This window comes from Microbacterium sp. MMO-35 (assembly GCF_037147555.1).
In the GTDB taxonomy this organism is placed as follows: Bacteria; Actinomycetota; Actinomycetes; order Actinomycetales; family Microbacteriaceae; genus Microbacterium.
In genome coordinates this window covers 112,511-169,940 of the sequence record NZ_JBBCVH010000005.1, presented here as the reverse complement: position 1 = coordinate 169,940, position 57,430 = coordinate 112,511, and the positions used below count along the sequence as shown (strand labels likewise).

The window sequence follows — 57,430 nt, the reverse complement described above, 5'->3', positions numbered from 1 at the left end:
TCGAGGCGCTCGACGCGGGCGCCGACGACTACGTCACCAAGCCCTTCCAGGTGGACGAGCTGCTCGCGCGGCTGCGGGCGCTCGCCCGCCGCCGCGGAGGGGCGCCGGCGGAGTCCTCCGTGACGTTCGGCGACGTCGAGGTGGATCTCGCCGCCAAGGCGGTGACCCGCGAGGGCGCGCGCGTGCACCTGACGCCGACCGAATGGCAGATCCTGGAGCATCTGGCCCGGCACCCGGGAGCGCTCGTGACGCGGCAGGAACTGCTCCGCGAGATCTGGGGCACGGAGCAGGTCACCGACACCGGCTACCTGCGCCTCTACCTCTCGCAGCTGCGCAAGAAGCTCGAGCGCACCCCGAGCGCGCCGCAGCACCTGCTCACCGAGCAGGGCATGGGCTACCGGCTGGTACTGGATCCGGCCTGATCGTTCGATTGGGTACCGGACGGCGGGCTGTCTGAGATTCCAGACAACTCCCTCCGGGGGTATGTTGGCATCTCTCCTGCCGAATGCCAGCATGAGGCAACGGCGGTCGAAGACGCCCGCCACCGGCCTTTGGGAGCCACATGTCCACCAATCACACCCCGTCGTCCTTCGGACGCCAGCTCGTGCGCCGCAAGCCGATCATCTTCCAGCGGCGACACCATCAGGGCGAGGAGCTGTCCCGCAATCTCGGGACGTTCCAGCTGATGATGTTCGGCGTCGGCGCCACCGTCGGCACCGGCGTCTTCTTCGTCCTCAGCAGCGCGGTCCCGCTGGCCGGACCCGCGGTCATCCTGTCGTTCCTGCTCGCGGCGGTCGCCGCGGGGCTGTCGGCGCTCTGCTACGCCGAGCTCGCGTCGGCGATCCCCGTCAGCGGATCCAGCTACTCGTACACGTATCACGCGCTGGGCGAGGGGCCGGCGGTCCTCGTCGGCGGCGCGGTGCTGCTCGAATACGGCCTCGCCGTCTCCGCGGTCGCGGTCGGGTGGAGCGGCTACTTCAACGAGCTGCTGCTCCAGCTGTTCCACTTCCAGCTGCCGACGGCGCTGTCGCTGACGTTCATCCCGAATCCGGACGGATCCCCCAACGGCGGGTTCATCAACCTGCCCGCCGTGGTGCTGATCGGCCTGTGCATGCTGCTGCTGATCCGCGGCGCATCGGAGTCCGCGACGGTGAACGCCATCATGGTGTGCATCAAGCTCGGCGTGCTGCTGCTGTTCGTGGTCCTCGCGTTCACCGCGTTCAACTCCGACCACTTCGCGAACTTCTTCGGTCAGGCGTCCGGGATCAGCGGCGCGGCGGGGGTGATCTTCTTCTCCTACATCGGACTCGACGCGGTCGCCACCGCGTCCGAGGAGGTGAAGAACCCGCAGAAGGCGATCCCCCGCGCGATCATCGGTGCGCTGCTGATCGTCACCGCGATCTACGTCCTGGTCTCGGTCGCGGGCCTCGCCGCCGAGCCGGCGAGCTGGTTCGCGACGAAGGAGGCCGGCGAGGCGGGCCTCGCGAAGATTCTCCTGAACGTGACCGGGAGCCCGATCTGGCCGATCATCCTGTCCGCCGGCGCCGTGATCTCCGTGTTCTCGGTGACCCTGGTCACGCTCTACGGGCAGACCCGCATCCTGTTCTCGATCTCCCGAGACGGGATGGTCTCGAAGAAGTTCGAGCGCGTCAGCCCGAAGTTCGGCACCCCCGTCTTCAACACGCTCACGGTGTCGATCATCGTCGCCCTCGTCGCCGGGTTCGTGCCGGCGGACTATCTGTGGGACAGCGTCTCCTTCGGCACCCTGGTCGCGTTCAGCATCGTGGCGATCTCCCTCATGGTCCTGCGCCGCACCCACCCCGAGATCGAGCGGCCGTACAAGGTCCCGTTCGGCCCGTGGGTCGTGCCGATCCTCACCGTGCTGGTGTGCGTGTACGTGCTGACCCAGCTGCAGCCCATCACCTGGATCATCTGCGTGAGCTGGCTCGTGATCGTGTTCCTGTTCTACCTCGCCTACGGCCGCCGCAAGGCCACGCTGAACACCTACACCTCCGACGAGGAGATCTCCGAACCCATCCACCCCGAACTCGAGGACCAGAGCAAGTGACCTACCTCGTCGGCTACGGCCCCCACAACAACGATCGCTCCGCCATCGAGCTCGCCTGCCAGTTCGCCCGCTCCGAACCCCAGCACGTCCGCGCCGTGTCCGTCGTCCCGCAGGGGTGGGGCAACCCGCTCGCCGGCGGCACGGACCGGGAGTTCGAGGACTGGGCGGCGGGAGAGGGTGAGATCACCGCCGAGGAGGCGCGCGCCGACCTCGCCCAGCACCCGGGCATCGACGGCACCGCGGTCTGGGTGAGCGGGCGCTCCGTCCCCCAGGCGCTCATCGAGCAGGCCACGGAGCACGAGGCGCGGATGCTCGTGGTCGGATCGAGCGGCGACGCCGAGCCCGGCCGCATCCGGCTCAGCTCGAAGACCGACCGGCTCGTGCACTCGTCGCCGATCCCCGTGGCCATCGCGCCGCGGGGCTACCGCACCGACAGCGGCGTGACCCGCGTCACGGTCGCCTTCCGCGACGACGACGCCAGCTGGTCGCTGCTCACCGGCGTCGCCGAGATCTGCCGGCGCACGGGGGCGCGGCTTCGGGTGGTGACCTTCGTCGTCGCCCCGCCCCGTCGACCCGTCACCTCCCGGATGGGGCACGCCGAGACCCAGGTGATCGATCTGTGGCGGATGCAGGCGGGCAACGCTCAGCACGAGGCGGAGGAGTTCCTGCGCTCGCAGGGCTTCGACGACGACACGCTCACGTTCACGATCGCCGAGGGATCCGACTGGGCCCGCGCGATCCGCCGGCTCGACTGGGAGGAGGGCGACATCCTCGCGATCGGATCGTCGTCGACGCACCCGATCGCTCGCGTGTTCCTGGGATCGAGCGCGGCCAAGATCATCCGCTACGCCCCGGTCCCCGTCGTCGCCGTGCCCGGTGCGGCCACGGCGGAGTGAGCCGGATCCGACGGTGACCCGCGATGAACGAGGATTCCTCATGTCCGACGAGAAGACCCCCGACTACGACGCCGTCATCGTCGGAGGGGGCCACAACGGACTGACCGCTGCGGCGTATCTCGCCCGGGCCGGCCGCAGCGTGCTCGTGCTCGAGCGCGACGACCACGTCGGCGGGGCGGCCGTCTCGGCGCAGGCGTTCGAGGGCGTCGACGCGCGGCTGTCCCGCTACGCCTATCTCGTGAGTCTGCTGCCGCAGCGGATCATCGACGACCTGGGCCTGGACATCGGCCTCGTCCGGCGGCGCTACTCCTCGTACACCCCGGATCCGCTCGACCCGACCCGCGGCCTGCTGGTCGGCCGCGCCGCCGACGCCGAGGGGGCCAGGGCCGACTTCGCCCGTGCCGGGGTCGACGCCTCCGACCTGGCCGCATGGGACGCGTTCTCCGACGAGACCCGGCGGATCGCGGAGGCCCTGTTCCCGACGTTGACCGAGCCGCTGCCGACCCGCGGAGCCGCGAAGGCGCTCCTCGGCGACGACGCCGTCTGGGACGCGTTCATCGAGCGGCCGCTCGGCGCGACGATCGACGCCCGGTTCCGCAGCGACCTGGTGCGCGGCGTCGTCGCGACCGACGGGCTGATCGGGACGTTCACGAGCCTCGACGATCCGGCGCTCGACGCGAACCGCTGCTTCCTGTACCACGTGATCGGCGGCGGCACGGGTGACTGGGACGTGCCGGTCGGGGGCATGGGCGCGGTCTCGGCCGAGATCGCCCGGGCCGCCGCGACGGCCGGCGCGAGGGTGCTGACCGGGGCCGAGGTGCTGTCGGTCGCCCCCGCCGCCGAGGGCCGATCCGCGACCGTGCAGTACCGCCACGACGGCGAGGTGCAGGCGGTCACCGCCCGCACGGTCCTCTCGAACGTCGCGCCCGCGGTGCTCCAGCGCCTGCTCGGCGATGCCGGCGCGCTCAGCGCGTCCGGCGCCGCGGTGGCCCGCCCCGAGGGGGCGCAGGCGAAGGTGAACCTGTTCCTCACCCGGCTGCCGAAGCTGCGCGACGGGACCGTCGCCCCCGAGGCGGCGTTCGCCGGTACCTTCCACATCAACGAGCTCGGCGTGCAGCTGCGCGCGGCCTTCGAACGGGCGGAAGGGGGCGAGCTCCCGGATCCGCTGCCGTGCGAGATCTACTGTCACACGCTGAGCGACCGGACGATCCTGGGCGAGTCGCTGCGCGACACCCCTGCGCAGACCCTCACGCTGTTCGGCCTGCACGTGCCCGACCGGCTCGTCGACCGGATCGGCAACGACGAGCTGCGGGACCGGATCCGGACCGCGGCGCTCGCCTCCCTGAACTCGGTGCTCGCAGAGCCGATCGAGGACGTCCTCGCGGTCGATGCGGCGGGGGAGCCGTGCATCGAGGTCAAGACGACGCGCGATCTGGAGGAGGCGCTCGCGATGCCGGGCGGCAACATCTTCCACGGGCCGCTGTCCTGGCCCTGGGCCGAGGACGACGCCGAGCTCGACACCCCCGCCCGGCGCTGGGGCGTGGCGACCCGTTTCCCTGACGTGCTGCTGTGCGGATCCGGCGCGGTCCGCGGCGGCGCGGTCTCGGGCATCGGCGGGCACAACGCCGCGATGGCGCTGCTCGAGGCCGACGCCGCGGGCTGAAACTCCCGCCCCGTGCCCGCACGGTCCGGGGTCGTCGAGCGAGCACCGGCGCAGCCGGCACCCACCCGGGGTCGTCGAGCGAGCACCGGCGCAGCCGGCGCGAGACGAAACGCGGCAATCGCACGTCACCGCGTTTCGTCTCGGTCGGCTTCGCCGTCCTCGCTCAACGACCCCGGGGCGACCACCGGCTCACACGTCGCGGGAGCGCCAGAGCAGCCACACGAAGTACGGAGCGCCGAGGACCGCGACCACGAGGCCGGCCGGCAGCTGCGCGGGCGCGATGACCGTGCGGCCCACGGCGTCCGCGAGGCCGACCAGCACCGCCCCCAGCAGCACCGCGACGGGCACCACGCGCGCATGCCGGCCGCCGACCAGGGCGCGCGCGGCGTGCGGGGCGACCAGGCCGACGAAGCCGATGACGCCGACCGCCACCACGCTGAACGCCGCGAGGAGCGCCGCCACGGCGAGGATCAGCAGGCGCGAACGCTCGAGCTTCACTCCGAGCACGCGCGGGGTGTCCTCGTCGAGGGCGAGCAGATCCAGTTCGCGATGGCGCATCAGCACCACCGGCAGCGCGATGAGCAGCACCACCGCCAGGGGGACGACCTGCTCCCAGATCCGGCCGTAGGTCGTTCCGCTCAGCCAGGTGTAGATCTTCGGGGTGTCGAACGGGCTCGCCCGCAGCAGCACGAAGGACGTGAGCGCGACCGCCGCCGACGAGACGCCGATCCCGATGAGGATGAACCGATCCGCACTGAGCCCGCCGCGCCACGCGAGCAGATACACGAGCGCGAACGCGCAGAGCGCGCCGACCACCGCCGCCACGAGCATGCCGAACGTCGAGGCCGCGGCGCTCGTGACGACGAGCACCGCGCCGAGCCCCGCGCCCCCGGTGATGCCGAGGAGTCCGGGATCGGCGAGCGGGTTGCGGCTCACCGCCTGGGTCAGGCATCCGGCGAGCGCGAGGGCAGCCCCCGCGGTGACGGCGGCGATCACCCGCGGGGCCCGCTCGTCCAGCGCGAACGCGATCTGCGGCGGTGCCTGCCCCTGCAGCCAGAGCAGGACGTCCCCGGTGAGCAGCGGCGTCGCCCCCACCAGCAGGCCAGCGACCACGACGGCGACCGCCAGCACGGCCGAGATCCCGACCACGAGCCGGAAGCGCAGCGGCCCCCGCACGCCGAACCGGATCGACGGCGGCCGTCGTGTCGGTCCGGAATCGCGCAGCCGCCGCGCCATCACCACGAGCACGACAGATCCGAGCACGGTCGTCGCCACGCCCGTCGGAACGGCGATGGCCCCCTCGGCGCCGATGAGGAGCCGCAGCAGCACGTCGGCGAGGATCACCACGAGCGCGCCGAGGAGGCCGGAAGCGGGCAGGAGCAGGGCGTGCCGGCCGAGCCCCGGCACGATCCGCACCAGCAGGCGGGCGAGCACGGGGGCGCACAGGCCGACGAACCCGAGCGGGCCGGCGAGCGTGACGGCGGTCGCGGTGAGCAGCACCGAGAGCAGGATCCCGAGGACGCGCGTCGAACGGATCCTCACCCCGAGGGATGCGGCCAGATCGTCGCCGAGCGCGAGGACGTCCAGCCGCCGGGCGAGCAGCAGCGCCAGCAGGCCGGCGACCACGACGACCGGCGCGGCGCGCAGGAACGCCTCGAGCCCGAGCTGCGACAGGCTTCCGCTCCCCCAGGCGAGCAGGCCCTTGGTCTGCTCGCTGAACAGGATCAGCAGCGCCGAGGTCGCGGCCTGGAACGCCAGGGCCAGCGCGGATCCGGCCAGCACGAGCCGGGTCGTCGAGGATCCGGCCCCTCCGGCGAGGCCCAGCACGATCACGGCGGCCACGAGCCCGCCGGCGAAAGCGACGATCCCCGAGGCCCAGAACGGGACGGAGATGCCGAAGGCGGCGACCGCGGTGATCGCGAGGTAGGCGCCCGACGTCACGCCGAGCGTGTCGGGCGAGGCCAGGGCGTTGCGCGCCAGCGACTGCATGAGCAGGCCGGCCATGCCGAGGGCCACGCCGACGGCCACACCCGCGGCGAGCCGGGGCAGGCGCGCCCCGAGCAGGATCTCGGGGTTCGCCCAGACCGCCCCGCTCGTGCCCTGGGTGAGGTGCCAGCCGGCGGCAGCGATGAGCGCGAGCGCGAGGAGGACCAGCACCCCGACGGCACCGAGGCGCGCGCGGACCCCGATTCCCGGGGCCGCCTCGCGAACCGAAGGCGAGACGGAACGCCGCACTCCCGCGGGGATGCCGCGTTTCGTCTCGCTTCGGCTGCGCCGATGCTCGCTCAACGACCCCGAAGGAAGGTCATCGCACCGCCCGCGGCTCACCGGGTGAACGCGTCGACGTACGCGTCGGCGATCTTCTCGGCCGAGCGCGGCCCGCCGAACGTCCAGATCCCGGCCGGGAACGCGTGGATCCGCTTCTCCTTCACGGCAGGGATCGAGGCCCAGGCCGGGTTCTTCTCGGCGGCCTTGATGAAGCTCTCACTGTCCGGGTCGTCGGTGCCGGTGTACAGCAGGGTGGCGGAGCCGACGGTCGTCATGCCCTCGATGTCCGTGCTGCCGAGCCCGTAGGCGGGATCGGTCTCGCCCTTCCACACGTTCGTGAGCCCGAGCTCGCCGCCGATCGCGCCGATGAGCGAACCGGTGCCGAAGGGGCGCAGCGAGACGGTGCCGCCGTCGACCCAGCCGTCGAAGTAGACGAAGTCGGTGCTGGCGGGCGACGCTGCGGCAAGGGCCTTCTTCGCCTCCGCGAGGTGGTCCTTCATCTCCGTCGCGACGGCCTCGGCACGCTCGGTGCGACCCGTGGCCTGCGCGATGAGATCGAAGGTCGCGAGCAGCTGCTTCACCGGATCCTTCGCATCGGCGCCGATCGTCACGAGGACGGGCACGCCGTACTTCTCGAGCTGGCCGATGATCGCATCGTCGCGCGTCTGCGCCTCCACGATCACGAGGTCGGGCTTGGTCTGGAACAGCGCGTCGAGGTTCGGCTCCTGGCGGGTTCCGACATCGGCGACGCCCTCGGGCAGCGTCTCGGCCCTGTCCCACTGGCGGTAGCCGGCCGCGTCGGCCACGGCGACGGGGGTCACACACAGGGTGAGGGCGTCCTCGACCTGCTGCCACTCCAGCACGGCGACGCGCTCGGCGGGCTTGTCGAGCTTCACGGTGCGGCCCAGGGCGTCGGTCACGCTGACCGGCCCCGTGGCGGTGCGCGTCGTGTCCTTCGCGCACTCGGCGCTCGCAGCGGGGGCGGCGCTGCCGGTGGGCGCGGCGACAGAGGTTGTCCCGCAGCCGGCGAGGGCGAGGGTGCTCGCGGCGAGCAGCGAGAGGACGGCGAGGGGCTTGCGCATGGTTCTCCAGGGTCGGTGGATCGGTGGTCGGGAAGCAGAGGAGGTCGAGATCGGGGATCCGGGCATGCCGGGCGGGGTCGGACGACGATCGTGCGGCGCGGCGGCGTCGGCCCGCGATCAGGCGGGCTGCGGTTCGGGGACGGGACGGCGGGCGGAGTGACGGCCGCGCGGGATCACGCGCACCCGGCCGTCGTCGTCGAGCAGGGTGTCGATGCGCAGCCCGTAGGCCGCGGAGAGGTTCTCGCCGGTGAGCACCTCGGCCGGGGTGCCGCACGCGCGCACCCGGCCGTCGTGGAGGAGCACGACCCGATCGGCGACCGCGGCGGCGTGGTCCAGATCGTGCAGCACGACGCCCAGGGCCGTGCCGGCATCGGCGAGGTCGCGGATGAGGTCGAGCGTCTCGATCTGGTAGCGCAGGTCGAGGTGGTTGGTCGGCTCGTCGAGCAGCAGGATCGGCGTGGTCTGCGCGAGCGCGGTGGCGAGCCAGACGCGCTGCAGCTCCCCGCCGGAGAGCTCATCCACCGGACGCGCCCCCATCGCGTCCAGCCCGGTGAGGGCGAGCGCCCGGTCGATCGCCGCGCGGTCCTCGTCGCGCAGGCCGGAGAACCGGCCGCGATGCGGGTGCCGCCCGAAGGTCACGACGTCGCGCACCTCCAGGCCCGAGGGATGCGGCCGCGACTGCGAGAGCATCGCCACGGTGCGCGCGAACTCCTTCGCATCCAGCGCCGCCGCGTCGCGATCGGCGCCGGCGGCGTCGATCCGCACGGAACCCGCGTGGACGCGGTGCAGCCGCGCGATGGCACGCAGCGCGGTGGATTTCCCGCTGCCGTTCGGGCCGATGAGCGCCGTGACTGCTCCGGGCCGAAGACTCAGCGCGACGTCGTGCACGACGGGGGTGCGGCCGTAGTGCAGGGCGAGGCCCTCTGCCTCGAGCCCGGCCGGCAGCAGGGAGCCGGAGGAATCCCGATTCGTCATGTTAGGGGAGCCTAACCTATCCTTGTGAGCGTGTCACATCACCCCTACCGGACCTACCGCACCACCGTCGCGCATCGAACCCAGCTGTCGCCGAACTTCCTGCGCGTGACGCTGACCGGCCCCGATCTCGTGCACTTCGGCACCGCCGGCCTCGATCAGCGCATCAAGCTCATCCTGCCGCTGCCCGACGGATCCTTCACCGACGTCGGCCAGTTCGACGAGACGGTGGGGATGATGGAGTGGTATCGCCGCTGGCGAGAACTCCCCGATGAGACCCGCAATCCGATTCGCACCTACACGATCCGCGCGGTGCGGCCGGAGGTCCGTGAGATCGACGTCGACTTCGTGCTGCACGGCACCGAGGGCCCCGCGTCCGCCTGGGCCTCGGCGGCCGCACCCGGCGCGCCGCTGGTCGTGATCGGCCCCGATGCCCGCGCCGACGAGACCGGAGGGCTGGAGTGGAACCCGGGCGATGCCGGATCGGTGCTCATCGCCGGGGACGAGACCGCGGTGCCGGCGATCTGCACGATCGTCGAGTCGCTGCCGGCGCACGTGACCGGATCCGTCTACATCGAGGTCCCCACCGAGGCCGACGCGCTTCCCCTCGCCGCACCCGAGGGCGTCGCGATCCGGTGGCTGGCCCGCGGGAGCGCTGCGCACGGGCTGCGCCTGAGCGCGGCGGTGCACGCCTGGGGCGAGACCCGGGCGGCCGAGGACGAGCCCGCGGCGACGACGGGGACCGAGCTCGCCGATCCGAGCGAGGACGAGGTGCTCTGGGAGGTTCCGGACGCCGCCGTCGGATCCTGCTACGCCTGGCTCGCCGGAGAGGCGTCGACGATCACCGCCCTGCGCCGCCACCTCGTGCGCGACCTCGGCATCGATCGCCGGTCGGTCGCGTTCATGGGGTACTGGCGCCGGGGGCGGGCGGAGGCCGCCTGAGCCCGGCACGGCCGGGTCGCGCCTCCGCCCCCCGAGCCGTCAGTACGGCACCGCGTCCAGGGCTCGGCTGACGTCGAGGAGCAGCTCGCTCTGGCGCGCGTTCCCCTCCTCGGTGTCCGGATCCGGCCACGCGGAGAGCTTGACGATCACCGAATCCGTCAGGGGGTCCAGCCAGAGACTCTGGCCATGGATCCCGATTCCGCTCACGTTGCCGCGATCGTTGCCGGTGCACCACCACTGCCGGGTGTAGCTGCCGTTCGGGAAGGTGCTGGTGAACCCCTCGTACGTCATCGCCTCGCGCGAGCCGCCGGCGAGCACGCTGCGGACCCAGTCCTCGGACACCACGCGCCCACGCGGGGCGACCCCTCCGTCGAGCATCATCCGTCCGACGCGGGCGAGGTCTCGCGCGGTCGCGGAGACGCCGCCGTTGGCATAGCCGAACCCGGTCGCGTCGACCGTGATCGTCGCGTCGTGATCGGCGTCCAGCTTGGCCCAGAGGAATCGGGACAGCGCGTCCGCGTAGCGCAGCCCGCTGACCCTCTCGATGATCCAGGCCAGCACGTCGGTGTTCGCCGAGCAGTACTGGAACTCGCCGACGGATCCGCTGCCTCGCAGCGTCGCGAGGAACTCGTAGTTGCTCGCCGCGTCGCCGGGCCGCCGGGTGCGCCAGCCCGCCGCACGGTCGTGCGCCTGCACCTCGGACGCCGGATCGACGTAGTCCTCGTCGTAGTCGATCGCGATCTCCATGTCGAGCAGCTGCTGGACGGTCGGGCCGTCGTACACGGATCCGGCCAGCTCGGGCACGTACGCGGTGATCCGCCCGGCGGGGTCGATCCGGCCGGCGTCCACCAGAGCGCCGAAGACGGTGCTGCACAGCGACTTCGAGACGCTCATCAGCAGATGCGGCTGATCGGGGGCGAAGCCGTCGCGGTAGTACTCGGCGAGCACCTCCTCGCCTCGGAGCACGAGGAACGCATCGGTGAAGGTCCGCTCGAGCCGCGCGACGAGATCCGGGAGCCGCGCCGCGAGGGGTCCGAGACGGACGGTCGCCCCCGGCGGGGTCGCCGGATGCCGCGACACGGTCGCGACCGGCATGAGCTCGCTCATGTGGGCGAACGCCCAGCGATTGTGCGGTGCCTCCTGCCAGCTGTCGAGCGTCGGCTCGCCGGCCGGCGCGTCCGGGTACCGGGGCGGGTGAGCCCCTGTACCCGCGGCCGCCGGGCGCTTCGGGACGGGTTCGGGGAGCAGGGCCGCGCTCATTCGTCGATCACCTCGAGCTCTCGCGCCGGCAGGGGCCGGGTGGCGGCGTCCGCGGGGATCTCCCCGTACTCGTCGGCGCTCATCGCCGGCGTCGGCCGGCGGAACCCGCGGGTGAGCCAGAGCAGCCAGAGGAAGCCGGCGACGAGCCAGCTGCCGCCGATGATGAGCGCGGTCGGGCTGAGCTGGGTGAGCAGGTACACGGTCACGCAGGCTCCGAGCGCCGGGAGCACGACGTAGGCGAGGACGCTGAGCCGGCGCGTCCTGTGCTTGCGCACGAAGAACGCGATGACGCAGATGTTGACGACGGTGAACGCCGTGAAGGCGCCGAAGTTGATGAACGAGTAGGCGACGTCGGTCGTCAGTCCCATCCCCACGAAGCACATCAGTCCCGTGAACAGGATCGCCCAGATCGGCGTCTTCGTGCGGGGGCTCACCCAGCCGAACACCCGCCGGGACAGCACGCCGTCCCGGCCCATGAAGTAGAGCAGGCGGCTCGAGCTCAGCTGCACCGCGAGGCCCGACGCGAACCCCGCGACGATCCCCGCCAGATTCGTCCAGTCGGCGAACGCCTGACCACCGACCTGGATGGAGAGCAGGTACCCCGCCACCTGCTCATCGCCGGGCTTGCCGAAATCGAACCCCGGGTGGACGAGCTGCATGACATAGGCGACGGCCGTGAACAGCACCCCGCCGATGGCGATGACGAGGATCACCGCGCGCGGGATGGTCCTCTTCGCATCCCGCGTCTCCTCCGAGAGCGTGGTGACGGCGTCGAACCCGAGATAGGAGTAGGCCGCGATCGCGGTGGCCGCGGTCACCCCGCCGACGGTGGTGAGGGGATTCCAGATCGGCGCGACGTAGTCGGAGGGCTCATGATGCACGAGGAAGACGAGGCAGTAGGCGACGAAGAGCAGGACCAGGAACACCGCCGTGCCGGTGAGCACCATGTTCACGCGATCGCTGAGCACCACGCCCACGATGTTGATCAGGGTCGTGAGACCCGCGTTGATGAGCATCCAGATCCAGACCGGGACGTCGGGGAACTGGGCGTTCAGGTACACCGCCTGCACGAGCCACGCCACCATCGGCAGGAAGAGGTAGTCGAGCAGCACGCTCCAGCCCACCAGGAACCCGATCGGAGAGGTGAGCAGGCGCCGCGCATAGAAGTACGCAGATCCCGACACCGGGTAGTGGCGGGAGAGCTTCGCATAGCTGAGCGCCGTCAGCAGCATCGCGAGGGTCGCGACGAAGAACACGGTCGCCGAGGTCCCGGCGCTCGCGACGGCGATCACGCCGAAGATCACCATGACCAGGCTCGGGGCCATGTAGCCCAGGCCGAACGCGACGACCGAGGGAAGGCCGAGGCTCTTCCGCAGGTGCGCTCCGGACGTCGTCTCGCTCATGAGACGGTCCTGTCCTCGTGGCAGAGGTCGGTGTGCATCGCTGATTCCCCTTCGAATCGAATCGGATCCGTCCTATTGGTCATAAACCCAATAAGACTATTGGTCACCCATCCAATAGGTTGTGGTGCATGATGTCAAGAGTGGATCCGACCCCCGCCCGGCACGTGCGCAAGCTGCCCACGGAACGGCGCGCCGAGATCCTGGACGAAGCGGCCCGGATCGCCCTGACGGAAGGGCTCGAGCGCGTCACCCTGAGAGGCGTGGCCGAGCAGCTCGGCGTCCGCCCCGGCCTCATCGGGCACTACTTCCCCGCGGTCCAGGATCTGGTGATCGCCGCGTTCGAGCTCGCGATCGAGGGGGAACGCGAGGCGATGTTCGCCGGCGACGGCTCGCCGCTGGACCGGATCGCGCATCTCGTGCACCGGATCGAGAGCCGCCGGGCCGACGACCTCGCGCGCCTCTGGCTGAATGCGCGGCATCTGTCGAGATTCAGCACCCCGCTGCTCGCCTCGATCGAGGAGCAGGAGGCCCTCGACCGGGCGCGCCTCACGGAGCTGATCGCCCAAGGCGTCGCCGAGGGGGAGTTCGCGACCCCCGACATCGAGGCGTCGTGCATCCGGATCTTCATGGCGATCGACGCCTTCGGCTGCTACGTGAACGATCGCGGCCCGTTCTCGGGCGAGGCGTTCTCCCGCTTCGTCGGCGACGTCACGGTCTGGACGCTCAGCCTGGACCGCAGCGCGTTCGAGGCGGCGATGGCGCGCCAGGCGTGATCCCGGGCGCGGTCCGCCCGGGGGTGGTTCCGGGCGCGGTCTGCCCGGGGGTGATTCCAGGCGCGGTCCGCCCGGGGGTAATCCCGGGCGCGGTCCGCCCGCGGGTGGTTCCGGGCGCGGTCTGCCCGGGGTGGTCCCGGGCGCGGTCTGCCCGGGGGTGGTTCCGGGCGCGGTCCGCCCGATCCAGCCGCCCGCGGTCGTTCCGTTCCCGTCGCGAAAAGTGTCGTTCCGACCGCCGGACAGCGACATCTTCTGCGACCTGAACGGGTGGAGCCCGGTGGGAGGGGGGGGAAAGCCCGCCGGGAAGCCCGACGGCGGCTCAGCCCGCGACGCCCATCCCGCGCCGGATGAGACGGTCGAACACGCGCGCGGGCAGGATCCGGTGCGCCAGCACGAGGGGCTTCGCGCCGAAGCCGATGCGGTAGCGCGCACGGGGACGGCGGGCCGTGGCCGCTGTCACGATCGCCCGCGCGACGACCTCGGGCGAGGACGTCATCCTCGCGCCCGGAGCCGAGGTGCGGCCCAGCGAGGTCGCGACCTGCTCCGCCTGCGTGCGGTACGGGCCGTCGCCCGACGTCTCGAGCACCGCGGCGGCGGCGATCGCGCCCCACTCGGTGCGGATGGATCCGGGTTCGATGACGACGACGTCGATGCCGAAGGGGGCCAGCTCCATCCGCATCGCGTCGCTGAGCGCCTCGACGGCGTACTTGCTGGCGTGATACCAGGCGCCGAGCGGCGTCGTGAAGTTCCCGCCCATCGATGCGATGTTGATGATCGTGCCGCTGCGCTGCGCCCGCAGCTGCGGCAGCACGAGCTGCGTCATGCGCGCGAGTCCCAGCACGTTCACGTCGAGCTGGGCCTGCGCCTCGCTGAGCGGTACGTCCTCGAGCGCCCCGTACGAGCCGTAGCCCGCGTTGTTGACGAGCACGTCGATCCGGCCCTGCTCCGCGAGGATCTGCGCGACCGCCGCCTGCGCGGAGGCGGCGTCGGTGACATCGAGGCTCATCGTGTGCACCCCGGCCTCCCGCAGGCCCGCCATGCGATCCCCCCGCCGCGCGGCGGCGTAGACCGTGAACCCGGCATCCCGCAGACGCCGTGCGGCGGCCTCCCCGATCCCCGAGGAGGCACCCGTGACCAGTGCGACCTGTGCTGCCATGACGAACTCCCCGGATCTCATCCCCGTCGGCCCGTGTCTCGGACTCCGGTCTCCAGCCTGACACGCCTCACCGGGGGTGCACCCTTCGGCGCGGCCTCCGAACTCAGCGATGTCCCCGGTCCCCGCGCGGCTCGTGGGCCGTGGTCGGGCCTCAGCGCACGCGCTGGGCGACAGCGGCCTCCGTGCGGCTGGAGACGCCGAGCTTGCGCAGGATCGCCGAGACGTGCACGCTCGCGGTCTTCCCGCTGATGAACAGCCGCTCGCCGATCTGACGGTTGCTGAGCCCCTCGGCGATGAGGTCGAGCACCTGCTGCTCCCGCGCCGTGAGCTCGACGCCCTCCACCGCGCTCGCACCGCGCGCCACGGTGCGGTGCAGCCCCGCGGCGTCCATGAACTCCCGGGTCTGACGGCGCAGCCGGTCGTGCCCCAGCTCCTCCGCGACCGCGGCGGCCTCGGCCGCCCGCTCGACGGCGGCCGCCCGGTCCCCCGCCGCCACGAGCGCTCTGGCGCGCTCCAACCGGACGAGCGGACGGAAGACGGCGGGCACGTCGTCGCCGTCGGCCAGCACGACGGCGGCATCGAGCCGCTCCGGATCCGCGTCCAGGAGCGCCATGAGCACGGCGGCCCAGTGCGGATGCTGCAGCTCGGCGGGCAGGGAGTGCCACCGCGCGCGCACGAGCTCGGCGGTCGCCTCGGCGAGCGCACCGTGGCCGTCCGCACGGAGGTCGGCGACCACCCGCCCTCCCTCGAGCAGGATCCGCCCCAGCAGAGCGAGCCGCCGGCCCGGATCCTCGATCACCGTGCGCAGTACCGCGGCGGCGCGCACCGCATCGCCGAGCCCGAGCGCGATGAGGATCTCGACGTCGTGCAGCGAGTACCAGACCTGCCGTTCGACGGACGCGACGCCCTCGGCGATCGATCGCCATTCGCCGAGCACGCGGACGGCCTCGTCCATCTCGCCGCGCCAGACCAGCGCCCGGATGCGCGACATCGTCGAGTACATCCGGAAGACCTGCAGCGTGCGCACGGCGAGCTCGCGCGCGGAGATCTCCTCCACCCGGTCGATCTCACCGAGCTCGAGAAGGGGTTCGACCATGTTGTGCGAGAGGATCGCGCCGGTCGACCGCTCCACGCCGAGCGTGCGCGAGTGCGCGACGCCGGCTTCGGCGACCTCGACGGCCTCGCGGAAGCGCCCGAGCATGTTCAGGCTGTCGGCGTAGTTGACCCGGTAGCGCAGCTGGGCGTCGTGATCGGCCGCGTGCTCCCAGGACAGGCGGAAGTCGGCGAGGCCGGCCTCGACCTCGCCGAGATGGATCCGGCTGCAGCCGCGCAGGTTCGCGGCGACCGACATGACGTTGTCGAAGCCGATCGACTCCGCCATCCGGAACGCCTCGTCGGCGGTCGCGACGGCCTCCTCCAGCCGCGCTCCGATGAGGTAGCGCCCCGCGAGATAGCCCAGCAGTGCGGCTCTCAGCCGCTCCTGCCCCGGTTCGGACTCGATGATCGCGATCGCCTCGAGGAACAGGTCGGCGGACCCGCCGCGACCGAGGTTCTGCAGGTAGAGCGCCTTGTCGCGCAGCAGCCGTGCGTGCACCGGGGGATCGACGACCGCGGGGTCGATCTCGTCGAGCGCGAGCGAGACGACGGCGAGCGCGCGCTCCCCGTCGCCGCCGTTGCGCAGGATGGATCCGACCTGCGCGAGCAGGGGGATCCGCTCGATGCCGGCGACCTGCGCGGCATCGGGCACCTGCTCCCACAACTCCAGCGCGAGCTCGCCGAACCGCGCCGCCGTGGAGAAGGCGTAGCTGTTCTTCGCCTCGTGCATCGCGGTGACGGCTGCGGCGAGCGCGCGCGGCGAGTCATGGGCGCGGTGCCAGTGGAAAGCGAGCGTCGACGGCGCTGCGCCGGCCGCCTCCAGCGCGTCGGCGTACGCCCAGTGCAGGCGGGCGCGCTCTCCGGGGAGCAGATCGTCGTGGACGGCCTCGCGCAGCAGCGCGTGCCGGAAGCCGTAGCTCTCCCGATCGGCGATCTCGACGATGCCCGCGCCCATCGCCTCACGCACGGCCTCGTCCAGCCGCTCGTCGCCGAATCCCGCGAGTGCGGCGAGCAGGTCATGCGCGATCGCCCCGTCGGACCCCGAGGCGACCCGCACGACGCGCTTCGCGTCGTCGCCGAGGGCGTCGAATCGGGCGAGCAGCACGTCGCGCAGGGTGTCGGGCATCGGGCCCTGGACGTTGCAGAGCAGCTCCTCGACGAAGAAGGGCACGCCCTCGCTGCGCTCCATGAGCCGGGCGAGGCCCGCGTCGCCCACCGGACCGCGCAGCCGCTGTACGAGATCGCGCACGGAGCTCGCGTCGAGCCGATCGAGGGTCACGCGATCGAGGAGGCGCGCGCGTTCGGCCTCGGCGAGGAACGTGCGCACCTCGCCGCCGCGGCGCACCTCGTCGATGCGGCAGGTGAGCAGGAACAGCACGGGGCGGCCCGCGAGGGCGCGGAGCAGGAAGGACAGCATCGACAGGGTCGCGGCATCGGCCCAGTGCAGGTCTTCGATCACGACCACCACGGGACGGACGGAGGCGGCCGCCTCGAGCAGATTCGCGATCGTCTCGCGCAGCCCCTCGGGGCGGATCGCCGACCGGTCGACCGGACCGACGGCGCGCTCGGGCAGCAGCAGCTGCAGGGCGTCGCGACCCGGGCCCGCGGCCTCGTCGGCCCGCTCGCCGAGCTCGTCGAGCACTCCGCGCAGGATCGCGGGGAGCGGTCCGAAGGGCGCCGGCGTGGATCCGTAGTCGAGGCACCAGCCCGTCAGCACCGTGGCCTGGTCGGCTACCCGGCGGCGGAACTCCGCCGTCAGCCGGGACTTGCCGATGCCCGCCTCGCCGCCGACGAGCACGGAGGCGGACTCGCCGGCCTCCACGCGGCGCAGGGCGTCGTCGAGGAGGGCGAGTTCGGCATCGCGCCCGACCATGACGGTCGACGTGGTGGCGAGGGACATGCCTTCATCGTGCCACCCGCCACGGACATCGGGAGCCGCCGCGGGCGCGGCGCCGCTCTCGGCAGAGCCGGCCCCGTTCTCGACGGACGCGGAAGAGCCTCCCGACGGCAGCGGATCCTGTGCCGGATCCGTCGTCGGGAGGCTCTCGGGTGCGACGTCCGCTGTCGACGACAGGGCGGACGGCCGGGTGTCGGACGGGGCCGCGGTGGGCGCCGCCGCGCTCATGCGGCGTGCGAGACGCAGCCGACGAGCTCGCGCTCGCGGGTCTCGTCCGATGCGGACGCGAGCTGCGCGGCGGGCTCGATCGCGGGGGCCGCGGCGGACGCCGGGACTGCGGCGGTCTCGACCGCGGGGGCTGCGGCCGTCGCGACCGCGGCCGTCGCGGCCCGGCCGGTCTGCCGCCGCGGGAACATGCGGCGCAGGATCCCGTCGCGCCGCACGATCTGGTCGGCGTGCTCGGCGGCGATCCTCGCGCGCTCGGCGCGGATGGCCGCCTGCTCGATCTCGAGCGTCGAGATGCGGTAGCTCATCGAGGGGTGCAGGTCCATGGTGTCTCTCCTTCTCCGGTACTCATACGCTCGTCGCTAAGGCCCCCTCGCCCCATCGGGCAGATGCCTTAACTTCCGAGCCGGGTACCTCAGATCCGGATCCAGCTCATCCGCGAACGCGCCGTTCTGCAGGGACCCCGCGCCGTTCTGCAGGGTCGATCCGGCGTCCCGAGGGCCTGATCGCCCGCGAGACGCAGGATTCCGGGCCGGATCCACGACCGCGGACAGGGCCGGCCCTGCACAACACGGCGCCTCCCTGCACAACGTCCGCATCCCCCGCGCAACCCGGACCCGGGCACACCCCGGACCCGGGCGCGCCCCGGTGGCCCCCGCGCACCCCGGCCACCCCGGGTCAGCCGAGCCGGTCCAGCCAGGCCATCAGCGCGGGGATCGCGAGATAGGCCACGGTCCCGTGGTCGGCGAACGGGATCGCCTCGAACGTGACGTCCATGCCCATCGCCCGCTCGTGCTCCGCGAACGCACGGGTGTCGGCGGGGATCACCAGCGCGTCCGACTCGCCCTGGGCGAGGAAGAGCGGCGCGGCGAAGGGCACCGATCCGGCGGAGTTCTCGATGAGGAGGGTCCGCCAGGGCTCCGTGACGGTCGGATCGGCCAGGAAGAAGTTCCCGACCAGCGGCGTCCCGATGGCGTGGAGCTCGGAGAGATCACTCAGCAGGCAGAGCCGGTTCATCCGCGGGGCGTCCGCGATGGCCGCAGGGGTGAGGATCCCGTCCAGTCGCGCACCCGGCACCGTGGCGCCGTAGACACGGGCGTAGGCCGGGAAGGCGTACGAGCCGATCGTGACCCCCGAGATGTCGTCGAGATGCGCCTTCACGAGTCGGTCCAGCTGAGCGGCGGGGGCGGCGGCCGCGACCGCGCGGATCCGCAGCTCCGGGGCGTAGGACCCGGCGATCTCCGCCGCGCGCAGCACCGCCTGACCTCCCTGCGAATGCCCCCACAGGACGACGTCCTCGCCCGCCTGGGCCTCGGGGATCCCCTGGGCCGCGCGCACGGCGTCGAGCACGTTGCGCGCCTCCGTCACCGCGACGAGGTAGGAATCGGGACCGGCCGTGCCCATCCCGGCATAGTCGGTGCCGACCACGGCGTACCCGCGATCGAGCATCGCCCGCAGCCCCTCGGTCAGCAGGAACGGATCGAACTGGTACGAGGGCGCGCATTTGGGCGCAGAGCCCGTGGTCGGATGCCCCCAGGACACGACCGTCCGGCCGCCCGCCGGTGCCTGACCGAGGGGGACCACGAGCACGCCGGTCACGATCACGTCCGCGCCGTCGAGGTCGGTCGAGTGGTACATGATCCGCCATGCCCGCGTCAGCGGGGGCACCCCGACGAGCTCCTCGGTCTTCACCAGGGCGCCCGGCGCCCCGGCCTGCACCGGCGAGGGCTGCGCGTAGAACGCGGCGCGGCCGTCGGCCTCCTCGGCATCGCCGCCGACCCGCATGCCCTCGGCGCCCACCAGCATGCTCAGCAGCGCGAGCACCACGAGGAACAGGGCTCCCCTGACCCTGCGGCCGCTGCGCGTTCCCCGAGTGCTGCTCACGAATCCATCCGATCCGACGCTGTGCGCGTCACTCTACTGCGGGTCGCACCGCGCACAGCCGCGCGGACTACCGTGGAGTCATGCGTCCGCTCGCCGCCCTCCGCGCCGCACGACGCGCGCCGCTGCTGCAGGTGGCGAAGTCGGCCGCGGCCACGATCGCGGCCTGGCTGATCGCGGGCTGGCTCGTGCCGGGGCACCTTCCCGTGTTCGCGGCGATCGCCGCGCTGCTCGTCGTGCAGCCGAGCGTGAACCAGTCGTTCGCGAAGGCCGTGGAACGCAGCATCGGCGTCATCGCGGGCGTCGTGATCGCGGTGCTGCTGAGCCTCGCCCTCGGCGGACTCAGCTGGGTCGTGTTGCTCGCGGTCGTCGTGGCGATGGTGGTGGCGTGGTCGTTCAAGGCGACGCCGGGCACCGCGAACCAGGTGGCGATCTCGGCGATGCTCGTGCTCGCGCTCGGATCCGCGAGCCCCGACTACGCCGTGGACCGGATCCTGGAGACCCTCATCGGCGCGGCCATCGGCTTCGTCGTCAACGTGGTCGTGGTGCCCCCGGTGCTCGTGGATCCGGCGCGGCGCGACCTCGCCCTGCTCGGCGGAGAGCTCGCGGCGACCCTCGACCGGCTCGGCGACGCGCTCACCGAACCGCAGAGCCCCGCGCGCCTGCAGGAGCTGATGCTCGAGGCACGGCTGCTGCGTCCGATGAAGGACGCCGCCGACGCGTCGCTCGGTGCGGGCGAGGAATCCCTCACCCTGAACCCGCGCGGATCCCGGCACCGCACGGAGCTCGCGGCGATGAGCGCGCTGCTCGAACGGCTCGGCCCGATCGTGACGCAGGTCATCGGCATGACCCGCGCCTACGTCGATCAGTACGACGACACCCTGCCGGATGAGCCGTCGGTGCCGGCGATCGCCGAGCAGTTGCACCGCGCCGGGCACGACGTGCGCCTCGCCGTGCAGCTCGCCGAGGTGGATCCGGAGCCCGAGACGCTCACCTCGGCGATCCCGGCGCTCACCTCGGCGCTCGACATCCGTCCGCCGTCGTCGCGCAACTGGGTGCTGATCGGCTCCCTCACCGAGGATCTGCGCCGCATCCGCGCCGGCCTGCGCGACGAGGACTGAGGCGGATCCGGTCCCCGCCGCGGACCCGGCCCCGGCCGCGGATCCGGTCCCCGCGGCGAATCCGGTCCCGGCCGCGGACCCGGATCGGTCTCGAGCCGACGGCGGGCTCGCCTCCCGTCCGTGCACAACTCAGGCTGGAGCTCGCCGAAGGGCCCCGAAGACCGCCGATACCGGCGCGCCCGCGAAGTCCAGCCTGAACTGTGCGCGCGGCCCCTCGCCCACCGGGCACGCTACGACCCGATGAACTCCTCCACCGGGCCGAGGTCGGGCTCCTCGCGGATCTCGACGGCGGATCCGAGCGCGTCGGTGTCGAGCACGCGGATCTCGTTGCGTCCCTCCCGCCACAGCGGGCCCGGCGCATACAGCGTGACCTGCGGGCCCACGGCACGGGAGCGTCCGAGCAGGAACCCGTTCAGCCACACCAGGGCGTTGCCGGCGCCGGGGAACGCGAGCCAGGCGTCGGCGGGGTCTGCGACGTCGAACACGGCGACGGCGAGCCCATCGATCGGCGCTGCGGCCGCCGGGGCCGCCGCGTCGGGCAGAGCCGGATCCGCGGGCGCCTCCTGCGGGACGACACGGTGGGTCCAGCCGTGGGCGAACCGGCGCCCGATCCGCACCCCGGCGAGGATGCCCTTGCGCTCCCCCGTGTGCGGGCCGTAGTTGACGCGCCCCTGGCTCTCCACGACGAGCGTGAGCACGCCGGATCCTCCCTCCGCAGGCAGCTCGAGCGACCGCTCGCCGTCCCGCTCCAGCACGCCGAGGCGCACGCCGTCGAGATGGACGACCGCCCGGTCGTGCAGCACGTCGACGGTCAGCGCGGCACCGGGGGCGTACGTGATCTCCGCCTCGTACACGACCAGACCGTCCTCGGCGCCGAGCTCCTCGAAGGAGAGCGGCATCGGCACGGCAGCACCGGCGGGGACGGCGCGCACGACGTCGAGGAGCGACGCGACCGGGCTCAGCGGAGCCGAGGCGGCCGGCTGCCGGCGCGGCGCTGCCGGGATCGGCGGCAGGTCGCCGTCGTGGAATGGCGCGAAGACGGCCCGCAGCGCGTGGAACTTGTCGTTCAGGGATCCGTCCTCGCCGATCGGCGCGTCGGAGTCGTACGAGGTGACCGTCGGCTGCAGCGCGCCGTCGTGGTTCGCGCCGGCCCACAGGCCGAAGTTCGTGCCGCCGTGCGCCATGTACAGGCTCACGGATCCGCCCTCCGCGAGCAGCTCCTCGACCGTGCCGATCATGCTCGCCGCCGACCGCACGTGGTGCTGCTCGCCCCAGTGGTCGAACCATCCGCCCCACAGCTCCGCGCACATCAGCGCGTCGCCGGGCCGGCGCAGCTTCTTCGCGAGCGCCACTCCGGTGCCGAACGTGAACGACCCCATCGCGCCCTCGACGCTGCCGTTGCGCACCATGTCCGCGGTCGTGCCGTCGGCCGTCGTGAGCAGCTCGACGATGCCGCGCGAGCGCAGGGCGTCCCGCAGGTGCACGAGATAGTCGTGGTCGCTGCCGAAGGATCCGTACTCGTTCTCGACCTGGACCGCGGTGATGGGCCCGCCGTGCGCGGCCTGCAGCGGGGCCAGCCGCGGGATCAGCGCGTCGTACCAGGCGTCGACCGCGGCGAGGAAGACCGGGTCGCTCGTGCGCAGGGCGCCCGTGCGTGCGCTCAGCCAGAACGGGATCCCGCCGTTCGACCACTCGGCGCAGATGTACGGGCTCGGGCGCACGAAGACGTCGAGGCCGACGTCTCCGGCGAGCCGGATGAACCGCTCGGCGTCGCGCCAGCCGGTGAAGTCCGCTTCACCCTCGACCCGCTCGTGGAAGTTCCACGGGATGTAGGTGTCGACCGTGTTCGCCCCCATCGCCGCGAGGCGGCGCAGCCGGTCCTCCCACTGGTCGGGGTGGATGCGGAAGTAGTGCACCGCTCCCGACAGCATCCGGAACGGCCGACCGTGGCGCAGCAGGGCGCCGTCGCGGTGGGTGAGCGCGGGGCTCGGGGTCTCGGTCATGGCTCTCCTGGGATCGGACGCGATGTTTGCGTCACCATTGTCGCTCACGCACGGATCCCGGCGCACCTGCGCGCGCGAGGCGGTGTCGAACTCCGTCGATTCGGCGCGTTCCGCGGGCGCACGGTCGAAATCCCCCGGATCGACGGAGTTCGACACACGGTTCTAGGCTGACGGCATGTCCACGACCCTTGCCGACGCCCTCGCCGAGCTCGCCGCCCTGGAGGATCCGAAGGCGCGCGCGGTCAATGAGCGCCACGGCGACGCGCACGGCGTGAACCTCTCGAAGCTGCGCGCGCTCGCGAAGCGGATCGGGACGGATCCGGAGCTCGCCGGTGAGCTGTACGACTCCGGGGATGTGGCGGGACAGCTCCTCGGCATCCTCGTCGCGAAGCCCCGCGCCCTCGACGCCGACGATCTCGACCGCATGCTGCGGGCGACGCAGAGCGCGAAGGCGCACGACTGGCTCGTCGCCTACCTCGTGAAGAAGTCGCCGCTCGCCGAGGAGCTGCGCCTGCGCTGGCTGGACGACGCGGATCCGGATGCGCGTGCGGCGGCCTGGTCGCTCACCTCCGCCCGGGTCGCGAAGGATCCCGACGGCCTCGACCTCGACGGGCTGCTCGACCGGATCGAACGCGAGCTCGTGGCCGCGCCCGCGCGCGAGCAGTGGGCGATGAACGAGACGCTCGCACAGATCGGCATCCACCACGCGGCGCTGCGCGACCGTGCGATCGCGATCGGGGAACGCCTGCAGGTGCTGGCCGACTACCCGACGCCGCCGAACTGCACCTCGCCGTTCGCTCCGCTGTGGATCGCCGAGATGGTCCGCCGGCAGGGCTGAGGCCCGGCCGCGCTCACCGCCGGATCCGGCGCCCGCCTGCGGAATCCGGCGCCCGCCCACGCAATCCGGCGCCCGTTCCGCAATCCGGCGCCCGTTCCGCAATCCGGCGCCCGTTCCGCAATCCGGCGCCCGCCCGCGCATCCGCGCACGGCCAGGCCCCGGCCGGATCCGTCTCGCTACCCTGATCGCATGAGCACGCACATCGCCGCCGCGCCCGGCCAGATCGCCCCCGTCGTCCTCTTCCCCGGAGACCCGCTGCGGGCGAAGTGGATCGCGGAGACCTTCCTCGACGACGCGGAGTGCTACTCGGAGGTGCGCGGCATGCTCGGCTTCACCGGCACCTGGCAGGGGCATCGCGTCTCCGTGCAGGGATCCGGCATGGGGCAGCCGTCCATGTCGATCTACGCCAACGAGCTGTTCCGCGAGTACGACGTGCAGACGATCGTGCGGGTGGGCTCATGCGGCGCGCTCACCGAGAAGGTCGGCATGCGCGACATCATCATCGCGAACGGCGCGTGCACCGACTCGGGGATCAACCGGATCCGCTTCCACGACCAGGACTACGCCCCCGTCGCCGACTTCTCCCTGCTGCGGCGCGCCGTCGAGGCGAGCGAGCGGGCGGACCTCGACCATGCCGTGCACGTCGGCCTGCTCTTCTCGAGCGACCAGTTCTACAGCACCCGCCCCGAGCTGACCGAGCCCTTCGTCACACACGGCGCCCTCGCCGTGGAGATGGAGACCAGCGCGCTCTACACGCTCGCCGCGTTCTTCGGCCGGCGGGCCCTCAGCATCTGCACGGTGTCGGACCATCTCGTCACGCACGAGGAGACCACGGCCCTGGAGCGAGAGCAGAGCTTCGGCGACATGGTGCGCATCGCGCTGGAGGCCGCAACCGCGGCCTGACCCGGCGTGCGGGTCGCGGGCGCCGACTGCGCGAGCGGTCGCCCCGGCCTACGACCCCGGGGCGGGGCGGAGCATCTCTCCGTATTCAGGCTGGAGGTCACGGAAGCCCGGATTCCGGGACCATTCCGAGGCGGAGCCGATCGTCCAGCCTGAGTTGTGCCGGCCGTGGCCCCCAGACCAGCCGCTCGGCGACTCCGGCGGGTGGGATGATCGATGCATCATGTCTGCGCGCCTCGATCCGTCCGTCGTCCGCCCGGCCGCGGGGGATCCGGATCCTGACGCGGTCTATCTCGCGTTCGTCGAATGGGCCGAGTCCACCGGGATCTCGCTCTACCCCGCGCAGGACGAGGCGGTCATCGAGATCGTCTCGGGGCAGAACCTGATCCTCAGCACCCCGACCGGGACCGGCAAGTCGCTGGTCGCCGTCGCCGCGCACTTCGCCGCCCTCGCCGCCGGGCGCCGCACGTACTACACGGCCCCGATCAAGGCGCTCGTGAGCGAGAAGTTCTTCAGCCTGGTCGAGGTCTTCGGAGGGGAGAACGTCGGCATGGTGACGGGCGACTCCGCCGTCAATGCCGACGCACCGATCGTGTGCTGCACCGCCGAGATCCTGGCGAACCTGGCGCTGCGCGAGGGGCCGGACGCCGAGGTCGGCCAGGTCGTGATGGACGAGTTCCACTTCTACGGCGACCCGGATCGCGGCTGGGCCTGGCAGGTGCCGCTGCTCTCGCTGCCGCAGGCGCAGTTCGTGCTGATGTCGGCCACTCTCGGCGACGTGACCGAGCTCGCCGCGGACCTCACCCGGCGCACCGGCCGGGGCACCGCCGTCGTGACCGGCGTCGAGCGCCCGGTCCCCCTGCACTTCTTCTACGAGACGATGCCGATCCACGAGACGATCGACGACCTGCTGCACACCGACCGCGCCCCGGTCTACATCGTGCACTTCTCGCAGGCGGCGGCCATGGAGCGCGCCCAGGCGCTCGCGAGCGCGAAGGTCGCCACCCGCGAGCAGCGCGACGAGATCGCGGCGCTCATCGGCGGCTTCCGCTTCACCACCTCGTTCGGCAAGACCCTGGCCCGGCTGCTGCGGCTCGGCATCGGCGTGCACCACGCGGGCATGCTGCCGAAGTACCGCCGGCTCGTCGAGCAGCTGGCCCAGCGCGGACTCCTGCGCGTGATCTGCGGCACCGACACGCTCGGCGTCGGCATCAACGTGCCGATCCGCACGGTGCTGCTCACGGCGCTGACGAAGTTCGACGGAACCCGGATGCGCCAGCTCAACGCCCGGGAGTTCCACCAGATCGCGGGCCGTGCCGGCCGCGCCGGCTTCGACACCGCCGGCACGGTCGTCGCCCAGGCTCCCGAGCACGAATCGGAGAACATCGCCGCGATCCGCAAGGCCGGCGATGATCCGAAGAAGAAGCGCAAGATCATCCGCAAGAAGGCGCCGGACGGGTTCGTGTCCTGGGGCGAGTCGTCGTTCCAGAAGCTCATCGCCGCCGAGCCCGAGACGCTCACCTCGCACCTGCAGATCACGAGCGCCATGATGCTCAACGTGATCGGACGCGGCGGCGACGTCTTCGCGAATATGCGCGCACTGGTATACGACAACCACGAGCCGCCGGTGAAGCAGCGGATCCTGGCCCTCCGGGCCATCGGCATCTACCGCACCCTGCGGGAGTCGGGCATCGTCGAGCGCGACCCCGACGGCACGATCCGCCTCACCGTCGACCTGCAGCCGAACTTCGCGCTGAACCAGCCGCTCTCCCCCTTCGCCCTCGCCGCCTTCGAACTGCTGGATCCGGAGGATCCGGCCTTCGCGCTCGACATGCTCTCGATCGTGGAGGCGACGCTCGACGATCCCCGCGCGATCCTCAGCCAGCAGGAGTTCGTCGCGCGCGGCGAGGCCGTGGCGGCGATGAAGCGCGAGGGCATGGAGTACGAGGAGCGCATGGAGGCGCTCGAGGAGATCACCTATCCGAAGCCCCTCGAAGAGCTGCTGTCGGCCGCGTTCGAGACCTTCGGCGCGGCGCAGCCCTGGATCCGCGACTTCGAGCTGCATCCCAAGTCGGTCGTGCGGGACATGTACGAGCGAGCCATGTCGTTCGGGGAATATGTCGCGCTGTACAAGCTCGCCCGCTCCGAGGGCGTCGTCCTGCGCTACCTCTCCGATGCGTACCGGGCCGCCTCGCAGACCATCCCGGAGCACCTGAAGACCGAGGAGCTGCGCGACCTCATCGAATGGCTGGGCGAGCTCGTGCGCCAGGTCGATTCCTCCCTGCTCGACGAATGGGAGGAGCTCGTCTCCGGCCATCCCGTCTCGCACGACGACGAGCCGGTGGTGCCCCCGGCGCCGAAGCGGCTCACGACGAACGTGCGGGCCTTCCGGATCCTCGTGCGCAATGAGCTGTTCCGTCGCGTGCAGCTCGCAGCCCGAGAGGATCTGGACGCCCTGGCGGGGCTCGACCCCGAGTTCGGGACCGCGGGCTGGGATGCGGCGCTGGACGCGTACTTCGCCGAGCACGACGAGATCCGCACCGGCCCCGATGCCCGCAGCGCCGCGCTGCTCATCATCGACGAGACGGGAGGGCCGGGCCACGAGCGTCCGGCCCGCTCCTGGGTCGTGCAGCAGATCCTCGACGACCCCGCGGGCGACCACGACTGGCGGATCTCCGCGACGGTCGATCTCGACGCCTCCGACGAGGCAGGCGAGGCGGTCGTCGTCGTGACCGCCGTGGACCGGCTCTGATCCCGCCCCTTCGGGGGATCCGCGTCCGATGTCCGACGTGCGGCGTATCGTCGAAGACACGGAGCGGAACGGAGGGCGTCATGACGATTCACGAGGGCCGCGGAGGGCCGACCGCACACCAGGGGGCGCACCGGAGGGCCGGGCGGACCAGCCCGCTCCGGCACAGCATCATCCCTTCGTATCTCCTGTCGAGGCTCGCGGAGTCGGAGCGCTACATGCAGGCCGCGGAGGCGGCGCGACAGACGCTGATCGCCGCGCCGCCCGCGGCGCGGCGTTCGCAGCTGCGCTTGTCGATCGACGAGAACGGAACCCTGGTCGCCACCGTCGAGGCGGCGCCGAACCGCACCATCAGCGATGCCCACGGCACCGAGACGCTCCCCGGCACGGTCGTGCGCACCGAGGATGAGCCGACCGTCGCGGATGCCGCCGTCAACCAGGCGTTCGACGGGCTGGGGGCCACGTTCCAGATGCTCCTCGACGCGTTCCAGCGCAACTCGATCGACGGCAAGGGGCTGGCCCTCGACGCGACCGTGCATTACGGATCCGGGTACGACAACGCCTTCTGGAACGGCGAGCGCATGGTGTTCGGCGACGGCGACGGCGAGGTCTTCCGGGGCTTCACCGCCTCGACCACGGTGATCGGGCACGAACTCGGTCACGGCGTCGTCCAGTACACCGCGGGCCTCGAGTATCAGGGGCAGTCCGGCGCGCTGAACGAGTCCATCGCCGACGTGTTCGGAGCCCTCACCGAGCAGCACCTGCTCGACCAGACCGTCGATGAAGCCAGCTGGCTGATCGGCGCGGGCATCTTCACCCCGGCCGTGCACGGCAAGGCGCTGCGGTCGATGCTCCATCCCGGGACGGCGTACGACGACCCCGAGCTGGGCAAGGATCCCCAGCCCGCCGACATGGGCGGCTACGTGACCACCTCCGACGACAACGGCGGGGTGCACATCAACTCGGGCATCCCGAACAGGGCCTTCGCGCTGTTCGCGGTGGAGCTCGGCGGCAAGGCCTGGGAGGCGGCGGGCTCCGTCTGGTACCGCGCGCTGTCCGGCGGACTGCCGGCGTCGGCGACTTTCGCCCAGTTCGCGGTCGCGACGATCGCCGAGGCCGACGCCGTCAGCACAGCCACCGGCGACGCGGCGAGGATGGCCTGGGCATCGGTGGGCGTGATCAAAGCGACGGGCGATGGGCACTCCGCCGGCTGACCCGCCCGTCGGGATCCCGTCCGACACCGACACCGACGACGGCGTCGCGATCCGTGTGGCGCGCAGCGGCGGCATCGCAGGGATGACGCGGCGGTGGAGCGTGCGGCCCGCCGGGGATGCCGAGCACTGGATGCTGCTCGTCGACCGCTGCCCGTGGGACGAGAAGCCGCCGCCGGGCACGGGCGCGGATCGGTTCGTCTGGCGCATCGAGGCGCGCATCCGCCGCGAACGGCATGAGCAGGTGATCCCGGAGGAGCATCTCTCCGGCCCCTGGCGCGACCTCGTCGAGGCGGTCCGCGCCGCCGACGGAGGAACCGCTCCTCAGTGACGAGCGCCCCGCGCGCCGGTCCTTCCCGTCTTCCCCGCCCCGCACCGGCTCTCCCTCGCCGGAGCGACACGGATCAGGGGAGGGAACGACACAGCGGGGAGGATGCGCCCGCGTCGCGGGCCCGCCGTGCGGCTCGCCGTCAGTCCTGGCCGGACTCGTCCGCGGCGACGGCCGGCACGGGGATCGCGATGCTCGTCGCTGAGGTGGACGCACCGAGGCCGATCCCGAGCGGATCCGCCGCGGGCTCGGGGAGGAGATCGTCTTCGCGATCCAGCGGTTCGCCGGGCAGCGCCGCCCACGCGCTCGGCTCCTGCGGCTTCTGCGTGAACATGCCCATGGATCCATTGTGCGCCCGGCACATCGACGAGGCTCGCCCGGGCGGGAAGCCGGATCCGGCACGGAGCCTGCCGCCGGACGCGCTCCGCCTCAGCCTCGCCAGAGCCTCGCCCGAGCCGAGACCCGGGGAAGGTCCGGCACCAGAACGGCGAGTACGCGGACGAAGGTCGTCATCCAGACAAGGCCCAGCCCCACGGCGATCGCCTCGACTCCCGTGGAGGAGTACAGCCCGACCGGCCAGTGCAGCAGCACCGCCGCCGCCAGCAGCACGCCGAGCCCGACGGTCGCGATCACGAGCGCGCGCGGCGGCCCCGGCAGCGCCGCCGTCGAGGTCAGCGCGGCGAGCGCGAACAGCACGAGTGCGCCGACCGCCGCGATCCAGTGCACGACCCTGTTCGCCTCGATCGGCACGAGCCCCACGACGGCGAGGGCGCACCCCGTCGCAGCCCAGAGCGCGACCACGGCGGCGATCCCACGCAGAGCGGCGTCGCCGCGCAGCCGGTGCAGATCGCGTCCGATGTAGGCCCCGACCGTGGCGAAGAGCAGTCCGGCGACCGTGAGCGTGCCGTTGAACGCCCAGCCGCCGGCGCCGAGGCCGAGCTGGGAGAAGTTCCGCTGCCACCACAGCGGATCCCCCGCCGTGCCCATGGCGAACAGGGTGCCGATCGCCAGGAAGCCGAAGAGCAGGGCCGCCAGGTCGCGGGTGCGGATGCCTGCGCCCGCGGTGTACGCGAACCGCCCGCCGATCGCCGCTGCGACACCGGAGATCACGGCGCCCCCGAGCACAGGGGCCGTGAAGCCCTGCAGCCCGGCCCCGAACACGAGCCCGGCGAGCAGCACGCCCAGCGCGGTGACCGCGGCGAACGCGATCGTCAGCGCGATCGCGGAGATGTGCGAGATCGCCGTCTGCCAGCGGGGCATCGCAGAGGTCTCACCGCGACGGTGCTGCAGGGCGCTGGCGACGAACGCCGCCGCGGCGATGGCTGCGGCGATCACCGCGACCGGCGGACTGAGGGATCCGGGTCCGGTCAGCGGACGAGAAGGGCCGGACAGCACCGCGAGCCCGGCGACCGTCCCCGCGGCGAAGCAGAGCGCCGTCGCCCACACCGTGCGCGTCTCGGCGCGCAGTCGCTCCGCAGTGTCCATGCCGTCATGCAATCACGCCCCGCCGACACCGGCGGCGGCATCACGGCGAGAAACCAGATCCTGCAGGAGGCTCACGTGCTGACGTGATGTCTCGGACAGAAGTGGTTTCTCGCGTCGGGGCCGGAGCCCCGAGGCTCGCATCGAGGCCTGCGCCCCGAGGCGCGGGTCAGCGCGTCAGCGCGTCAGCGCGTCAGCGCGTCAGCGCGTCAGGGTGCCGGGTCCGCCGTGCAGCTCGCCGCGCACCGGCCATCGCCCGTTGTGCTGCCGGAACTCGCTGGCGCGCAGCAGCGGAGAGAGGTCGTACAGGTTCGGGCTCAGCCGGAGTCTCGGGCCGGACGCCGCTCGGACGGTGAGCTTCAGCCTCCCGCCGGACGCCTGCACGGAGTAGTCCACGATGTCGGCGTACGCGATCACCGCCTCGCGACCCCACACGGTGCGGAACGCGATCTCATCGGCCCGGGGCTCGACGTAGAAGTTGCGGTACATCACGAGGAAGCACACGCCGGCGAGCACGATCAGCGCCGAGGCGATGCGCATCGGCCACAGCATGCCGTCGGGGTTCGCCGCGGTGAACGAAGCCAGGGCGAGGAGTCCTCCCAGCGCCACGAAGAGCACCCCCACGAAGAGCACCAGCTTCGGCATCCGCTGCCGCACCGGGCCCACGGAGCGCCGTCCGCGCAGCCGCGAGATCGCCGCCGCCACGAGGATGAGGACGGCGAGCACGAGAAGGATCTTCACCACGAACGTGGACATCCCCCGAGCGTATCCGCTCGCGACGCACGGCAGCCGAGCGAGGACGGGCCCGGATCCGAGCCGGAACAGCCCACGTCCGTACGGGGACGGGCCCGGATCTGTCCGGGATCCGGGCCCGTCCCGCGGATCAGACGAGAACGAGGTCCTCCAGGCGGGCGTAGGACGTCTCCATGCCGTCGATCATGCCCGTGGCGAGGATCATGTCGCGGGTCTCGGCATCCGGGTACTCGATGAGCAGGGTGATCAGCGTCGCGCCGTCCTCCTCGTAGAGGGACAGGTCGTTCAGCGTGACCGGCCCTTCGGTGCCCTGCATGCGCTCCGTGGTGACCGCCCGGCGCGGGGCGTCGACCAGCAGCGCCTCGCCCTCGAAACCGAAGGCCTGACCGGCGCCGTCTCCGACGGGGGCCCAGGAGTTGCGGTAGGTCTCGCCAGCCCGGGCGGCGACGACGCACTCCGTCATCTCCCAGCCGTCGGGTCCGAGCAGCCACTGCTTCATGAGCTCGGGGTCGTTGTGCGCGCGCCAGACGAGCTCCTGGGGGCCGTCGACGAGGCGCGTGATCCGCACGTGGGTGTCATCGAGCACCTCGAGCCGGGTGCCCTTGCCCTGGGCGTAGTCGCGCAGGTCCTGCAGCACGGCGTCGAGCTGGCTCATCGCCATCCGGGTGCCCTCGACGGCGCCCATCGCCACGACCTGCTCGAGTGCCTCGACCGAGTCGAAGTACGACACGTTGGTCATCCGCGTGCCCTCCGCAGACGGCGCGAAGCCGAAGGTCATGCGCATGCTCGGGAAGCCGTCGAGCGGTTCGCCGTCGTCGCCGACGAACGAGTCGAGCACCTCGAAGCCGTGCGGGCCGTCGATGGAGAGGAACTCCCAGGATCCGCTCGACTGCTCGCCGCGCGGGCCGTTCATCGTGTACCGGGCACGGCCACCGACGGTCAGGTCGAACGCGGTGAACGTCGCGGGCCAGCCGGGAGGACCCCAGAAGCGCTCCAGCTGACGCGGGTCGGAGTAGGCCTTCCACACGCGCTCGACGGGGGCGGCAAGGTCGGCGATGACGGTCATCGTCAGGTTCTCGGGGTCGGTGATCACATCGGTGACAGGCATGTCACCCTCCTTCTGGGTCGGTCGAAGCTGTCGGTCTCAATCAGGGAGTCGTGGATCCGCGCGATGCGGAGCCCGCGTCGGGGTCGTCCTCGGCGAGCAGGTCGTCGAGACGGGCGATCCGGTGGCGCCAGAGATCCTCATAGCGGGAGAGCAGGGCGCGAGCGCGGGCGATCATCTCGGGATTCGCGCGGACGAGCCGCTCGCGTCCTTCGGCGCGCTTGACGATGAGCTCGGCCGCCTCGAGCACGGCGACGTGCTTCTGCACCGCCGCGAACGACATGTCGTAGTCGCGGGCGAGTTCGGAGACGGACTGCTCTTCGGCGATCGTGCGGCGCAGGATGTCGCGCCGCGTGCTCGCCGCGAGGGCCTGGAACACACGGTCGATCTGTTCATCGCTCAGTTCATTTCGTACAACCATTTGGTTGTAGATTACGACCGCGCGGATCCGATGTCAACAGGTGTCCTTCCCCCGAACGCCCGCGACCCCTTCCCCGCCGCCTCGGAACGAGGTCGGTGCGGGAAGGGGTCGCTGCCGATCCGCTATTGGCCAACCGATCGGCGAGGAACTCTGGAGGGGGTAGCCCCGAGAGTTGCCAGCAATTTACACCCTTTACTTATCCCGGCGAAGGGGCGGAGGGCCCATACCCCACGGGCTCCTCACGCGCCAGAAGAGAGGCGGGAATCGAAACATGCCGTCGGCGGAATGTTCCGATCGGCGCGTCGTTCCGCGGCGCCCTGGGTCCTCTCGCGGCACCGCCCCACTGGTCGCCGACACGGCGACGACAGGCCGCCGCAGGTGGCAAGCGGTTGCTTGTTACCCGATCGTTATCCATCTGGATCCAGATCTCTGGCGTCTGGAATCCTCACAGAATTCAGCACCCCGTCCGACAAATCGACCTATGAAGGGGCTGTACATCGCACCGATATACCGCTAGGAAGTCTCTCAAGGGGGAGCAACGACGCATTGGCCGCGCCGTTGAGCGACTTCCCCTTGTATCCAACGGAGTTCTTCCACGGAGGGGGTAGTTCATGTTTCTGACGAACCACGAGGAGACCGGACGGGGGAGGCCCCCGGGCCGGCGCCGCCGCGGATCGGGTCTCGTCCTGACCGGAACGGCGATCGGCGTCGTCGGCGTCCTGTTCGCGACCAGTGCGGCTTCCGCCGCCGGGCTCGACACGTATCCGAACGACAAGGCCGAGGCGGAAGCCAGCATCCTCGACATGAGCCTCGCGGGGACCGACCTGTTCGGTCTCGCGCAGTCCCACGCCGGCTCGACCCAGAGCCCCGGACCCAACACCGAGGCGTTCAGCGGCGCCATCGGGGGCGCCGAGATCGTGGATTTCGGTTCCGGGTACCAGATCCCGCTGGATCAGTTCATCTCCTTCGGTCAGCTCGGCGCACTGCAGAGCCGCTCGACGGCGACGGACGGACGCAACGCCGAGGGCATCGCCGGGATCGTCGGCGCCGACGGCGGTCTGACGCTGGACGGCACCGACAGCGAGTTCGGCGAGGCGCAGATCAACCTGCTCTCGATCCCCGGGGCCTCCGCCGCAGCGCCGGCCATCGACAAGGCCGATCTGAGCTTCGCGCTCGGCGGCGCCTGGGTGAAGGCCATCGACGGAGTCCTCCAGGACCCCGACGGCGGCGTCACCGGCTACGGTCAGTACCGCGCCGGATCCGCGAAGCTCGTGATCCACTCGCCGATCATCGAGCAGGCGGCCGCCGGGCTCAGCGACGCTGCCGGCACGCTGGAGACCTCCGCGGTCGACACGATCAACCAGGGTCTGAACCTGACCCAGCTGGCATCCCTGGTGCCCGGCACCACGCTGACGACCACGGTGTCGAGCACGGTCAAGCAGGACGTGCTCGATGCGGTCATGCTGTCGCCGATCAAGACCAAGGACGGATACGCGGAGATCGATCTCGGCAAGGGCACGATCACGATCGACCTCGGCCGCCTCGGCAGCAACGACCCGAGCCCGAACCACCCGAACGGGATCATCCCCAACCGTCCGGTCGGCCTGAACAACCAGGCTCCGAACACCGAACTCATCGACAGCGACACCTACCCGTTCATCGCCGGCGACATCCACGAAGCCATCGAGACCGTGCTCTCGGTCGCCTCGGACGCGGCGCTGAACTCGATGAAGGGCATCACCGTGCACGTCGCCGCCACCGTGGCGCCGCCGCTGCTCCCGCCCACCTCGGCCGCGTTCGGCGTCAACCTCGCCGGTCAGGTCGTCGAGCCGTGCACCGGCACGGCCTGCGTCCTGCTCGCGCCGGTCATCTCCGCGGTGCAGCTCGCGATGTCGCCGATCAACCTGATCCTCTCCGACGGCGGGAGCCCGATCTTCGCGGCGTTCACCACCATCAAGACGGATCTGGTGACGGCGCCCATCCGCGCTGCGGTGGAGCCGTTCCTGCAGGCGATCGCCGGGAACCTCTTCTCGGTGCAGCTCAACCATCAGAACATCACGACGTGTCAGGCGCCGGACGGCAGCACCAAGACCACCGGTGTCGAGGTGTCGGCGCTGAGCTTCGGCGTCGGCGGCGGCACGGCGCGCCTGGGCATCGGCAACGCCGGCGCCCGCGTCGACGCGTGCGGTCTGGCCGCGGCTCCGGTCGTGACCGCGTCGTCGCCCACCCCGGCCGGCGCGTGCACCACGCTCACCTCGACGGGCTGGGCGCCGAACACCGCGGTCGCTTTCCAGCTGACCGACGCCTCGGGCGCACCGGTGGGCTCCCCGCTCACCGTCACGACCGACGCCACCGGGGCCGTCCCGGCAGGCACCTGCCTCCCGGTTCCGGCGGGTACGGCGCCGGGCGACTACACCGTCGTCGGCACCGACCCGTCCGGCACCACCGGCACGGGCTCCGTGACGGTGTACGACCCGGCTCTCACCGCACAGTCCCCGGTCGCTCCGGGCGACTGCTCGGCCCTGACCTCGACCGGCTGGATCCCCGGCACCACGGTGACGTTCCAGCTGACCGACGCCTCGGGCGCCTCGGTGGGCTCCCCCGTCACCGCGACGGCCGACACGAACGGCGCGATCCCGGCCGGCACCTGCGTGCCGATCCCGGCGGGCACCGCACCCGGCTCCTACACGGTCACGGGCACCGACCCGACCGGCGCCGAGCGCACCGCCCCGATCACGGTCGGCAGCTCGACCGGCACCCCGACGCTGAGCGCGCAGTCCCCGGTTCCCGCCGGTGGCGAGAGCACGGTGACGGGCGGATCCTGGAACCCGAACACGCCGATCACGCTCCAGCTCACGGATCCGTCCGGCGCGCCGCTCGGCGCCCCGGTGACCGCGACCACGGACGCGAACGGCGACCTGCCGTCCGGGACCACGGTTCCGATCCCGGCCGACGCGGCTCCCGGCGCCTACACGATCGTCGGAACCGATCCGGCATCGGGTGACACGGCCACGGCGGACGCCGCGGTGTACGCGCCGACCCTGACCGCGTCCTCCCCCGTGGAGACCGGCCAGTGCACGACGCTCACCTCGACCGGCTGGGCGCCGAACAGCACGGTGGGCTTCCAGCTCGCCGACGGCTCCGGCACGGCGATCGGATCCCCGCTCTCGGTGACCACGGACGCCACGGGCGCGATCCCGGCCGGCACCTGCCTGTCGGTGCCCGCGGGCACCACCCCGGGTGACGACACCGTCACGGGCACGGACGCGAACGGCGCGACCGTCACCGCCCCGGTGACCGTGGTCGCGGCGACGTCGCCCGTGCTGACGGCGTCCTCCCCGGTCCCGTCGGGCGGCTTCACCACGGTCACCAGCGGAGGCTGGGCGCCGAACACGCCGATCACCTTCCAGCTGACCGATCCGTCCGGAGCTCCGGTCGGAGCCCCGGCGACCGCGACGACCGGCGCCGACGGCACCGTCCCGACCGGAACCGTGCTGATCGTCCCCGCGGGCAGCCCCGCCGGCGAGTACACGGTCACCGGCACGGATCCCTCCGACGCCACCGCCACGGACGCGTTCACCGTCTACCAGCCCGCGATCCAGGCCACGAGCCCGGCGCCCGCCGGTGGCACGACGACGGTCACGAGCACCGGCTGGCTGCCGAACACGCAGGTCGCCCTGCAGCTGACGGACGGCTCGGGCGCCCCGGTGGGCGCACCGACCACGGTCACCACCGACGGGAACGGCGCGATCCCCACGGGGACCGCCCTCGCCATCCCGGCCACGATCGCGGCGGGCGCCGTGCTCACCGTGACCGGAAGCGACGACGGTGGCGCGACGGTGTCGGCGGAGGTGACGGTGTACGCGCCGTCGCTGACGGGCGGCCCTGCCGCTCCGGCCGGCGGCTGCTACCCGGTGTCCGGTGCCGGCTGGCAGCCGAACACCACGGTGACGCTGCAGCTCACGGACGCCGCGGGCGCCCCGCTGGGAGCACCGGTGACGGCGACCACGGACGCCGCGGGCGCCCTGCCCGCCGGCACCTGCGTGCCGATCCCCGCGGGCACCGCCCCGGGTGACGCCACGGTCGTCGGAACGGACGGCAACGGCGCGACGGTCGAGATCCCGGTCTCGATCTACGCACCCGCGCTGTCGGCGACCTCCCCGGTTCCGGCCGGCGGCACGACCGAGGTCACGAGCGACGGCTGGCTGCCGAACTCCGAGGTGACGCTGCAGCTCGAGGACGCCACCGGCGCCCCCGTCGGCGCTCCGGTCTCGGTCGTCACCGGCGCCGACGGCACGATCCCCGCGGGGACCGTGCTGACCACGCCCGCCGGCGCAGCCGCCGGCACCGCCTTCACCGCCGTCGGCACCGATGCGAACGGCGGCACGGCCTCCGCTCCCGTCGTGGTCTACGTCCCGGCGATCTCGGCGACCTCCCCGGTTCCCGCCGGGGGAACGACGACGATCACCGGCACCGGATGGGCGCCCGTCGACACCGTGTCGCTGCAGCTGACGGATCCCTCCGGGGCTCCCGTGGGCGCACCGGCCACGGCGATCACGGGCGCGGACGGCGCTCTTCCGGCCGGCACCTCGGTGCTGATCCCGGCGGGCGCGGCACCCGGCGACTACACGGTGGTCGCCACGGATCCGCGCGGCGGCACCGCCGAGGCCCCGGTCTCGGTGATCGCGGCGACGACGCCGGTCCTGTCGGCGACCGGTCCGGTCCCGGCCGGCACGACGACGACGGTCACCGGCGGTGGCTGGGCGGCCGGCGCGAGCCTGTCGCTGCAGCTGACGGATCCGTCCGGTGCGGCCGTGGGCGCTCCGGTGTCCGCGACCGCGACGCCGGACGGCACCCTGCCGGCCGGAGTCACCATCCCGGTCGCGGCGAACGCGGCGGCCGGCGCGTACAGCGTGGTCGGCACGGACGCCGCCTCGGGCGACACCGCGACCGCCGCGGTCGACGTCTACCGCCCCGAGGTCATGGCGACGAGCCCGGTCCCGGCGGGTGGCGAGTCGGCGATCACCGGTTCGGGCTGGCTGCCGAACACGGCGGTCACGCTGCAGCTCGCCGACGCGGCCGGCGCTCCGATCGGATCCGCGGTGCAGGTCACCGCGGACGCGAACGGCGCACTGCCGGCGGGAGCCGCGCTCGCGGTCCCCTCGGCGACGGTCCCCGGCGCTTACACGGCGACGGGCACGGACGCGAACGGCGCGACGGCATCGGCTTCGGTCGAGGTCACCGCGGCGGTCGCCCCCGGCATCGATGCGACCGGTCCGGTTCCGGCCGGCGGGCGCACGACGGTCACCGGCGGCGGCTGGACGGCGGGTCACTCCGTCGCCCTGCAGCTGACCGACCCGTCGGGCGGCCCCGTGGGCGCACCGGTCACCGCGACGATCGCGGATGACGGCACCCTCCCCGCAGCGACCGTCGTGCCGGTCCCGGCCGATGCCGCCGCGGGGGCGTACACCGTCGTCGCGACCGATGCGGCATCCGAGGACGCCGACACGGCCGAGGTCGCGGTCTACCACCCGACGCTCGCAGCCGGCGGACCGGCCGCGCCGGGCACGCAGACCGCGGTGACGGGCGGCGGCTGGCAGCCGAACACCACCGTGAGCCTGCAGCTGACGGACCCCTCCGGGGCTCCGGTGGGCGCGCCGGTGACGGTCACGACCGACGCGAACGGCGGCATCCCCGCGGGCACGGTTCTGCCGGTCCCGCAGAACGCCGCCCCAGGCGCGTACACGGTGGTCGGCACCGACGCCGCGGGCGCCGCGGTCTCCGCACCGCTCACGGTGTCGGCGGGCACGCAGTCCTGCACGATCGATCCGGTCGTGAAGGTCCAGCCGTCCTCCGTCCGCCCGGGTGACACGATCCAGGTGACCGGTACCGGCTTCGCGGCCGGCACCGCCGCCACGGTGACGATCACCGACGCGTCGGGCTCTGCGCTCGGCCAGTCGGTCATCGTGACCGTCGGCCCCGGCTGCGGCTTCACGTTCACCATGACGGTCGACAAGGGCGCACAGCCCGGCGACTACACGGTGACCGTGAAGGACGACGCCGGCAACACGGGCAGCGGCACGTTCACCGTCGCCCGTGCCGGATCCGGCACCGGTACCGGATCCGGCGCCGGGACCCTCCCGCAGACGGGTGGCGACGCCACCCCGTTCGCGGCGGCGGCCCTGCTCCTGCTGATCGCCGGAACGGCGCTGGTGCTCGTGCGCCGGCGCTCGGCGAGCGCACGCGAGCACTGATCCGGGAAGGATGAGGGGGGCGGCGGTCCGTTCAGGGCCGCCGCCCCTCCTCCGTTCCAACCGATATTCCGGTGCCGATAGGCTGTCGGCATCGAGGAAGCACCCGGGGGGAAAGCCGATGATGCGCATCGCTGCGCGGAAGCCGAGGGGCGCATCGCGCGCACGTCTCGCCATCGTGGGAGCGGCCTGCGGCGCTCTGCTGCTGGCAGCCTGCACCGGCACAGCGCCGGAGACGACGGCGACGACGTCCGCGGCGTCCGCCCCGTGCACGGCGCCGGCCGCCGAGATCGGCACCGGCGGCAAGATCGGCCCCGCCGAGCGCCTCACCCGCACCCTCTCCAGCGGCGCGGTCTGGAGCCTCTGCTGGAACGTGGATCCGAAACGGGGGCTGATGCTCTCCGACATCCGCCTCGCGCCGCCCGACGCCCGGCCCATCCGAGTCATCTCCTCCCTCTCGCTCTCCCAGCTCGAGGTGCCCTATGACACCGGCGACAGCACCACCCACGACATCACCGAGGCCGGTTTCGGCGGCACCAAGATGCTGGCGCTGGACGACGCCTCCTGCACGGGCGACCGGCTGTCCACGGCGCTCCCCGACATCGACGACGGCGCCTACGGGAAGACGCGCACCAGGAAGGTGCTGTGCTCCGAGCAGGTCGACGGCGGCCTCTCCTACCACTCCAGCGCCTGGGCGACCCAGCCCCAGGCCGATGCCCGCCGCACCGACTGGCGGCTGTCCACGATCTCGCGCGTCGGCTGGTACGAGTACGTCACGCAGTACACGTTCGGCGCCGACGGATCCATCGCTGTCCAGCTCGGCGCGACCGGCGATCTCTCCCCCAACGACTTCACCGACGCGGCCCACGGATCCGACGTGGGCGATCACGAGTACGCGGCGAGCCACTCCCACAACGCGGTCTGGCGCGTGCACTGGGCGCTCGACGGCACGGGCGGACTCGCCGTGCAGCAGTACGACGCGACCCCGACCGGAGCGGACGGCGCGAAGGCCCCCGTGCTGAACGGATCCCTCACCCCGATCCCGGATCCGACGCTCGCGCAGTGGCAGGACCGCCGCTGGTGGCAGGTGCTGAACCCCGCCGTGGAGAACAGCGACGGACACCCGATCTCGTACCAGATCGAGCTCGCGCGCACCGACGGATTCGTGTTCTCGGACGATCATCGGCACGGTGCGACCGCGGGCTACGACGTCGCGTTCACGGACTTCGACGCCTGCCAGAAGTACGCGACGAAGAACCCGGGCGACTGCGGCAGCGGGGTGCGCGAGTTCGTCGAGCGCGGTGCGGACCGGGCGCTCTCGGACGTGGTGTCGTGGGTGGCGGTCGGGTTCCACCACGTGCCCCGGGATGAGGACCAGTCGCCCATGGAGCTGCACTGGCAGGGCTTCAGCCTGCTGCCGCGCGATCTCACTGCGACCCGTTTCGACGCGCCGCCGGGGTACGACGACCGCAACGGGCGCTACGACAGCCCGTGGAAGAGCCCCTCGCCCACGCCCTGAGCGGAGCGACGCCCTGAGCGCGGGACGCGGTCCGTCCTCTCGGGATCGGCGCTCCCCCTCTTGACGCTTCTCAGGACCCTCTTGACGCTTCTCAGGACAGATGTGTAAGTTTTTCCTTACATATGAAGCAAGGGAGTTGACAGCGTGAACGACGTCCGTCCGCAGCTCGCACTCAGCGCGAGGCTCGCCGCCATCGCGAGCGATCAGCGGATGCGCATCATCGCGCTCCTCGCCACGGAACGGCTGCACGTGAGCGAGCTCGCCCGCAGGGTCGGGATGTCACGGCCGCTGCTGTACATGCATCTCGCCAAGCTCGAGGAGGCCGGTTTCGTGACCGGGACCCTCGAGCTGGGCGAGGACGGCAAGGCGCTCAAGTACTTCGCGCTCACGCCGTTCGAGCTCGTCATCGACGCCGAGACCATCGTCACCGCCGTGAAGGCGGAATCCGAAGAAGCAACAGCACGTGAAGGAGAAGAGTAGATGGAGTACATCCCCTGGTTCGTCTGGATCGTGATCGCCGGCATCGCCGCCGGCGTCATCATCACCGTGACCAACACCCTCGCCGGGCGGAAGTCCGAGCTGACGCAGGCCCTCCGGCAGAACGCCGAGGTCAACGAGAAGCTGATCACCCGGCTCGACGGCATCGACGACCGCCTCCGCTCGGTCGAGAAGACGCTCAACGACATCCCCGGATGAGCGACGCGCAACCGCGTTCCGTGCGCGGCCGGGACGGGCGCCCGGACCGGATCCTCTCCGCACCGGAACCTGGCAGCCCCTCGGCTCGGGGCCTATCCTGACCGCATGACCGAGAACCCGGATCCGCATGTCGTCGCCGAGGGGCTGCTGCCGACGCCGTTCACTGCCGACGAGATCCGCGCCGCGCTGCGCGACGGGGCCGTGATCCGGGTGCGGATCGAAGCCCCCGACGGCACGGCCTCGGAGCGGATCAGCCGCTACTCCGAGGGCCGCGACGAGGACGTGCTGCTGGAGAGCCACCCCGTGGGAGCGCCCGAGACGGCGACCGGCGGACGGGTCTCCTGGCGGGAGCTGCAGGCGCACGCCGCATTCCCCGCCGACTGCACGGCGGTCGCCGACGACACGATCGAGCACCCGCTCGGGCGCCTCGAGTGCCTGCGGTACACCGTGAGCGACGACGACGGCGGCGCGGTGTTCTGGTTCGCGCTCGCGCATCCGGGGATGCCCGTGCGCTACGAGACCACCGATGCGTCCGGGACCACGCGCATCACGGTGCAGGAGATCACGGCGGACTGACCTCGCGCGTCGGGGTCGCCGAGCGCCCCGGTCTCAGGCGTCGGTCGAGCCCAGCACGGCGTCGAGCAGGCCCGGGAACCTCGCGTCGAGGTCGTCCCGGCGGAGCGTCAGGATGCGGCGACGTCCGTGGGGTTCGTTGCGGAGCACCCCTGCCTCCCGCAGCACCTTCATGAAGTGCGACTTCGTCGACTTCGGCAGGTTCGGATCCGTCGCGTGGCACGCCGCCATGTCCAGCGGGCCGTCGACGAGCTGGCGGGCGATCGACAGGCGCTCGGGGTCGCTGAGCGCGAAGAGCACCGCGGTGAGCTCGATCTCGGAGCGCTCCGGGTGCGGAAGGTCGACGGCCCCTGGCATGGTTCGATAATACTTGAACATTCCGGGCCAGGCGAGTAGCGTGCACATCGTTCGAGAATTCTCGAACAGATGAGGAGCCGCCATGACCACCCAGCCGATCGCGACGCCGCGGATCCCGGAGCCCGCCGCCCTGCCTGGGCGACCCGTGCGCACGCGCTTCGGGTTCGTCCTCGCGATCGTCGCCCAGATCCTGATGATGGCGGGAGCGAGCGCCCCCTCTCCCTTCTACCCGGTGCTGGCGCAGCACCTCGGTTTCGATGCGATCGTGATCACCGTCGTGTTCGCCGTCTACGCGGCCGCTCTGCTGCTCACGCTGCTCGCCGCCGGGTCGCTCTCCGACCACATCGGACGCCGCCCCGTGATCGTGACAGGGCTCGTCCTGCTCGCGGGCAGCATGCTGCTGTTCGGGAACGCCGGATCCGTGCTGCTGCTCGTGCTCGCGCGGATCCTGCAGGGCATCGCGAGCGGCCTGCTCATCGCCTCCCTCTCCGCGACGGTGCTCGACCTCGCGCCGCCGGCCCGCCCCGGGACGGCGGCGCTCTGGAACGCGCTGAGCCCCGGGATCGGCCTCGCCGCGGGCGCTCTCGTCGCCGCCCTCGCCCTCGATGCCACGGCAGAGGCGCTGCCCGAGGTGTTCACGCCCCTCGCGGCCGTGTATCTCGTGATCGCCGCGCTCGTGCTCATCGCCCCCGAGACGGCGCCTCTGCTTCCCGGAGCCTGGGCGTCGCTGCGCTTCCGCCTCTCGGTTCCCGCCGGGATCCGCGCCGAGTTCTGGCGGGCCGCGCCCGCGGTCATCGCCGGCTGGGCGACCGGCGGGCTGTTCCTCTCGCTCGGAGCGAGCATCGTCCGCGGCGAGCTCGGCGGCGGCGCGCACCTGTGGCAGGGGCTGGCCGTCGCGCTCCTCGCGGGCGTCGGCGCCGTCACCGCCTTCGCGATCCGGCACCGCTCGGCTCGCACGATCGTGATCTTCGGCGCCGCCGCACTCGCCGCGGGCACCGCTCTCTCCCTGCTCGCACTCGGGCTCGGCTCGCTGCCGGCGTATCTGGTGGCGGCCGCAGTGACGGGGATGGGCTTCGGCACCGCGTTCTTCGGCGTCGTCGGATCCCTCGCCCCGCGCATCCCGGCGACTCAGCGCGCCGACGCCTTCGCGGTGCTGTACCTGCTCGCGTACCTCGCCTTCGGCGTGCCGGCGGTCGTCGCCGGAGTGCTCGTCGCCGAGGTGGGGCTGGGGGCGGTCTGCGTCGGTTACGGCGTCGTCGTGATCGTGCTGTCGCTGATCGCGCTCGTGCTGCGCGTCCGCCGAGCCGACTGACTCGCACGCTCGGACCGGGATCGTGCTCCGGCACGGGCCGTGCGCGTCGGCGGTCATCCGCTGTTCACCCGGCCGCAACCAGCCGTCCGCCTCGGCTGGCCAGGCTCGGAGGGACTCCCCTTCCCCCGTTCCCCGGAGACCCTCGTGCCCCTGCTCCGCTCGCGTCGCACGCTCGCCGTCGCGCTCGCCTCCTTCCTCGCCCTCGGCGGATCCGTCCTCGCCGCCGTCCCCGCGTCCGCCGCGGAGACGCCCACCGACGTCAAGGACGCCTCGTGCTCCGTCGGCGACCTCCGCGACCTGTGCGCTCCCGTGGGCGAACTGCTCGACGTGCGCGTCGGCGACGTGCACCCGACCCAGCCCTCGCTCGGCTACGACGAGGTCTACTACAAGCTCGGCCGCTACGACGCCGCACTCTCGAAGGACGCGATCAACAAGAAGTTCGCCGACTGGTGCGAGGCCAACGGCCAGCAGGACGCCGCGAGCGCCCAGCCGGGCGCGACGCTGACGGATCCGTCCACCTTCACCTGCACGGTCCCGGTCGGCAGCGAGACGGCCGACACGATCGCCCCGATGAAGACCGTCGTGATCGGCCCGAAGGGCGTGCTGTACCTCACGGACGGACACCACACGCTCACCTCTTTCCAGGAGAACAGCGGTCCCGACGTGCACGTGCGCCTGCGCGTGCTCGGCAACCTCTCCGGCCTGTCGGATGCGGACTTCTGGGCCGCGATGCAGGCGAACAAGTGGGCCTGGCTGCGCGACGTGGACGGCGACGCGATCACACCCGCCCAGCTGCCTGCGAACGTGGGGCTGTCGAATTTCGAGGACGACCGCTTCCGCAGCATCCTCTACTTCGCACGCGACATCGGCTACGCCGCCGACGGCGCCGTGCCGTTCCAGGAGTTCTACTGGGGCACCTGGCTGCGCACCCGCACAGACATCCCCGTCGCCGGCTGGAACCAGGACGACTGGGCCGGATCCCTCGCGCTCGTCAAGCAGCTCTCCCAGGCGCAGGTCGCGCTCGGCGCGGGCACCGTCGTCGACCCGCAGTCCGGCTACACCGCGGGCGATCTCAGCGTGCTCGCCGCCTGGAACGACGGCAAGGCCGAGGGCAAGGGCGAGTGGGCGAAGCTCGCGAAGCCGTACTCCGACGCCAAGCCCGGCAAGCTCGCGTACATGACCGAGTACCGCCTGCGGAACGTGCCCGCCCCCACAGCTCCCGCCGCTCCCGCCGCTCCGCTCGCCGTCGTCGGCGGCACGTCGCCCGCCGGCTCCCACGTCGCGGTCTCGTGGTCGGCGCCCGCCGACGGCGGCTCGGCGCTCACCGGCTACACCGTCGCGCTCGGCGTCGCCCGGTCGGCCGAGGTCGACGCCCGCGCCACGTCGTTCTCGTTCGACGGGGTCGCCCCCGGTTCGTACGCGCTCACGGTCACCGCGCACAACGCGATCGGGTCGACCGCCTCCACCGGAACGCCGGTCGTGGTCGCCGACCCCGCCACCGTGCGGGGCGCCGTCGCGATCACCGGCGCGCTGAGGCCGGGCGGCGCCGTCACGGTCACCGCGAACGGCCTCGCCGCCGACGCCTCGGGCTTCGCGGTCGAGGTGCACTCCGAGCCGGTGTCACTGGGCACGGGCAGCACGGATGCCAGCGGCGCCTTCACGCTGCAGGCCGCGCTGCCGGCCTCTCTGCCCGCCGGGGCGCACACGGTGACCGTGTCGTTCAACGGCACCCCGGTCGCCTCGGCCGCCTTCACGGTGGCGGCCGCGGGCGGCGGCGACGGAACCAGCACGACTCCCGGATCGGGGTCGGCCGGGTCCGGTTCGGCGTCCCGCGGATCCGGATCCGGAGTCTCGGGCACCCTCGCGACCACCGGATCCGAGGCGCCGATCGGGCTCGGAATCGCCGGTGCGATCGTGATCGCCGCCGGCGTGCTGCTGCTCGCACGACGCCGCACCCACGTCGGCGAGGACTGACGCGGCTACAGCGCGAAGGGCGCACGACCGCGATCCAGTCGTGCGCCCTTCGTCGTGCCGAGGCTCGATCAGCGCGGTCCGCGCCGGAACAGCCCCGCGAACAGCGCGTGCAGCAGCGGCAGCGCCGAGACACTCATCAGCACGGTGCCCAGCACCGGGTTCGCGGTGAGCACGAGCGCGCCGGCGATGAGCAGTGCCGCGAACAGGAGGGCCGAGACGCCGCGCCGGACGAGTCCGTCGATCCGGTCCAGTCGGCGCTCGATCCGTGACGTGTCGAAGGTGACGGATCCCTCGTCGACCCGGGTGATGATGTCGTCGATCCGCTTCGGCAGCCGCCAGAGGATGCCCGCGTTCGACACGGCCTGCTGAGACAGGTCCCGCACGACGTTGCCGCTCTCGTCGGCCAGCAGCCGGGTGGCGTAGGGCTCGATCGACTCCCAGATGTTGAACTGCGGATCCAGTCCGCTGCACATGCCCGACGTGAGCGACACCGCCCGGATGAGCAGGAGGAGCCCCTCGGGCAGCTGCACGGGCAGCGAGCGCATCGTGTCGCCGAACTCCTCGGCGAAGCCCTGGAACTCGCGCGGATCCACATCGCGGAGCTCGGCGAAGCCCATCCCGCCGAACCGCGCGAACAGGGCGCTGAGCGCCCGTTCGAGCTCGCGATTCTCGGCGGACGGCATGAGCACGCCGATCTCCTGGGCGGCCGCGACCATGCCCTTCCCGTCGCGGGACGCCGCGGCGATGAAGAGCGTGCGCAGCCCGTGCCGGATCCCCTCCGGAACCTCGGCCATCATCCCGAAGTCGATGAACGTGAGGCGCCAGGCCGGGTGCGCCGCATCGGCGCCGGTCGCCGAGCCCGGCACGGGCGGTGCGGCGCCCGGTATCCCGACCCCGCCCGCGCGGTGCGGCGTCACGAAGATGTTCCCCGGATGCGGATCCGCGTGCACGAACCCGTGCGTGAAGAGCTGGTCGAACATGACCTCGGCGAACACCCTCGCCACGTCGGCCGGGTCGATGCCCGCCGCGCGCAGGGCGTCGACGTCGTTGATCTTGATCGCGGTGACGTCGGCGAGCGTGAGCACGCGGCGGGTGGTGCGCTCCCAGGCCACGGCCGGCGCGTCGACCCGCGGATCCCCCGCGAAGTTCTCGGCGAACCGCTCCGCGGCGGCGGCCTCGTGCAGGTAGTCGATCTCCTCGAGGCTGGTCTGCGCGAACTCCTCGACGAGGGCGGGCGCATCGACCCGGTCGGCGACGAACCGGATGCGGCGCAGCCACCCGCCGACCCGGCGGAGGGCGGCGAGATCGGTCGCGACGACCTGATCGATCCCGGGGCGCTGCACTTTCACGACGACGTCGGCGAACCCGGTCACCGCCGCGTCCTCATCGGACAACCGGGCGCGATGCGCCTGGCCGAGCGAGGCGGCGGCGAGGGGCGTCTCGTCGAAGGACGCGAAGGCGCGCTCGAGCGGCACTCCGAGCTCGGCCTCGGCGAGCACGCGGATCCGATCCACCGGCACCGCGGGCACCTCGTCCTGCAGGCCGGCGAGCTCGGCCGTGATCTCGGGGGGCAGCACGTCCAGCCGCGACGACATGAACTGGCCGACCTTGATCATGAGGCCGCCCAGCTCGACCGCGAGCACGTGGAAGCGCTGCGCGAGGGTGCGCATGCGGCGCTCCCGGCTCTTCTCGGCGACTCCGGTCAGGCCGAGCCGCGGCAGAGCGAGCTCGAACCACCAGGTCTGCACGAGCACGCGTGCGGCGAACGCGAGGATCCGCCGGTAGCGCGCCCGCAACGGAGGGGCCTGATCTCCGGCCGCGCCTGTGGGCTTCGCCGGGGCTCCCGGGCTCCGATCATCGACCATGCGGATGCGCCTCCCGTCCCATCTTCCCGCGCGGGGACCGCGCGAGCATCCCCGGCACCGTCGCCGTGCCGAGCACCGGGCACAGGGGCCGATCGACGGTGCGGTCGAGCCGGCGGGATCGCGCAAGCACGTCCGGCGAGACCCTCGGGAGCGGGACGGCCGACGCCGCCCCCGCCCTTCGTCGCTCTCCCGAATCGTCCGCCATCAGTCGGCGAGGATCGCGTACAGACGGCGACGCGCTTCGTCGAGCACGTCGATCGCCTGCTGCACCTGCTCCGGAGTGCCGGTGCGCGCGACCTGCGCCGCAGCCCCCGCGAGGTCGACCCCCGCCTTGGGCAGCGCGCCGAACGACGCCGCGCCCGCGCGAGCGCCGGAGCCCTCCCACGGAGGGGCGCCGGCCTCGTCGGCGACGGCGCGACCCGCCTCGGTGAGCGAGTACGTCTTGCGACCGCCCTGCTCGGCGGCCTCGATGAGCCCCTCGTCCGCGAGCAGCTGCAGCGTGGGATAGACGGATCCGGCACTCGGCTTCCAGGAGCCGCCGCTGCGCTCCTCGATCTCCTGGATGATCTGGTAGCCGTGCATGGGCTGCTCGGAGAGCAGCGCGAGCACGGCGGCGCGCACGTCGCCGCGCGCCATGCGCGGGGCCTGAGGGCGCTGGTCGAAGGCGGAGCGCAGGTGCTCCATCGCCTCCCAGAGACCGGCCGTCGGGTTCATCCCCGGGCGTCCGCCGAAGCCTCGCCCTCCTCCGGGACCGAACCCCGGCCCGCCGAATCCGCGCGGTCCATATGCGTTGTCCATGACGACCTCCTCGATTCCCGCTCACCCCGAGCGATAGTCAACGATATGTCGCTATGTATCGGAAGGGAAGACTCTGATTCGGATCCACCCCCGAACTTCACCAGGTCCTCAGACCCTACCGCGCACGATTCAGGCTGGATCTCGCCGCGACTCCGCGACGCCAGCCGAAACGGACGGCTCTCAGACCGCAGCCTGAGTTATGCGCGGGTGGCCGCCCCACGCCACGACCCTGCCGCCACGCCCGGGCCGCGCTTCCCCACGCCCTACGGTGGAGGGATGACGATCACCGCCGCGGCAGACGGATCCGCCCTGGGCAACCCCGGCCCCAACGGCTGGGCCTGGTACATCGACGACGCCAATTGGGCCGCCGGGGGATCCCCGCACGGCACGAACAACCAGGGCGAGCTGCGCGCCGTGCTCGAACTGCTGCAGGCGACGGAGGACGTCGCCGGCGAGAAGCTCGTGATCGAGTGCGACAGCCGGTACGTGATCGACTCCGTCACCAAGTGGATGCCCGGCTGGAAGCGCAAGGGCTGGCGCAAGTCCGACGGCGGTCCGGTGCTCAACCGCGACCTGCTCGAGGGCATCGATGAGGCGCTGCGGGGGCGCGACGTGTCGTTCACCTGGGTCAAGGGCCACGCCGGGCATCCGCTGAACGAGGCCGCCGATCAGCGCGCGAACGCCGCCGCGACCGCATACCAGCGCAAACAGGATCCCGACCGCGGCCCGGGGTTCACCGCAGCCGCATCTGCGGCGGGTGATGCGCCCGCCGTGCTCGACGAGCCCCTCGTCGCAGCCGCGGTGCCGCTTCCCGTCGTCGCGCCCTCCGCCGCCCCGGCGCCCGCCCTGTGGGCCGAGGCTTCCGACCTGCTCGACGGGCTCGATCTGCCGGCCGACACCACCCCGATTGAGCTGCGGGTGACGCTCAGCGCCTCCGAGCACGCACGCCTCCGCGACCGTGCCGACGCCCAGGGCGTGACCCTGGAAGAGGCGCTGCGCCGCCTGATCTGACCGGGCGCGGGGCCGCCGCGGCGCCGCTAACGTGCGCCATCTTCGGAGTTGTACGCCAACGTCGGACGGATCCGCGGAAGGGATCCGAAGAACCGGCACATCTCCGAGCAAAGCGCACGCGCAAGCCGGGCTCCGTCCAAGCACCGCGCCGGACACCACCCTCGGCGGTCCCGTGCTATCGCGCCGCGAGCAGCTCCCGCAGGCGCACGGCCTCCTCGGCCGGCATGGCGTACGTGTGCTCGGGAGCGGGATACACGTGACCGCGCACCTCGTCGGCATAGGCGGTCACGCCGTCGATCGCGGCCACGCGCAGATCCGCGTACCGCTTGACGAACTTCGCCGCGCCGCCGTCGTAGATGCCGAGCAGGTCGTGGAACACGAGCACCTGACCGTCGGCGGCGGATCCGGCGCCGATCCCGATCACCGGGATGTGGATCAGCGCCATCAGCGCCTCCGTGACCTCGCTCGGCACCGCCTCGACGACGAGCAGCGAGCAGCCCGCATCCTGCAGGGCGATCGCGCTGTCGATCACGGCGAGGGCGGCCTCGGCGGTGCGCCCCTGCGAACGGTAGCCGCCGAGGGAGGTGGCGGTCTGCGGGGTGAGCCCGACGTGGCCGACGACGGGGATCCCCGCCTCCACGAGCGCCCGGGCGCGCTGCACGGAGGTGCCGCCGCGCTCGATCTTGACCAGGTCGCAGCCGGTCTCCTTGACGAAGCGCTGGGCCGTGGCGAGCGCCTGCGCATCGGACGTCTCATACGACCCGAACGGCAGATCCGCGACGAGCAGGGGCTTCGTGAGCCCGCGCCGGACCGCCTTCGTGAGCATGACCATCTCGTCGACCGAGACGGGCACCGTGCTGTCGTAGCCGAGCACCGTCATCGCGGCGGAGTCGCCGACGAGCACCATGTCGACGCCCGCGGCCTCGGCGATCTGCGCACCGGGATGGTCGTAGGCGGTGACCATGACGATCGGTTCGCCGACCGCCTTCTTCGCGGTGAGGTCGCCGAGCGTGAGGCGACGGGTGGGGGCGGCGTGCGCGCTCATGCCAGGGCCTCCGTGAGCAGTGTGCCGACGGCGTCGTCGACCTGGATGATCGTGTTGGTCCGGTCGACGTGCACCACGGTCGGGACGTAGTCGGTGAGGTCCTCGGGGGCGTAGTCGGCGTAGGAGATGACGATGACGGTGTCTCCCGTGTGCACGAGCCGGGCGGCCGCGCCGTTGACCTGGATCACTCCGGATCCGCGTTCCCCCTCGATCGTGTACGTCTCGAATCGGGATCCGTTGTCGACGTCGACGACGTGCACCTGCTCGTGCGGGAGGATGTCGGCCGCCTCGAGCAGGTCGGGATCGATCGTGATGGATCCGACGTAGTGCAGATCGGATCCGGTGATCGTGGCGCGGTGGATCTTCGACTTCAGCATGGTGCGTCGCATCAGGCGTCGCCTCTCCTGTCGGCAGAGCGGAGGGTGTGGTTGTCGATGAGCCGAGCCGCCCCCACCTGGGCGGCGACGGCGAGCAGCGCGTCGCCGTCGAGGAGGGTGATCGGCTGCAGAGTCTCGGCGTCGCGGAGCTCGAGGTACTCGGGAGCGATGCCCGCGTCGGCGAGGACGGCGTGGGCCGCGGCGATGATCGTTCCGGCGTCCCGCTCCCCCGCGTTCGCGAGTGCCTGCGCGGCGTCGAGCGACCGGTTGAGCGCGGTGGCCTGGGCGCGGGCGGCGGGTTCGAGGTAGACGTTGCGCGAGCTCATGGCGAGCCCGTCGGCCTCCCGCACGATCGGGCAGGCCTCGATCCGCACGTCGAGGTTCAGGTCGCGCACGAGCCGGCGGACCACGAGCACCTGCTGCGCATCCTTCTGCCCGAAGTAGGCGACGTCGGGAGCCACGATGCCGAACAGCTTGGCGACGACGGTGGCGACGCCGTCGAAGTGATGCGCGCCGCGGACCGCCCCGTCGAGCACGTCGGTGACTCCGGCGATGTGGATCGTCGTGGCGAAGCTGTCGGGGTAGATCTCGGACGGTTCGGGCGCGAACAGGATGTCGACACCGTGGTCATCGGCCATCGCGGCGTCGCGAGCCTCATCACGCGGGTAGCGGCTGAGGTCTTCGTTCGCACCGAACTGCGTCGGATTGACGAAGAGCGACACGACCACGAGGTCGTTGTTCCTCCGAGCCTCGTCCATCAGCGACAGGTGCCCGTCGTGGAAGGCGCCCATGGTGGGAACGAGGCCGACGGTCCTGTCCTGGCGCCTGGCCGCGCGGACGGCCTCGCGGACCTCGGCGATCGTGCGGATGATCCTCATGCGCGGGTCCTCTCGGCCGACGAGCTCGCCCCCGCCGGGGTCGTCGGGCGAGCGTCGCCCGCGGCCGTCGAGCGGGCGGCACCCGCGGTCGTCGAGGGAGCGTCCCCCGCCGGCGTCGAGGGGATATCCCCCGGGGTCGTTGAGCGAGCGGAGCGAGACGAAACGCGGTCACTGGCATGTCCGGCGAGCACCCGGGTCTGCGCGATCAGCGCATCGACGACCGGGAGCAGTTCCGGGTCGCCTTCCGCGATGGCCGCCCGCTGCCTCGCTGCCGTCTTCTCATCGCCGCGAGCGATCGGTCCGGTGAGGACCTCGGCCGCGCCGCGCTCAGCCCAGTTCTCGACCGTCTGCCGCACGAGAGGGGCGAGAGCCGCTCGCGCCTCCGCAGAGGGAATCCCCGCGGATCCGGCCACCCGTTCGGCCGCATCCAGCACCGCGAGCAGCAGGTTCGAGGCGATCGACGCCGACGCGTGATACCCGGCGCGGTGCGCATCGTCGACCCGGAACGGGAGTGCGCCGAGCGCGCGAGCGATGCCATCCGCTGCCGCGAGCGCCTGCTCCGTGCGCCCGTCGATCGCCGCGCCGATGCCTCGGAAGACGGCCGGCGGCTCGGATCCGGTGAAGGTCTGCAACGGGTGGACGCTGAAGTCGACGTCGTCGAGCCCCGTCGCGCCGGAGACGTGGCCGACGAGTGCTGCGTGCGGGCGCGCGGCCTCCGCCGCGTCGTGGATCGCCGCGTCGGGCACGCACAGGAGGGCGACGTCGACCGCGGGCATCGCCTCGCCCCGGCGCAGCGACCCGAACGCCGTGAACCCGACATCCCGCAGCGCTCGCGCGAGCACGCCGCCGAGGCGCCCGGCGCCGACGACGGCGATGCTGCGGCCGGGTGCGGCAGGCACGAAAGAGGAAGTCGGATTCATTGTTGGACCCCGGTCGGGATCGACGCCCGGGACGGGTCGAGTATCCGCCCGCGAGGGGATCCGGGACAAATCGGAGATCAGTCCGACACGTGATAAGGAGCTCAGTTGGACTTTGTGTGCTTTGATTGAGCAGCTGACTCACCAGTACGCTCCAGAGTCTCAGTGAGACCTTCGCCCTGCACCGCCCACACCGGCGACGAGTTGTCCCCCGATTCAGCCCCGGAACACACCAGCCATCACGCCCCCGTACAGACTGCATGCATGGCGATCCTCAACTGTCAGATCGGGAAACATGCATGCATACTGTAAGCATGCCGAACGTGCTGATCCGCGACCTCGATCCGGCGGTGCACTCGGTGCTGTCCGCGCGGGCCGAAGCGCGCGGACAGTCCCTGCAGCAATATCTGACCGGAGAACTGACGCGGCTGGCGTCCCGCCCGACGCTGCCGGACATGCTTGCCGAGCTGGAGCAGCGGCCACCCCAGCACGTCCCCCGCGCGGCGATCCTGAAGGCGATTCAGGATGGTCGTCGCGGTCGATGATCCTCGTCGATGCCTCGGTCGTCGTCGAACTGATCGGTGAGCACGGTTCCGCCTCTCGACTGCATGAGCGCATCCTGGGTGAGACGCTCCTCGCACCCGACTTCCTGCCCGTCGAAGTCGCCTCAGCCTTGCGGGGATTGCACCTCGGGGGGCACCTCGAGGATCATGCTCTCGTCATCGCCGCCGATGATCTCCTCCGCATCCCCATCGACTTGCACCCGTCTCTGCCGCTGACTCCGCGGATACTCGCACTCCGACACAATTTCTCCGCCTACGACGCGGCCTATGTCGCACTGGCCGTGGCGTTCCACTGCCCCTTGATGACACTCGACCGCCGGCTGGCCAAGGCTGCGCAAGCGCACTGCGAAGTCGAGGTCGTGCCCGCCTGAGTGAGCGCAAGACGTCACCGCTCGGCATGGGACGGTCGAGGTTACCGCTCGACGTGGAACCCCCGAGCGAGGCGGTCGTTGCACCGACTTCGTCGCGAACGCTCCTCGACCGAAGGCAGGATCCGTTAGCCTCGCCCCATGCCGTCCCCCGCCACGCTCGCCGCCCTCCGCGCCTTCGTCGAGGAGCGCGATTGGGATCAGTTCCACTCGCCGGAGAACCTCGCCAAGAGCATCTCGATCGAGTCCGGCGAGCTGCTGGAGTGCTTCCAGTGGGGGTCCGACTTCGACCAGACGCGCGTCGAGGAGGAACTCGCCGACGTCGTCACGTACTGCATCCACCTGGCGAACCGCATCGGCGTCGATCTCGACGAGATCGTGCTGCGCAAACTCGAATCGACCCGCGAAAAGTATCCGGCCGACCAGGCGCGCGGCCGCATGGTGAAGTACACGCAGCTGGCCGCCGAGCGCGCGGGCGACGCCGAGCGGGCCGATTCCGACTCTGAAGCGTCGGCGAACCCCGAAGGCGCCAAGGGGCTGGGCCTGCCATGACCGGCTTCCGCATCGAGAGCCTGCCGTTTCGACGCATCTTGCTCGATCAGCAGGCAAGAGACGACCCGCGCCTTTCGAATTGGCCTGTCGTCTATGTCATCGACGGCGCCCAGCGGCGGCCGAGACCCGGGCTCTACGTCGGTGAGACCGTGAACGCACACCAGCGGATGGTTCAGCACCTGGGCGGCCCGAAGCGGGATGCGCGACTCGACACGGTCCGTGTCATCGTCGACGAACGATTCAACAAGTCTGCGTGCCTCGACCTCGAGTCGCACCTGATCCGGTGGTTCTCCGGCGACGCGCAGTACGAGGTCCTTAATAGCAATGCCGGACTCACCGCAGACGCGCAGTACTACGAGCGTGAGTCGTATCGGAAGTCGTTCCAAGACGTCTTCGACGCACTGCGTGCCGAAGGGCTGTTCACACGGAGCATCGCGGACATCGAGAACAGCGACATGTTCAAGTTGTCGCCCTTCAAGGCGCTGTCCACGGATCAGAACATCGCCGTGGACGGGATACTCAAGGCGCTCATCCAGGACCTCCGTGCACCTGGCTCCGACTCGACCCTGATCGTCCAGGGCGGACCGGGCACGGGCAAGACCATCATCGCGATCTTCCTCATGAAGCTGCTCGCCGACATCAACGCGCACCAGCCGAACGACGATCTCGAGTTCGATTCGATCTTCGCCGACTACTTCCTCGAGGGAAACCGCGAGATTCTGTCCCATCTGCGCATGGCGCTCGTCATCCCGCAGCAGTCGCTTCGCGAATCGGTGAAGCGGGTGTTCGCCAAGACGCCGCGGCTGGACCCCAAGAGCGTCATGACCCCTTTCCAGCTGGCCGAAGCCGACGACGACTTCGACCTCGTCTTCGTCGACGAGGCGCATCGACTGGGCCAGCGGGCGAATCAAGCCTCAGGCGTGCAGAACGGAAAGTTCCGTGACATCAATATCGCGCTGTTCGGGACCGACGACGCGAAACACACACAGCTCGATTGGATCCGTGCACGCAGCCGCCACCAGATTCTGCTGATCGACGAGGAACAGAGCGTGCGGCCGCACGATCTCTCGACGGCGACCCTTCGAGAGGAAGTCCGTTCGGCGCAGGAGCGAGAGCACTACTTCCACTTGATGACCCAGATGCGTGTCAAGGCCGGCTCGGACTACATCGGCTTCGTTCGCGCCGCGCTGCGCGGCGAGGATCCGATCCGCCCAGATCTCGGCGACTACGAGCTGCGATTCTTCGATGACCTCGGTGCCATGCGTGAGGCGATCCGGGTAGCCGACCGCGCGGCAGGCCTGTCGCGTCTCGTCGCAGGATACGCGTGGGACTGGGTATCGAAGAAGAACCCGGCTGCGTTCGACATCGCCCTCGACGGCGAGCAGATGCGCTGGAACAAGGCCGAAAAGGACTGGATCAACTCTCCGGGCTCCCTCGACGAGGTCGGTTCGATCCACACCGTGCAGGGCTACGACCTCAACTACGCGGGGGTGATCATCGGGCCCGACCTGCGGGCGGATCCGACGACCGGTCGGATCTTCGCCGATCGCAACCGCTACCGCGACAAGAAGGGCAAGGAGAACACCGGATCCTTCGCCGGCGGTTTCTCCGACGAGCAGCTGCTCACGCTCATCCGCAATATCTACGGCGTCCTTCTCACCCGTGGCATGCGGGGAACCTTCGTCTACGTGTGCGACCCGGACCTGCGGGAACGATTGCGGAGCGTGTTCGCCCGCTGAGAGCGACTCCGCGCATTCATCGAGCGGGATGCGCGAGGATGACCCCATGACTCTTCAGCGCACCGTTCTGCTGCACGTGTCCGGACAGCCTGCGGACGTCGCACGGGCCATCGGCATGGCCGGCATCCTGCACAGCGAACGCCCGGAGACGCGGATCCGCATCATCGTGAACGGGCCGGCGATCCCCGGAGTCGCCGCCGGAGCCGCACCTCTTCCGCCGACCGAGGTCGCCACGGTCGAGGCGTGCGAAGGCGGCCTCCGCGGCCACCGGATTCCGGTCGACCAGCTCCAGCCCGGTGTGATCACGGTGCCTGCCGCGACCGTCGCGCTCAGCGACGCCCAGTTCGATGGGGCCGCCTACATCCGCGTCTGATCGACGTTGCGGATCCGGTCTGCGCCACGCGCGGACGACGCGCCGGGAAAGTCGGTGGACGCTGATTGGCTGGACGGATGGAGATCCCCACTCTGGTCCTGCTCGTCGTCGTCGCGGTGCTGATCATCGCCTTCGCGCTCACGGTGTGGGGTTTGAGCCGCCGCAATCGGCGCGTCAACGACGAGCTGCGGCGCCGCTATGCCGACGAGGAGAGCTCGCTCGTCGAGCGCCAGGCCAGTGCGACGCGTGAACTGCAGAGCACGCACGACGAGGCGCTCGCCGGGCTGACCGCCCGCCACGACACCGAGACGAAGCAGCGTCTCGACGCGCACGCGGAACAGGTGCGCACACTCACCGCCGAGCGCGACGCCGCGATCGCCAACGAGGAGGGCTCCCGGCTCCTCGCCGGCCGCGGTCTGCGCTGGGAGCTCGCATCCCGTGAGGTGCTCGTCGACGCCTGTGAGGCGGCCGGGCTGGATGCGATCGTCGCGACCAACATTGTGTTCTCGCCGCGTGACGAAGGATCTCTCGCCCCGTACTGCGCGCAGCTCGACCATCTTGTGATCACCGAGAAGGCCGTCGTACTGGTCGACAGCAAGAACTGGAAGGGCCTCATTCTCGACGGCAAGAAGCCCTCGTCGCTCGCGGGAGCGCTCGGGGTGCTGTTCGACGAGAACGCGCTGCCGACGTCATTCGCAATCTCGGTGACGCCGGACGGCGCCGAGCGTCTCGACGTGCGCACCCACCTCGGCTCCGATTCCCCCGCCTCGCAGGTTCGGCGTCAGGCGCGTCGTTTTCATCAGCACCTGCTTGCACAACACGGCTCCGCGCCCTACGTGCAGACCTGCGTGTTCTACTCGCACCCCGACGCGCGTCTGTGGACGAGCGGTCTCGACGAGACCGCGCACGCGCAGCCGACGCGCATCACTTCGGTCCGGACGATCCAGAAGGCGCTCCTCGACGCGCAGACCGGCGGCCCCGCCGGCCCCGCCGGCCCTTCGTCGCACCAGCTCACGCAACTCGTCGCGACGGTGCGCGAGCTCGGCGCCGACCTGCACGGCACCGGACGCTTCGCCTCGGAGTTCCGCAGCTCGGTGCCTCTGACCTTCCGGATGCCGGCGCGCGGCGCTCTCTCGCCTGCTGCTGCGGATGGACCGCGGATCCGGGAGTCGCGAGGCGCCCGGACCTGAGTCGCCGAGTTTCCACCATCCGACCGGTGGCCGCGCTCAGCAGCCGGGGGCGCGAGGCCGCTCCATGCACGTGCCTTCGACGAGCGCGGTGTAGGCCTTGACGACGCGGATCTGCTGACTCGCTGGAGGACCCGTCAGCCTGCCGTTGATCGGGATCCAGCCGGCTCCGAGGTCGATGTCTGCGGAGTAGGTGACCGTAGCCGTCACCGTGAAGATGCCGGGCTTCCTGTAGACGTGGCTCGTGTCGGTGGGGGTGAACTGCGGTTGACCACTCGCGTCCCAGGCGGCGCCAGGTGTGGTGCTCGTGCGCCGTGCACCGTCGCCGTAATCGAACGCATAACTGACCGGCGTGAATCGGATGGTCAGCGCCCGTCCGAGGACCGAACCGGGAATCGTCTCGGTTGCGGCGCTGCTGACGAAGTTCGCAGGAAGGCCGACGACGGCGACGTTGTCCGGCTCGCCGACCACGGTCGCCGTGGCCGGGACGAAACGAGCGAGATCGGACATCGTGACACTCCCGCCGGGCGTCGCCGGAGAGGGTTGGCCGACGGGCACACCCACGGGCGTGAGCGAGCGGCAG

Annotated in this window: 48 protein-coding genes and 1 pseudogene (1 of these 49 only partly in view); 26 read left to right on the top strand and 23 right to left on the bottom strand. The window is 71.6% G+C overall.

Going from position 1 to position 57,430, the window contains the following annotated elements; all coding sequences use genetic code 11:
• The 4 genes from WFJ01_RS12380 to WFJ01_RS12365 all read left to right on the top strand — a co-directional run.
• Window positions 1–422, top strand: partial view of a response regulator gene (locus WFJ01_RS12380; protein ID WP_292888028.1) — the 3' portion only. The gene continues 259 nt to the left of window position 1, outside the view; 422 of the gene's 681 nt are visible here — the last part of the coding sequence; its start codon lies off the left edge, out of view; it ends in the stop codon at window positions 420–422.
• Window positions 423–562: 140 nt separating this feature from the next.
• On the top strand, window positions 563–2,068 hold the full coding sequence (locus tag WFJ01_RS12375) for an APC family permease (RefSeq protein ID WP_251448227.1): 1,506 nt from the start codon (window positions 563–565) through the stop codon (window positions 2,066–2,068).
• Window positions 2,065–2,964: a universal stress protein gene (locus WFJ01_RS12370; protein ID WP_251448224.1), complete on the top strand. Its 900-nt coding sequence runs from the start codon at window positions 2,065–2,067 to the stop codon at window positions 2,962–2,964. The genes WFJ01_RS12375 and WFJ01_RS12370 overlap by 4 nt, the downstream gene beginning before the upstream one ends.
• A 40-nt stretch (window positions 2,965–3,004) precedes the next feature.
• Window positions 3,005–4,627, top strand: a complete 1,623-nt coding sequence (locus tag WFJ01_RS12365; RefSeq protein ID WP_336629185.1) for a phytoene desaturase family protein — start codon at window positions 3,005–3,007, stop codon at window positions 4,625–4,627.
• 189 nt (window positions 4,628–4,816) lie between these two features.
• Here the strand turns inward: WFJ01_RS12365 and WFJ01_RS12360 are convergent, their stop codons facing one another.
• The 3 genes from WFJ01_RS12360 to WFJ01_RS12350 form a co-directional block, all read right to left on the bottom strand.
• Window positions 4,817–6,862: an iron ABC transporter permease gene (locus WFJ01_RS12360; protein WP_336629184.1), complete on the bottom strand. Its 2,046-nt coding sequence runs from the start codon at window positions 6,860–6,862 to the stop codon at window positions 4,817–4,819.
• 89 nt (window positions 6,863–6,951) lie between these two features.
• Complete coding sequence (locus tag WFJ01_RS12355) at window positions 6,952–7,977, bottom strand: ABC transporter substrate-binding protein (RefSeq protein WP_251448216.1); 1,026 nt, start codon at window positions 7,975–7,977, stop codon at window positions 6,952–6,954.
• Between the two features lie 117 nt (window positions 7,978–8,094).
• Window positions 8,095–8,952, bottom strand: coding sequence for an ABC transporter ATP-binding protein (locus tag WFJ01_RS12350; RefSeq protein WP_295034487.1), 858 nt, complete (start codon window positions 8,950–8,952; stop codon window positions 8,095–8,097).
• A gap of 30 nt (window positions 8,953–8,982) precedes the next feature.
• Here WFJ01_RS12350 and WFJ01_RS12345 point away from each other — a divergent pair, with 30 nt between their 5' ends.
• Window positions 8,983–9,891: a siderophore-interacting protein gene (locus WFJ01_RS12345; RefSeq protein ID WP_336629183.1), complete on the top strand. Its 909-nt coding sequence runs from the start codon at window positions 8,983–8,985 to the stop codon at window positions 9,889–9,891.
• Between the two features lie 39 nt (window positions 9,892–9,930).
• On the opposite strand, the gene WFJ01_RS12340 is transcribed toward WFJ01_RS12345, so the two are convergent.
• A complete protein-coding gene (locus WFJ01_RS12340) occupies window positions 9,931–11,151 on the bottom strand; it encodes a serine hydrolase domain-containing protein (protein WP_292888043.1) in 1,221 nt (406 codons plus the stop codon).
• Complete coding sequence (locus tag WFJ01_RS12335; protein WP_251448204.1) at window positions 11,148–12,554, bottom strand: APC family permease; 1,407 nt, start codon at window positions 12,552–12,554, stop codon at window positions 11,148–11,150. Before WFJ01_RS12335 ends, WFJ01_RS12340 begins: the two co-directional genes overlap by 4 nt.
• 128 nt (window positions 12,555–12,682) lie before the next feature.
• Between WFJ01_RS12335 and WFJ01_RS12330 the strand changes: the two genes are divergently transcribed.
• Window positions 12,683–13,327 carry a TetR/AcrR family transcriptional regulator gene (locus tag WFJ01_RS12330; protein ID WP_336629182.1) on the top strand — a complete coding sequence of 215 codons (645 nt, stop codon included), beginning with the start codon at window positions 12,683–12,685 and terminating at the stop codon, window positions 13,325–13,327.
• Between the two features lie 319 nt (window positions 13,328–13,646).
• Here the strand turns inward: WFJ01_RS12330 and WFJ01_RS12325 are convergent, their stop codons facing one another.
• The 4 genes from WFJ01_RS12325 to WFJ01_RS12310 all read right to left on the bottom strand — a co-directional run bounded on the left by WFJ01_RS12325 (window position 13,647) and on the right by WFJ01_RS12310 (window position 19,584).
• Window positions 13,647–14,483, bottom strand: a complete 837-nt coding sequence (locus WFJ01_RS12325; protein ID WP_336629181.1) for an oxidoreductase — start codon at window positions 14,481–14,483, stop codon at window positions 13,647–13,649.
• A 151-nt stretch (window positions 14,484–14,634) separates the two neighbouring features.
• Window positions 14,635–17,478, bottom strand: a complete 2,844-nt coding sequence (locus WFJ01_RS12320) for a helix-turn-helix transcriptional regulator (protein ID WP_336629180.1) — start codon at window positions 17,476–17,478, stop codon at window positions 14,635–14,637.
• 221 nt (window positions 17,479–17,699) lie between these two features.
• Window positions 17,700–18,026 carry a hypothetical protein gene (locus tag WFJ01_RS12315; RefSeq protein ID WP_336629179.1) on the bottom strand — a complete coding sequence of 109 codons (327 nt, stop codon included), beginning with the start codon at window positions 18,024–18,026 and terminating at the stop codon, window positions 17,700–17,702.
• A 352-nt stretch (window positions 18,027–18,378) separates the two neighbouring features.
• Window positions 18,379–19,584 (bottom strand): alpha/beta fold hydrolase, encoded by a 1,206-nt coding sequence (locus WFJ01_RS12310; protein WP_336629178.1) that lies wholly within the window; start codon window positions 19,582–19,584, stop codon window positions 18,379–18,381.
• Between the two features lie 80 nt (window positions 19,585–19,664).
• Here WFJ01_RS12310 and WFJ01_RS12305 point away from each other — a divergent pair, with 80 nt between their 5' ends.
• Window positions 19,665–20,702 (top strand): FUSC family protein, encoded by a 1,038-nt coding sequence (locus tag WFJ01_RS12305; protein ID WP_292888063.1) that lies wholly within the window; start codon window positions 19,665–19,667, stop codon window positions 20,700–20,702.
• 230 nt (window positions 20,703–20,932) lie between these two features.
• Here the strand turns inward: WFJ01_RS12305 and WFJ01_RS12300 are convergent, their stop codons facing one another.
• On the bottom strand, window positions 20,933–22,705 hold the full coding sequence (locus WFJ01_RS12300; RefSeq protein WP_336629177.1) for a glycoside hydrolase family 35 protein: 1,773 nt from the start codon (window positions 22,703–22,705) through the stop codon (window positions 20,933–20,935).
• 175 nt (window positions 22,706–22,880) lie between these two features.
• On the opposite strand from WFJ01_RS12300, the gene WFJ01_RS12295 reads away from it, so the two are divergent.
• From WFJ01_RS12295 to WFJ01_RS12275, 5 genes are all read left to right on the top strand, one after another.
• Window positions 22,881–23,543, top strand: a complete 663-nt coding sequence (locus WFJ01_RS12295) for a DNA alkylation repair protein (protein ID WP_295035240.1) — start codon at window positions 22,881–22,883, stop codon at window positions 23,541–23,543.
• Window positions 23,544–23,732: 189 nt separating this feature from the next.
• A complete protein-coding gene (gene deoD, locus WFJ01_RS12290) occupies window positions 23,733–24,446 on the top strand; it encodes a purine-nucleoside phosphorylase (protein WP_336629176.1) in 714 nt (237 codons plus the stop codon).
• Between the two features lie 220 nt (window positions 24,447–24,666).
• Complete coding sequence (locus WFJ01_RS12285; RefSeq protein WP_336629175.1) at window positions 24,667–27,195, top strand: DEAD/DEAH box helicase; 2,529 nt, start codon at window positions 24,667–24,669, stop codon at window positions 27,193–27,195.
• A gap of 215 nt (window positions 27,196–27,410) precedes the next feature.
• Window positions 27,411–28,406 carry a M4 family metallopeptidase gene (locus tag WFJ01_RS12280; RefSeq protein ID WP_336629287.1) on the top strand — a complete coding sequence of 332 codons (996 nt, stop codon included), beginning with the start codon at window positions 27,411–27,413 and terminating at the stop codon, window positions 28,404–28,406.
• A complete protein-coding gene (locus tag WFJ01_RS12275; RefSeq protein WP_336629174.1) occupies window positions 28,387–28,734 on the top strand; it encodes a protealysin inhibitor emfourin in 348 nt (115 codons plus the stop codon). Before WFJ01_RS12280 ends, WFJ01_RS12275 begins: the two co-directional genes overlap by 20 nt.
• A 139-nt stretch (window positions 28,735–28,873) precedes the next feature.
• Here the strand turns inward: WFJ01_RS12275 and WFJ01_RS12270 are convergent, their stop codons facing one another.
• The 5 genes from WFJ01_RS12270 to WFJ01_RS12250 form a co-directional block, all read right to left on the bottom strand.
• On the bottom strand, window positions 28,874–29,071 hold the full coding sequence (locus tag WFJ01_RS12270) for a hypothetical protein (protein ID WP_292888077.1): 198 nt from the start codon (window positions 29,069–29,071) through the stop codon (window positions 28,874–28,876).
• Between the two features lie 89 nt (window positions 29,072–29,160).
• Window positions 29,161–30,216 (bottom strand): DUF998 domain-containing protein, encoded by a 1,056-nt coding sequence (locus WFJ01_RS12265; RefSeq protein WP_336629173.1) that lies wholly within the window; start codon window positions 30,214–30,216, stop codon window positions 29,161–29,163.
• A gap of 198 nt (window positions 30,217–30,414) precedes the next feature.
• Complete coding sequence (locus WFJ01_RS12260) at window positions 30,415–30,969, bottom strand: hypothetical protein (protein ID WP_251448153.1); 555 nt, start codon at window positions 30,967–30,969, stop codon at window positions 30,415–30,417.
• A gap of 127 nt (window positions 30,970–31,096) precedes the next feature.
• A complete protein-coding gene (locus tag WFJ01_RS12255) occupies window positions 31,097–32,074 on the bottom strand; it encodes an SRPBCC family protein (protein ID WP_251448151.1) in 978 nt (325 codons plus the stop codon).
• A gap of 40 nt (window positions 32,075–32,114) precedes the next feature.
• Window positions 32,115–32,492 carry an ArsR/SmtB family transcription factor gene (locus WFJ01_RS12250; RefSeq protein ID WP_336629172.1) on the bottom strand — a complete coding sequence of 126 codons (378 nt, stop codon included), beginning with the start codon at window positions 32,490–32,492 and terminating at the stop codon, window positions 32,115–32,117.
• A gap of 611 nt (window positions 32,493–33,103) precedes the next feature.
• On the opposite strand from WFJ01_RS12250, the gene WFJ01_RS12245 reads away from it, so the two are divergent.
• From WFJ01_RS12245 to WFJ01_RS12225, 5 genes are all read left to right on the top strand, one after another.
• The gene (locus WFJ01_RS12245; protein ID WP_336629171.1) at window positions 33,104–38,746 is read left to right on the top strand and encodes an LPXTG cell wall anchor domain-containing protein; all 5,643 of its coding nucleotides are present in this window, start codon (window positions 33,104–33,106) and stop codon (window positions 38,744–38,746) included.
• Window positions 38,747–38,864: 118 nt separating this feature from the next.
• Complete coding sequence (locus WFJ01_RS12240; protein WP_336629170.1) at window positions 38,865–40,262, top strand: copper amine oxidase; 1,398 nt, start codon at window positions 38,865–38,867, stop codon at window positions 40,260–40,262.
• A 144-nt stretch (window positions 40,263–40,406) separates the two neighbouring features.
• The gene (locus tag WFJ01_RS12235; RefSeq protein ID WP_336629169.1) at window positions 40,407–40,742 is read left to right on the top strand and encodes an ArsR/SmtB family transcription factor; all 336 of its coding nucleotides are present in this window, start codon (window positions 40,407–40,409) and stop codon (window positions 40,740–40,742) included.
• Entirely contained in the window at window positions 40,743–40,958 is a 216-nt protein-coding gene (locus WFJ01_RS12230; RefSeq protein ID WP_292888099.1) for a hypothetical protein, read from the top strand.
• Window positions 40,959–41,063: 105 nt separating this feature from the next.
• Window positions 41,064–41,534: a hypothetical protein gene (locus WFJ01_RS12225; RefSeq protein WP_336629168.1), complete on the top strand. Its 471-nt coding sequence runs from the start codon at window positions 41,064–41,066 to the stop codon at window positions 41,532–41,534.
• 33 nt (window positions 41,535–41,567) lie between these two features.
• Here the strand turns inward: WFJ01_RS12225 and WFJ01_RS12220 are convergent, their stop codons facing one another.
• Window positions 41,568–41,888, bottom strand: a complete 321-nt coding sequence (locus WFJ01_RS12220; protein ID WP_251448136.1) for an ArsR/SmtB family transcription factor — start codon at window positions 41,886–41,888, stop codon at window positions 41,568–41,570.
• An 82-nt stretch (window positions 41,889–41,970) separates the two neighbouring features.
• Between WFJ01_RS12220 and WFJ01_RS12215 the strand changes: the two genes are divergently transcribed.
• On the top strand, window positions 41,971–43,200 hold the full coding sequence (locus WFJ01_RS12215; RefSeq protein ID WP_336629167.1) for an MFS transporter: 1,230 nt from the start codon (window positions 41,971–41,973) through the stop codon (window positions 43,198–43,200).
• A gap of 144 nt (window positions 43,201–43,344) precedes the next feature.
• Entirely contained in the window at window positions 43,345–45,174 is a 1,830-nt protein-coding gene (locus tag WFJ01_RS12210) for a ParB-like protein (protein ID WP_336629166.1), read from the top strand.
• A 68-nt stretch (window positions 45,175–45,242) separates the two neighbouring features.
• On the opposite strand, the gene WFJ01_RS12205 is transcribed toward WFJ01_RS12210, so the two are convergent.
• Window positions 45,243–47,039, bottom strand: a complete 1,797-nt coding sequence (locus tag WFJ01_RS12205) for an ABC1 kinase family protein (RefSeq protein ID WP_336629165.1) — start codon at window positions 47,037–47,039, stop codon at window positions 45,243–45,245.
• A gap of 204 nt (window positions 47,040–47,243) precedes the next feature.
• Window positions 47,244–47,837 carry a PadR family transcriptional regulator gene (locus WFJ01_RS12200; RefSeq protein ID WP_251448124.1) on the bottom strand — a complete coding sequence of 198 codons (594 nt, stop codon included), beginning with the start codon at window positions 47,835–47,837 and terminating at the stop codon, window positions 47,244–47,246.
• A gap of 276 nt (window positions 47,838–48,113) precedes the next feature.
• Here WFJ01_RS12200 and WFJ01_RS12195 point away from each other — a divergent pair, with 276 nt between their 5' ends.
• Window positions 48,114–48,848 (top strand): ribonuclease H family protein, encoded by a 735-nt coding sequence (locus WFJ01_RS12195; protein ID WP_336629164.1) that lies wholly within the window; start codon window positions 48,114–48,116, stop codon window positions 48,846–48,848.
• A gap of 175 nt (window positions 48,849–49,023) precedes the next feature.
• Here WFJ01_RS12195 and panB read toward each other — a convergent pair whose 3' ends face one another.
• Genes panB through WFJ01_RS12175 form a run of 4 tightly spaced genes read right to left on the bottom strand, consistent with a single transcriptional unit; the run spans window position 49,024 to window position 52,047 of the window.
• Window positions 49,024–49,893, bottom strand: a complete 870-nt coding sequence (panB, locus tag WFJ01_RS12190) for a 3-methyl-2-oxobutanoate hydroxymethyltransferase (RefSeq protein ID WP_336629163.1) — start codon at window positions 49,891–49,893, stop codon at window positions 49,024–49,026.
• Window positions 49,890–50,282, bottom strand: coding sequence for an aspartate 1-decarboxylase (gene panD / locus WFJ01_RS12185; RefSeq protein ID WP_292888165.1), 393 nt, complete (start codon window positions 50,280–50,282; stop codon window positions 49,890–49,892). The genes panB and panD overlap by 4 nt, the downstream gene beginning before the upstream one ends.
• Window positions 50,282–51,148 carry a pantoate--beta-alanine ligase gene (panC, locus tag WFJ01_RS12180; protein ID WP_336629162.1) on the bottom strand — a complete coding sequence of 289 codons (867 nt, stop codon included), beginning with the start codon at window positions 51,146–51,148 and terminating at the stop codon, window positions 50,282–50,284. The genes panD and panC overlap by 1 nt, the downstream gene beginning before the upstream one ends.
• Entirely contained in the window at window positions 51,145–52,047 is a 903-nt protein-coding gene (locus tag WFJ01_RS12175; protein ID WP_336629161.1) for a DUF2520 domain-containing protein, read from the bottom strand. The genes panC and WFJ01_RS12175 overlap by 4 nt, the downstream gene beginning before the upstream one ends.
• A gap of 332 nt (window positions 52,048–52,379) precedes the next feature.
• Here WFJ01_RS12175 and WFJ01_RS12170 point away from each other — a divergent pair, with 332 nt between their 5' ends.
• From WFJ01_RS12170 to WFJ01_RS12145, 6 genes and pseudogenes are all read left to right on the top strand, one after another.
• Complete coding sequence (locus WFJ01_RS12170) at window positions 52,380–52,610, top strand: FitA-like ribbon-helix-helix domain-containing protein (protein ID WP_292888174.1); 231 nt, start codon at window positions 52,380–52,382, stop codon at window positions 52,608–52,610.
• Window positions 52,607–52,999 (top strand): type II toxin-antitoxin system VapC family toxin, encoded by a 393-nt coding sequence (locus tag WFJ01_RS12165; RefSeq protein WP_336629160.1) that lies wholly within the window; start codon window positions 52,607–52,609, stop codon window positions 52,997–52,999. Before WFJ01_RS12170 ends, WFJ01_RS12165 begins: the two co-directional genes overlap by 4 nt.
• A gap of 138 nt (window positions 53,000–53,137) precedes the next feature.
• Window positions 53,138–53,455, top strand: a pseudogene (locus WFJ01_RS12160) (nucleotide pyrophosphohydrolase); the annotation flags it as partial.
• A gap of 89 nt (window positions 53,456–53,544) precedes the next feature.
• Window positions 53,545–55,287, top strand: a complete 1,743-nt coding sequence (locus WFJ01_RS12155) for a DNA/RNA helicase domain-containing protein (RefSeq protein ID WP_336629159.1) — start codon at window positions 53,545–53,547, stop codon at window positions 55,285–55,287.
• A 46-nt stretch (window positions 55,288–55,333) separates the two neighbouring features.
• Window positions 55,334–55,660, top strand: a complete 327-nt coding sequence (locus WFJ01_RS12150; protein ID WP_292888183.1) for a DsrE family protein — start codon at window positions 55,334–55,336, stop codon at window positions 55,658–55,660.
• Between the two features lie 77 nt (window positions 55,661–55,737).
• Entirely contained in the window at window positions 55,738–56,850 is a 1,113-nt protein-coding gene (locus WFJ01_RS12145; RefSeq protein WP_336629158.1) for a nuclease-related domain-containing protein, read from the top strand.
• A 36-nt stretch (window positions 56,851–56,886) separates the two neighbouring features.
• On the opposite strand, the gene WFJ01_RS12140 is transcribed toward WFJ01_RS12145, so the two are convergent.
• A complete protein-coding gene (locus WFJ01_RS12140; RefSeq protein ID WP_292888189.1) occupies window positions 56,887–57,357 on the bottom strand; it encodes a PKD domain-containing protein in 471 nt (156 codons plus the stop codon).
• Between the last annotated feature and the right edge of the window lie 73 nt (window positions 57,358–57,430).

Bases quoted from the DNA above. Each gene is read 5' to 3' on its own strand.
- WFJ01_RS12285 (WP_336629175.1), top strand. From the start codon at position 24,667: ATGTCTGCGCGCCTCGATCCGTCCGTCGTCCGCCCGGCCGCGGGGGAT.
- WFJ01_RS12170 (WP_292888174.1), top strand. From the start codon at position 52,380: ATGCCGAACGTGCTGATCCGCGACCTCGATCCGGCGGTGCACTCGGTG.
- WFJ01_RS12140 (WP_292888189.1), bottom strand. From the start codon at position 57,357: ATGTCCGATCTCGCTCGTTTCGTCCCGGCCACGGCGACCGTGGTCGGC.
- WFJ01_RS12300 (WP_336629177.1), bottom strand. From the start codon at position 22,705: ATGACCGAGACCCCGAGCCCCGCGCTCACCCACCGCGACGGCGCCCTG.
- WFJ01_RS12145 (WP_336629158.1), top strand. From the start codon at position 55,738: ATGGAGATCCCCACTCTGGTCCTGCTCGTCGTCGTCGCGGTGCTGATC.
- WFJ01_RS12200 (WP_251448124.1), bottom strand. From the start codon at position 47,837: ATGGACAACGCATATGGACCGCGCGGATTCGGCGGGCCGGGGTTCGGT.
- WFJ01_RS12340 (WP_292888043.1), bottom strand. From the start codon at position 11,151: ATGAGCGCGGCCCTGCTCCCCGAACCCGTCCCGAAGCGCCCGGCGGCC.
- panD (WP_292888165.1), bottom strand. From the start codon at position 50,282: ATGCGACGCACCATGCTGAAGTCGAAGATCCACCGCGCCACGATCACC.
- WFJ01_RS12240 (WP_336629170.1), top strand. From the start codon at position 38,865: ATGATGCGCATCGCTGCGCGGAAGCCGAGGGGCGCATCGCGCGCACGT.
- WFJ01_RS12280 (WP_336629287.1), top strand. From the start codon at position 27,411: ATGCAGGCCGCGGAGGCGGCGCGACAGACGCTGATCGCCGCGCCGCCC.
- WFJ01_RS12275 (WP_336629174.1), top strand. From the start codon at position 28,387: ATGGGCACTCCGCCGGCTGACCCGCCCGTCGGGATCCCGTCCGACACC.
- WFJ01_RS12350 (WP_295034487.1), bottom strand. From the start codon at position 8,952: ATGACGAATCGGGATTCCTCCGGCTCCCTGCTGCCGGCCGGGCTCGAG.
- WFJ01_RS12150 (WP_292888183.1), top strand. From the start codon at position 55,334: ATGACTCTTCAGCGCACCGTTCTGCTGCACGTGTCCGGACAGCCTGCG.
- WFJ01_RS12220 (WP_251448136.1), bottom strand. From the start codon at position 41,888: ATGCCAGGGGCCGTCGACCTTCCGCACCCGGAGCGCTCCGAGATCGAG.
- deoD (WP_336629176.1), top strand. From the start codon at position 23,733: ATGAGCACGCACATCGCCGCCGCGCCCGGCCAGATCGCCCCCGTCGTC.
- WFJ01_RS12255 (WP_251448151.1), bottom strand. From the start codon at position 32,074: ATGCCTGTCACCGATGTGATCACCGACCCCGAGAACCTGACGATGACC.
- WFJ01_RS12320 (WP_336629180.1), bottom strand. From the start codon at position 17,478: ATGTCCCTCGCCACCACGTCGACCGTCATGGTCGGGCGCGATGCCGAA.
- WFJ01_RS12215 (WP_336629167.1), top strand. From the start codon at position 41,971: ATGACCACCCAGCCGATCGCGACGCCGCGGATCCCGGAGCCCGCCGCC.
- WFJ01_RS12245 (WP_336629171.1), top strand. From the start codon at position 33,104: ATGTTTCTGACGAACCACGAGGAGACCGGACGGGGGAGGCCCCCGGGC.
- WFJ01_RS12365 (WP_336629185.1), top strand. From the start codon at position 3,005: ATGTCCGACGAGAAGACCCCCGACTACGACGCCGTCATCGTCGGAGGG.
- WFJ01_RS12355 (WP_251448216.1), bottom strand. From the start codon at position 7,977: ATGCGCAAGCCCCTCGCCGTCCTCTCGCTGCTCGCCGCGAGCACCCTC.
- WFJ01_RS12225 (WP_336629168.1), top strand. From the start codon at position 41,064: ATGACCGAGAACCCGGATCCGCATGTCGTCGCCGAGGGGCTGCTGCCG.
- WFJ01_RS12375 (WP_251448227.1), top strand. From the start codon at position 563: ATGTCCACCAATCACACCCCGTCGTCCTTCGGACGCCAGCTCGTGCGC.
- panC (WP_336629162.1), bottom strand. From the start codon at position 51,148: ATGAGGATCATCCGCACGATCGCCGAGGTCCGCGAGGCCGTCCGCGCG.
- WFJ01_RS12230 (WP_292888099.1), top strand. From the start codon at position 40,743: ATGGAGTACATCCCCTGGTTCGTCTGGATCGTGATCGCCGGCATCGCC.
- panB (WP_336629163.1), bottom strand. From the start codon at position 49,893: ATGAGCGCGCACGCCGCCCCCACCCGTCGCCTCACGCTCGGCGACCTC.
- WFJ01_RS12295 (WP_295035240.1), top strand. From the start codon at position 22,881: ATGTCCACGACCCTTGCCGACGCCCTCGCCGAGCTCGCCGCCCTGGAG.
- WFJ01_RS12260 (WP_251448153.1), bottom strand. From the start codon at position 30,969: ATGTCCACGTTCGTGGTGAAGATCCTTCTCGTGCTCGCCGTCCTCATC.
- WFJ01_RS12205 (WP_336629165.1), bottom strand. From the start codon at position 47,039: ATGGTCGATGATCGGAGCCCGGGAGCCCCGGCGAAGCCCACAGGCGCG.
- WFJ01_RS12325 (WP_336629181.1), bottom strand. From the start codon at position 14,483: ATGGCAGCACAGGTCGCACTGGTCACGGGTGCCTCCTCGGGGATCGGG.
- WFJ01_RS12250 (WP_336629172.1), bottom strand. From the start codon at position 32,492: ATGGTTGTACGAAATGAACTGAGCGATGAACAGATCGACCGTGTGTTC.
- WFJ01_RS12265 (WP_336629173.1), bottom strand. From the start codon at position 30,216: ATGGACACTGCGGAGCGACTGCGCGCCGAGACGCGCACGGTGTGGGCG.
- WFJ01_RS12270 (WP_292888077.1), bottom strand. From the start codon at position 29,071: ATGGGCATGTTCACGCAGAAGCCGCAGGAGCCGAGCGCGTGGGCGGCG.
- WFJ01_RS12195 (WP_336629164.1), top strand. From the start codon at position 48,114: ATGACGATCACCGCCGCGGCAGACGGATCCGCCCTGGGCAACCCCGGC.
- WFJ01_RS12165 (WP_336629160.1), top strand. From the start codon at position 52,607: ATGATCCTCGTCGATGCCTCGGTCGTCGTCGAACTGATCGGTGAGCAC.
- WFJ01_RS12315 (WP_336629179.1), bottom strand. From the start codon at position 18,026: ATGGACCTGCACCCCTCGATGAGCTACCGCATCTCGACGCTCGAGATC.
- WFJ01_RS12305 (WP_292888063.1), top strand. From the start codon at position 19,665: ATGCGTCCGCTCGCCGCCCTCCGCGCCGCACGACGCGCGCCGCTGCTG.
- WFJ01_RS12330 (WP_336629182.1), top strand. From the start codon at position 12,683: ATGATGTCAAGAGTGGATCCGACCCCCGCCCGGCACGTGCGCAAGCTG.
- WFJ01_RS12155 (WP_336629159.1), top strand. From the start codon at position 53,545: ATGACCGGCTTCCGCATCGAGAGCCTGCCGTTTCGACGCATCTTGCTC.
- WFJ01_RS12335 (WP_251448204.1), bottom strand. From the start codon at position 12,554: ATGAGCGAGACGACGTCCGGAGCGCACCTGCGGAAGAGCCTCGGCCTT.